The sequence below is a fragment of the Nocardia sp. JCM 34519.1 genome, assembly GCF_020361265.1.
In the GTDB taxonomy this organism is placed as follows: domain Bacteria; phylum Actinomycetota; class Actinomycetes; order Mycobacteriales; family Mycobacteriaceae; genus Nocardia; species Nocardia arthritidis_A.
Genome location: NZ_JAIRBR010000001.1, coordinates 1 through 56588 on the forward strand (window position 1 = coordinate 1; position 56588 = coordinate 56588).

At 67.0% G+C, this 56588-nt stretch carries 58 protein-coding genes (1 of these 58 running past the window's edge); 28 read left to right on the top strand and 30 right to left on the bottom strand.

Going from position 1 to position 56588, the window contains the following annotated elements:
- Both LGY53_RS00005 and LGY53_RS00010 read left to right on the top strand, forming a co-directional pair.
- Window positions 1-1825: MMPL family transporter (locus LGY53_RS00005; RefSeq protein WP_225724553.1), on the top strand; the 1825-nt coding region annotated here is incomplete at its 5' end.
- Window positions 1826-1915: 90 nt separating this feature from the next.
- Window positions 1916-2314, top strand: a complete 399-nt coding sequence (locus tag LGY53_RS00010; RefSeq protein WP_225724554.1) for a hypothetical protein — start codon at window positions 1916-1918, stop codon at window positions 2312-2314.
- 65 nt (window positions 2315-2379) lie between these two features.
- On the opposite strand, the gene LGY53_RS00015 is transcribed toward LGY53_RS00010, so the two are convergent.
- Window positions 2380-2889 carry a hypothetical protein gene (locus LGY53_RS00015; RefSeq protein WP_225724555.1) on the bottom strand — a complete coding sequence of 170 codons (510 nt, stop codon included), beginning with the start codon at window positions 2887-2889 and terminating at the stop codon, window positions 2380-2382.
- A gap of 12 nt (window positions 2890-2901) precedes the next feature.
- Here LGY53_RS00015 and LGY53_RS00020 point away from each other — a divergent pair, with 12 nt between their 5' ends.
- The 4 genes from LGY53_RS00020 to LGY53_RS00035 all read left to right on the top strand — a co-directional run bounded on the left by LGY53_RS00020 (window position 2902) and on the right by LGY53_RS00035 (window position 6336).
- On the top strand, window positions 2902-3234 hold the full coding sequence (locus tag LGY53_RS00020) for a hypothetical protein (RefSeq protein WP_225724556.1): 333 nt from the start codon (window positions 2902-2904) through the stop codon (window positions 3232-3234).
- 82 nt (window positions 3235-3316) lie between these two features.
- On the top strand, window positions 3317-4675 hold the full coding sequence (locus LGY53_RS00025; RefSeq protein WP_225724557.1) for a glycosyltransferase: 1359 nt from the start codon (window positions 3317-3319) through the stop codon (window positions 4673-4675).
- Between the two features lie 136 nt (window positions 4676-4811).
- Window positions 4812-5807 (top strand): LLM class F420-dependent oxidoreductase, encoded by a 996-nt coding sequence (locus LGY53_RS00030; RefSeq protein ID WP_225724558.1) that lies wholly within the window; start codon window positions 4812-4814, stop codon window positions 5805-5807.
- Window positions 5808-5832: 25 nt separating this feature from the next.
- Complete coding sequence (locus tag LGY53_RS00035; RefSeq protein WP_225724559.1) at window positions 5833-6336, top strand: RDD family protein; 504 nt, start codon at window positions 5833-5835, stop codon at window positions 6334-6336.
- Window positions 6337-6364: 28 nt separating this feature from the next.
- Here LGY53_RS00035 and nrdE read toward each other — a convergent pair whose 3' ends face one another.
- The 4 genes from nrdE to LGY53_RS00055 form a co-directional block, all read right to left on the bottom strand.
- Window positions 6365-8446 carry a class 1b ribonucleoside-diphosphate reductase subunit alpha gene (gene nrdE, locus LGY53_RS00040; protein ID WP_238846814.1) on the bottom strand — a complete coding sequence of 694 codons (2082 nt, stop codon included), beginning with the start codon at window positions 8444-8446 and terminating at the stop codon, window positions 6365-6367.
- Window positions 8447-8508: 62 nt separating this feature from the next.
- The gene (nrdI, locus tag LGY53_RS00045; protein ID WP_225724561.1) at window positions 8509-8973 is read right to left on the bottom strand and encodes a class Ib ribonucleoside-diphosphate reductase assembly flavoprotein NrdI; all 465 of its coding nucleotides are present in this window, start codon (window positions 8971-8973) and stop codon (window positions 8509-8511) included.
- A 48-nt stretch (window positions 8974-9021) separates the two neighbouring features.
- Entirely contained in the window at window positions 9022-9255 is a 234-nt protein-coding gene (locus LGY53_RS00050; RefSeq protein WP_225724562.1) for a redoxin NrdH, read from the bottom strand.
- A gap of 438 nt (window positions 9256-9693) precedes the next feature.
- Window positions 9694-10260, bottom strand: a complete 567-nt coding sequence (locus LGY53_RS00055; RefSeq protein WP_225724563.1) for an NADPH-dependent FMN reductase — start codon at window positions 10258-10260, stop codon at window positions 9694-9696.
- A 146-nt stretch (window positions 10261-10406) separates the two neighbouring features.
- On the opposite strand from LGY53_RS00055, the gene LGY53_RS00060 reads away from it, so the two are divergent.
- Window positions 10407-11030: a TetR/AcrR family transcriptional regulator gene (locus tag LGY53_RS00060; protein ID WP_225725639.1), complete on the top strand. Its 624-nt coding sequence runs from the start codon at window positions 10407-10409 to the stop codon at window positions 11028-11030.
- 5 nt (window positions 11031-11035) lie between these two features.
- Window positions 11036-11863, top strand: coding sequence for an ammonia-dependent NAD(+) synthetase (gene nadE / locus LGY53_RS00065; protein ID WP_225724564.1), 828 nt, complete (start codon window positions 11036-11038; stop codon window positions 11861-11863).
- A 123-nt stretch (window positions 11864-11986) separates the two neighbouring features.
- Here the strand turns inward: nadE and LGY53_RS00070 are convergent, their stop codons facing one another.
- Both LGY53_RS00070 and moaA read right to left on the bottom strand, forming a co-directional pair.
- Window positions 11987-12229 (bottom strand): MoaD/ThiS family protein, encoded by a 243-nt coding sequence (locus tag LGY53_RS00070; RefSeq protein ID WP_225724565.1) that lies wholly within the window; start codon window positions 12227-12229, stop codon window positions 11987-11989.
- Window positions 12222-13280: a GTP 3',8-cyclase MoaA gene (gene moaA / locus LGY53_RS00075; RefSeq protein WP_225724566.1), complete on the bottom strand. Its 1059-nt coding sequence runs from the start codon at window positions 13278-13280 to the stop codon at window positions 12222-12224. The genes LGY53_RS00070 and moaA overlap by 8 nt, the downstream gene beginning before the upstream one ends.
- 147 nt (window positions 13281-13427) lie before the next feature.
- Here moaA and glp point away from each other — a divergent pair, with 147 nt between their 5' ends.
- The 4 genes from glp to LGY53_RS00095 all read left to right on the top strand — a co-directional run bounded on the left by glp (window position 13428) and on the right by LGY53_RS00095 (window position 17379).
- Entirely contained in the window at window positions 13428-14654 is a 1227-nt protein-coding gene (glp, locus tag LGY53_RS00080) for a gephyrin-like molybdotransferase Glp (RefSeq protein WP_225724567.1), read from the top strand.
- Window positions 14651-15796 carry a bifunctional molybdenum cofactor biosynthesis protein MoaC/MoaB gene (moaCB, locus tag LGY53_RS00085; protein ID WP_225724568.1) on the top strand — a complete coding sequence of 382 codons (1146 nt, stop codon included), beginning with the start codon at window positions 14651-14653 and terminating at the stop codon, window positions 15794-15796. Before glp ends, moaCB begins: the two co-directional genes overlap by 4 nt.
- Window positions 15783-16229 carry a molybdenum cofactor biosynthesis protein MoaE gene (locus LGY53_RS00090; protein ID WP_225724569.1) on the top strand — a complete coding sequence of 149 codons (447 nt, stop codon included), beginning with the start codon at window positions 15783-15785 and terminating at the stop codon, window positions 16227-16229. Before moaCB ends, LGY53_RS00090 begins: the two co-directional genes overlap by 14 nt.
- Window positions 16230-16371: 142 nt before the next feature.
- Entirely contained in the window at window positions 16372-17379 is a 1008-nt protein-coding gene (locus LGY53_RS00095; RefSeq protein ID WP_225724570.1) for an AraC family transcriptional regulator, read from the top strand.
- 5 nt (window positions 17380-17384) lie between these two features.
- Here LGY53_RS00095 and LGY53_RS00100 read toward each other — a convergent pair whose 3' ends face one another.
- From LGY53_RS00100 to LGY53_RS00115, 4 genes are all read right to left on the bottom strand, one after another.
- Entirely contained in the window at window positions 17385-17576 is a 192-nt protein-coding gene (locus LGY53_RS00100; protein ID WP_225724571.1) for a hypothetical protein, read from the bottom strand.
- Between the two features lie 143 nt (window positions 17577-17719).
- On the bottom strand, window positions 17720-18757 hold the full coding sequence (locus LGY53_RS00105) for a GTP-binding protein (protein ID WP_225724572.1): 1038 nt from the start codon (window positions 18755-18757) through the stop codon (window positions 17720-17722).
- Between the two features lie 116 nt (window positions 18758-18873).
- The gene (locus LGY53_RS00110) at window positions 18874-20127 is read right to left on the bottom strand and encodes an N-acetylmuramoyl-L-alanine amidase (protein WP_225724573.1); all 1254 of its coding nucleotides are present in this window, start codon (window positions 20125-20127) and stop codon (window positions 18874-18876) included.
- A gap of 135 nt (window positions 20128-20262) precedes the next feature.
- Window positions 20263-20811 carry a sigma-70 family RNA polymerase sigma factor gene (locus LGY53_RS00115; RefSeq protein WP_225724574.1) on the bottom strand — a complete coding sequence of 183 codons (549 nt, stop codon included), beginning with the start codon at window positions 20809-20811 and terminating at the stop codon, window positions 20263-20265.
- 165 nt (window positions 20812-20976) lie between these two features.
- On the opposite strand from LGY53_RS00115, the gene LGY53_RS00120 reads away from it, so the two are divergent.
- The 6 genes from LGY53_RS00120 to LGY53_RS00145 all read left to right on the top strand — a co-directional run bounded on the left by LGY53_RS00120 (window position 20977) and on the right by LGY53_RS00145 (window position 26357).
- Window positions 20977-21348, top strand: a complete 372-nt coding sequence (locus LGY53_RS00120; RefSeq protein WP_225724575.1) for a hypothetical protein — start codon at window positions 20977-20979, stop codon at window positions 21346-21348.
- A gap of 30 nt (window positions 21349-21378) precedes the next feature.
- Window positions 21379-22128: an SDR family oxidoreductase gene (locus tag LGY53_RS00125; protein WP_225724576.1), complete on the top strand. Its 750-nt coding sequence runs from the start codon at window positions 21379-21381 to the stop codon at window positions 22126-22128.
- 265 nt (window positions 22129-22393) lie between these two features.
- Window positions 22394-23074 carry a hypothetical protein gene (locus LGY53_RS00130; RefSeq protein ID WP_225724577.1) on the top strand — a complete coding sequence of 227 codons (681 nt, stop codon included), beginning with the start codon at window positions 22394-22396 and terminating at the stop codon, window positions 23072-23074.
- A 142-nt stretch (window positions 23075-23216) separates the two neighbouring features.
- Window positions 23217-24434, top strand: a complete 1218-nt coding sequence (locus LGY53_RS00135; RefSeq protein ID WP_225724578.1) for an MFS transporter — start codon at window positions 23217-23219, stop codon at window positions 24432-24434.
- A 37-nt stretch (window positions 24435-24471) separates the two neighbouring features.
- On the top strand, window positions 24472-24873 hold the full coding sequence (locus LGY53_RS00140; protein WP_305082725.1) for a PaaI family thioesterase: 402 nt from the start codon (window positions 24472-24474) through the stop codon (window positions 24871-24873).
- Between the two features lie 344 nt (window positions 24874-25217).
- Window positions 25218-26357 carry a transcription termination factor Rho, short form gene (locus LGY53_RS00145; protein ID WP_308102768.1) on the top strand — a complete coding sequence of 380 codons (1140 nt, stop codon included), beginning with the start codon at window positions 25218-25220 and terminating at the stop codon, window positions 26355-26357.
- On the opposite strand, the gene LGY53_RS00150 is transcribed toward LGY53_RS00145, so the two are convergent.
- Window positions 26347-27450 (bottom strand): MAB_1171c family putative transporter, encoded by a 1104-nt coding sequence (locus tag LGY53_RS00150; protein WP_225724580.1) that lies wholly within the window; start codon window positions 27448-27450, stop codon window positions 26347-26349. The two genes, LGY53_RS00145 and LGY53_RS00150, sit on opposite strands and share 11 nt — an antisense overlap.
- Before the next feature lie 69 nt (window positions 27451-27519).
- On the bottom strand, window positions 27520-27957 hold the full coding sequence (locus tag LGY53_RS00155) for a hypothetical protein (RefSeq protein WP_225724581.1): 438 nt from the start codon (window positions 27955-27957) through the stop codon (window positions 27520-27522).
- Window positions 27958-28052: 95 nt separating this feature from the next.
- Here LGY53_RS00155 and LGY53_RS00160 point away from each other — a divergent pair, with 95 nt between their 5' ends.
- Window positions 28053-28622: a TetR/AcrR family transcriptional regulator gene (locus LGY53_RS00160; protein ID WP_225724582.1), complete on the top strand. Its 570-nt coding sequence runs from the start codon at window positions 28053-28055 to the stop codon at window positions 28620-28622.
- A 4-nt stretch (window positions 28623-28626) separates the two neighbouring features.
- On the opposite strand, the gene LGY53_RS00165 is transcribed toward LGY53_RS00160, so the two are convergent.
- Window positions 28627-29454, bottom strand: a complete 828-nt coding sequence (locus LGY53_RS00165) for a helix-turn-helix transcriptional regulator (RefSeq protein ID WP_225724583.1) — start codon at window positions 29452-29454, stop codon at window positions 28627-28629.
- Window positions 29455-29541: 87 nt separating this feature from the next.
- On the opposite strand from LGY53_RS00165, the gene LGY53_RS00170 reads away from it, so the two are divergent.
- The gene (locus LGY53_RS00170; RefSeq protein WP_225724584.1) at window positions 29542-30426 is read left to right on the top strand and encodes an NmrA/HSCARG family protein; all 885 of its coding nucleotides are present in this window, start codon (window positions 29542-29544) and stop codon (window positions 30424-30426) included.
- Here the strand turns inward: LGY53_RS00170 and LGY53_RS00175 are convergent.
- The 5 genes from LGY53_RS00175 to LGY53_RS00195 form a co-directional block, all read right to left on the bottom strand.
- Window positions 30379-31830, bottom strand: a complete 1452-nt coding sequence (locus LGY53_RS00175; protein WP_225724585.1) for a nitrilase-related carbon-nitrogen hydrolase — start codon at window positions 31828-31830, stop codon at window positions 30379-30381. The two genes, LGY53_RS00170 and LGY53_RS00175, sit on opposite strands and share 48 nt — an antisense overlap.
- A 99-nt stretch (window positions 31831-31929) precedes the next feature.
- A complete protein-coding gene (locus LGY53_RS00180) occupies window positions 31930-32586 on the bottom strand; it encodes a response regulator transcription factor (RefSeq protein ID WP_167477194.1) in 657 nt (218 codons plus the stop codon).
- Window position 32587: 1 nt separating this feature from the next.
- A complete protein-coding gene (locus LGY53_RS00185; protein ID WP_225724586.1) occupies window positions 32588-33661 on the bottom strand; it encodes a sensor histidine kinase in 1074 nt (357 codons plus the stop codon).
- A 122-nt stretch (window positions 33662-33783) separates the two neighbouring features.
- Window positions 33784-35157, bottom strand: a complete 1374-nt coding sequence (locus tag LGY53_RS00190) for an ammonium transporter (protein WP_225724587.1) — start codon at window positions 35155-35157, stop codon at window positions 33784-33786.
- A gap of 195 nt (window positions 35158-35352) precedes the next feature.
- Window positions 35353-35940, bottom strand: coding sequence for a TetR/AcrR family transcriptional regulator (locus LGY53_RS00195; protein ID WP_225724588.1), 588 nt, complete (start codon window positions 35938-35940; stop codon window positions 35353-35355).
- A gap of 74 nt (window positions 35941-36014) precedes the next feature.
- Here LGY53_RS00195 and LGY53_RS00200 point away from each other — a divergent pair, with 74 nt between their 5' ends.
- Window positions 36015-36734 (top strand): SDR family oxidoreductase, encoded by a 720-nt coding sequence (locus LGY53_RS00200; RefSeq protein ID WP_225724589.1) that lies wholly within the window; start codon window positions 36015-36017, stop codon window positions 36732-36734.
- Between the two features lie 27 nt (window positions 36735-36761).
- Here LGY53_RS00200 and LGY53_RS00205 read toward each other — a convergent pair whose 3' ends face one another.
- From LGY53_RS00205 to LGY53_RS00230, 6 genes are all read right to left on the bottom strand, one after another.
- Complete coding sequence (locus tag LGY53_RS00205; protein ID WP_225724590.1) at window positions 36762-37415, bottom strand: TMEM175 family protein; 654 nt, start codon at window positions 37413-37415, stop codon at window positions 36762-36764.
- Between the two features lie 72 nt (window positions 37416-37487).
- Complete coding sequence (locus tag LGY53_RS00210) at window positions 37488-38252, bottom strand: 3-oxoacyl-ACP reductase (protein WP_167477200.1); 765 nt, start codon at window positions 38250-38252, stop codon at window positions 37488-37490.
- Between the two features lie 11 nt (window positions 38253-38263).
- Complete coding sequence (locus tag LGY53_RS00215) at window positions 38264-39622, bottom strand: aldehyde dehydrogenase (protein WP_225724591.1); 1359 nt, start codon at window positions 39620-39622, stop codon at window positions 38264-38266.
- Window positions 39623-39664: 42 nt separating this feature from the next.
- Window positions 39665-40414, bottom strand: coding sequence for a gamma-glutamyl-gamma-aminobutyrate hydrolase family protein (locus LGY53_RS00220; protein ID WP_225724592.1), 750 nt, complete (start codon window positions 40412-40414; stop codon window positions 39665-39667).
- Window positions 40395-41759, bottom strand: a complete 1365-nt coding sequence (locus LGY53_RS00225; RefSeq protein ID WP_225725640.1) for a glutamine synthetase family protein — start codon at window positions 41757-41759, stop codon at window positions 40395-40397. Before LGY53_RS00225 ends, LGY53_RS00220 begins: the two co-directional genes overlap by 20 nt.
- Before the next feature lie 67 nt (window positions 41760-41826).
- A complete protein-coding gene (locus LGY53_RS00230; RefSeq protein WP_225724593.1) occupies window positions 41827-43050 on the bottom strand; it encodes an MFS transporter in 1224 nt (407 codons plus the stop codon).
- A gap of 591 nt (window positions 43051-43641) precedes the next feature.
- On the opposite strand from LGY53_RS00230, the gene LGY53_RS00235 reads away from it, so the two are divergent.
- On the top strand, window positions 43642-44241 hold the full coding sequence (locus tag LGY53_RS00235; RefSeq protein ID WP_225724594.1) for a MerR family transcriptional regulator: 600 nt from the start codon (window positions 43642-43644) through the stop codon (window positions 44239-44241).
- A 152-nt stretch (window positions 44242-44393) separates the two neighbouring features.
- On the opposite strand, the gene LGY53_RS00240 is transcribed toward LGY53_RS00235, so the two are convergent.
- Window positions 44394-45023 carry a hypothetical protein gene (locus tag LGY53_RS00240; RefSeq protein ID WP_225724595.1) on the bottom strand — a complete coding sequence of 210 codons (630 nt, stop codon included), beginning with the start codon at window positions 45021-45023 and terminating at the stop codon, window positions 44394-44396.
- A 533-nt stretch (window positions 45024-45556) separates the two neighbouring features.
- Between LGY53_RS00240 and LGY53_RS00245 the strand changes: the two genes are divergently transcribed.
- On the top strand, window positions 45557-45886 hold the full coding sequence (locus LGY53_RS00245; RefSeq protein WP_167477206.1) for a transglycosylase family protein: 330 nt from the start codon (window positions 45557-45559) through the stop codon (window positions 45884-45886).
- A 54-nt stretch (window positions 45887-45940) separates the two neighbouring features.
- Here LGY53_RS00245 and LGY53_RS00250 read toward each other — a convergent pair whose 3' ends face one another.
- Window positions 45941-46888, bottom strand: a complete 948-nt coding sequence (locus LGY53_RS00250) for an SMP-30/gluconolactonase/LRE family protein (protein ID WP_225724596.1) — start codon at window positions 46886-46888, stop codon at window positions 45941-45943.
- A 480-nt stretch (window positions 46889-47368) separates the two neighbouring features.
- Here LGY53_RS00250 and car point away from each other — a divergent pair, with 480 nt between their 5' ends.
- Complete coding sequence (car, locus tag LGY53_RS00255) at window positions 47369-50854, top strand: carboxylic acid reductase (RefSeq protein WP_225724597.1); 3486 nt, start codon at window positions 47369-47371, stop codon at window positions 50852-50854.
- Between the two features lie 111 nt (window positions 50855-50965).
- On the top strand, window positions 50966-51412 hold the full coding sequence (locus tag LGY53_RS00260; protein ID WP_225724598.1) for a hypothetical protein: 447 nt from the start codon (window positions 50966-50968) through the stop codon (window positions 51410-51412).
- Here LGY53_RS00260 and LGY53_RS00265 read toward each other — a convergent pair.
- Window positions 51391-52287: a LysR family transcriptional regulator gene (locus LGY53_RS00265; RefSeq protein WP_225724599.1), complete on the bottom strand. Its 897-nt coding sequence runs from the start codon at window positions 52285-52287 to the stop codon at window positions 51391-51393. The genes LGY53_RS00260 and LGY53_RS00265 overlap by 22 nt on opposite strands.
- An 82-nt stretch (window positions 52288-52369) precedes the next feature.
- Between LGY53_RS00265 and LGY53_RS00270 the strand changes: the two genes are divergently transcribed.
- Window positions 52370-53287 carry a DMT family transporter gene (locus LGY53_RS00270; RefSeq protein WP_225724600.1) on the top strand — a complete coding sequence of 306 codons (918 nt, stop codon included), beginning with the start codon at window positions 52370-52372 and terminating at the stop codon, window positions 53285-53287.
- A 2-nt stretch (window positions 53288-53289) separates the two neighbouring features.
- Here LGY53_RS00270 and LGY53_RS00275 read toward each other — a convergent pair whose 3' ends face one another.
- On the bottom strand, window positions 53290-54348 hold the full coding sequence (locus LGY53_RS00275) for an MBL fold metallo-hydrolase (RefSeq protein ID WP_225724601.1): 1059 nt from the start codon (window positions 54346-54348) through the stop codon (window positions 53290-53292).
- Window positions 54349-54479: 131 nt separating this feature from the next.
- Here LGY53_RS00275 and LGY53_RS00280 point away from each other — a divergent pair, with 131 nt between their 5' ends.
- The gene (locus LGY53_RS00280; RefSeq protein WP_225724602.1) at window positions 54480-55094 is read left to right on the top strand and encodes an FMN-binding negative transcriptional regulator; all 615 of its coding nucleotides are present in this window, start codon (window positions 54480-54482) and stop codon (window positions 55092-55094) included.
- A gap of 44 nt (window positions 55095-55138) precedes the next feature.
- Window positions 55139-55912 (top strand): alpha/beta fold hydrolase, encoded by a 774-nt coding sequence (locus tag LGY53_RS00285; protein ID WP_225724603.1) that lies wholly within the window; start codon window positions 55139-55141, stop codon window positions 55910-55912.
- 21 nt (window positions 55913-55933) lie between these two features.
- Here LGY53_RS00285 and LGY53_RS00290 read toward each other — a convergent pair whose 3' ends face one another.
- Window positions 55934-56588 carry the 3' portion of a DMT family transporter gene (locus tag LGY53_RS00290; protein ID WP_225724604.1) on the bottom strand. It continues 236 nt past the right edge of the window, so 655 of the gene's 891 nt are visible here — the last part of the coding sequence; the start codon falls outside the window, past its right edge; the stop codon is at window positions 55934-55936.

Here is a 56588-nt window from a genome sequence, read left to right on the forward strand (position 1 = left end):
CGCGATCGGCGCGGACGCCACCCGCGTCAAACAGGTCGAACATGTGTTGGCGGACAAGGTGTTCGGCCCCACACCGTCACAAGACGGGCAGGCCGCGCAGATACTGGTGCCGATCGAAATCGGTGCGAACGGCTGGAATTCGCTGACCGACAGCGTCGCCGCGATCAGGGCCGCCCTCGCCGACCACCCGGACGGGCTGTCCTTCCACGCCACCGGCCCCGCCGGTTACGCGGCCGAATTCGGCAAGGCGTTCAAGGGAATCGAGGGCGTGCTGCTGTACGCGGCCGCCGCGATCGTCATCGTCATCCTGCTGTTCACCTACGGTCCGATGCTGTGGACGCTGCCGCTGTTCGCCGCGGTCGCCGCGCTGATCATCGCGATGAGCGCGGTATACGGCGCGACGAAATTCGGCCTCACCGTGAACGCGCAGAGCCAGGGCATACTCACCGTGCTCGTCTTCGGCGCCGGCACCGACTACGCGCTGCTGCTGGTGGCCCGATATCGCGAGGAGCTGCGCCGCCACGCGGACCGGCACGAGGCGATGGCCGTCGCACTGCACCGGGCCGGGCCCGCCGTGCTGGCCAGCGGTACGACGGTGATCATCGCGATGCTGGCATTGCTTGTGGCGGAACTGAATTCGACGAAGGGCACCGGCCCGGTGTGCGCCATCGGCATCACCATCGCCCTGCTGGCGATGCTGACGCTGCTGCCCGCCCTGCTGGTGATCGCGGGCCGGTGGATCTTCTGGCCGCGGCATCCCGAGGTGGGCACAATCGACCAGACCGAAACCGGGATCTGGGCCCGCACCGGGCAATTCATCGCGGGCAGGCCGCGGACGGTGTGGATCGGCACCGTGCTGGCCCTGCTCGCGCTGGCCTACGGCACGATCGGGCTGAACGCGAACGGCGTTGCGAATAAAGACGCTTTCGTCGGCCACTCCGATGCGGTGGCCGGAACCGCGGTCTTGGAACGGCATTTCGACGCGGGCACCGGCACCCCGGTGGTGGTGATCGCGGAATCGTCCCGAATAGATTCCGTCGCTTCGGCTTTCGGCGGTACGCGGGGTATCACCGCACCCACCAAGCCGGTGGTCCGGGGCGATCTCGCCTATCTGGAGGGCACGCTGTCCGATCCGCCGGACAGCCAGGCCGCCTACGACACCATCGACCGGGTGCGCGCCGCGGTGCACGCCGCGGATCCCGCCGCCAAGGTCGGCGGCCAGACCGCGGTCATACTCGATGTGAAACGTGCTGTGGCGCATGACAATCGGCTGATCGCGCCGCTGGTGCTCGCGATCGTGCTGATCATCCTGACGGTGCTGCTGCGCTCGATCCTGGCTCCGCTGCTGCTCACCGCGACGGTGGTGCTGTCCTTCTTCGCCGCGCTCGGCGCGAGCCGGTGGATCTTCGACCTGGCCGGCTTCAAGGGCGCCGACAACGGACTTCCGCTGCTGGTCTTCGTCTTCCTGGTGGCGCTCGGCATCGACTACAACATCTTCCTCATGTCGCGGGTGCACGAGGAGGCCGAGCGGCACGGCACCAGGGCGGGCGCACTCACCGGACTTTCCGCGACCGGCGGGGTGATCACCTCGGCGGGCCTGGTGCTCGCCGGCACCTTCGGGGTGTTCACCACGCTGCCGGTGGTGAACCTCGCCGAGATCGGCATCGTCATCGCGGTCGGCGTGCTGATCGACACCCTGATCGTGCGGTCCGTCCTGGTCACGGCGCTGGCGCTCGATATCGGCGACCGGATCTGGTGGCCGAGCGCGCTATCGCGCCGCAAATCCGAGCCGACGCCGGAACCGGAAAACAGCCTCACCGCGTAACGCGCCCGCCGACCTGCGCCGAATTCGGCGATCAGGGGGCTACCTTGTGGCCGTTCGGTTATTCCACGCGTTTCGGAAGGAGTGTGTGTCATGACCAGTCCCGGCCCCGTGCGGACCGGCCCGGTGCTCAACGATATGACGATCTTCGCTGGCGTCCTCATCCTCATCACCGGGATACTGCATTTGCTCACCGCGATCGCCGCCATCGCCAAACGCGATATTTTCGTGGTGACCGAGGATCAGGTATTCCTGCTCAATGTGTCGACCTGGGGTTGGGTGCACCTGGTAATCGCGGTGCTGGTGATCGTCGCGGGCGTCGGCATCGTCACCGGGAAGTCGTGGGGTTATCTCGCCGGCATCGTGATGGCCGCGGTCAGCATCCTGGACAACTTCCTTTTCGCGCCGATCTACCCGTTCTGGGCGCTGGTCATGATCGCCATCGACATCCTGGTGATCTGGGCGCTGGCCCGGCAGATCGCCGCCGAATAGCACGAATTCCCCTGTGATGCGGCGATATTCGCCGGTGCTCGGTCGCCGGGCACCGGCGCGGCCGTTCATCGCGGCATGATCGCGGCGATCGCGGCCTCCGCGTCCGGCCAGGTCGGCACGTGCACCACCCAGTCCGGTATCGGCGGATCCTGCGCCCCGAACAGGTAGCGGTGCGGCACCAGATCCCGCAGGGCACGGTGCACGTCCAGCCGGTCATCGATCATGTGGGTGATGCCGAGTTCGGCGCAGTGGATCGCCTTGTCCGCGCGGGCCCGGCAGAAACGCAGATTCTCCCGACGCACCCCGGTGCGCGCGTAGAAATCGTTGTGGTCCAGCCATTGTCGCGTGCGCTCCTCGATACGGGGACCGCATTTGGAGATCACCCATGCGCGGCCGCCGAAGCGCAGGACCAGCCGGGGTAACACCTCGAAAGCATTGGGACTCGGCGGTGTTCGCATCGCCTCGGCGATGCCGCCGGAAAGAAATACCGTATCGGCGTCACCCGTCGGCAGCGCCGCCCCCTGAATCACCCGGCCGAAATCGATGCCGAGCCGTGGTTGTCGTTCCTTGTTCATACGCTGTCCAGCGTGGCGGAGCGGCGCCGAATACGCCAGCGATTATCCGATTTCCCGAAACAGTTACCTGCCAGCAAACAGGCGCGTATCATTACATCCGCTCGCGTACCAGACAGCCGGCCCGCGGCCGGAACCGATCCCTCCCCGATTGATCAGGTGGTTCGGATGGCTCAACAACCACGCTCGATGAGCACGCGCATCAGCACACTCCTATTGCTCCGCCACGACATCGCCGGCGACGACCGGGTCGGCGCGTACGCGCCGGACTGCGATCCCGACTACGATCCGGCGGATTTCGCGAAACCCTTGCCGGAGAACCGAATCGGCGTGGGCGACCGACCGTGAGTGGGATTTGCCGCCCAATTGCGGATCGAGATTAATTTTCCGACTTCACCGGAAAATTGATAGCTCTAAGTTAGCCTTTGGCATGACCAAAATACTGGCCTGCACCGCACCGGCCAAAGGGCATCTGTACCCGATCACTCCGGTGCTTGCCGAGCTGGTACTGCGCGGAAACGACGTCACCGTGCTGACCCTCCCCGACAGCGAAGATGCCTTGAGCCCGTTGGGAATTCAGGTCATGGACCTACCGTCCGAACTAGCCGGGGACGGCCCGCGCGACTGGGGAAGGCGATCCAGGATCGCGTCGCTGCGGGCCGCGATGCGCGCGCTCACCGCGCGCATCCCCGACGAGATCGAGGCGATCCGGTCGGCCATCGTCGCGGTGCGCCCCGATGCGGTACTCGTCGACATCACCACCCTCGGCGCCCAGATCTACACGGCCGCAAGCGGATTACCGTGGGCCGCATTCGCGCCGAAGCTGCTGCCGCTGCCGTCGCGGGATGCGCCGCCGTTCGGGCCCGGTCTCTTCCCGAAGGCGGGGCCGCTCGGCCGGATCCGCGACAGCACCGTGCAGTGGGCGTTGACCCGGCGCTGGGACGAGGTGCTGCCGCAGCTCAACCACATGCGCCAGTACTACGGACTGGATGTGCTGGCACACTCCGCCGATTACCTACGTCAGCCACCGCTGCTGCTGAACCTCACCGCACCGCCCTTCGACGACCTACGCACCGACTGGCCCGCCTCGGTCCATCAGATCGGCCCCGGCCTATGGGCGCCGAACGCCGAATATCCGGACTGGCTCGATAAGCTCGACCGCCCGATCGCACTCGTCACCTGTTCGACCGAATTCCAGGACGACGGACGTCTGGCCCAGGTCGCGATGGACGCGCTGGCCGATACCGATCTGTACACCGTCGTCACCTCCGGCGCCATCGACCCGGAATTCTTCGCCGCGCCGCGCAATGCCAGGGTCGAAACCTTTCTCCCGCATCACCTGCTGCTCGATCGCGCGGCGGTGGTGATCACCCACGGCGGTATGGGCATCGTCCAAAAGGCTTTGGCGGCAGGCGTTCCCGCGTGCGTCGTACCATTCGGCCGCAGCCAGTCCGAGGTCGCGCGCCGGGTGGTCGGCAATGCGGCGGGCAGTTGGGTGCCGAAGAAGCGGCTGAACATCGCCAACCTGCGCGCCGGAATCGATGCGGCGCTGGCGTGCCGAGCGGGCGCGGCGCGGGTCGCGGCCGGATTCGCCGCGGCGGGCGGGCCCGCGCACGGAGCCGATCTGCTGGAACAGCATTTCGCCCGCACGCTGCCCGCACAGCGCGACCGGACGACGCCGAGCCCGGCCACGCACACCGAGCGTCCCAAGGCCGCGGCCACGCCGATCATCGAGCCGGAGCCGAGCACCGCGCTGTCCGACGCGGACCTGACCGATAGCGGCTGTTGAAAGGTTGCCCGCGCGCCGGTGAATCGGAACAGTGAAACCCGGTGTGACGACACGGTCCGAGCGAATGCTCCAATTGGCCTCGGTGCCGCGGCGAGAACCGTCGCGACCATGTCCGGATATTTCGAAGGAGACACCCGTGCGCTTCGGCATCTTCATCCCGCAAGGCTGGCGACTGGATCTGGTCGGCATCGACCCGGCGGCGCAGTGGGCGGTCATGCGCGACCTGGCCCGGCGCGCCGACGCCGACGACACCTGGGAATCGCTGTGGGTGTACGACCACTTCCACACCGTCCCGGTGCCGACCGATGAGGCCACCCACGAGGCATGGACGCTGATGTCGGCCTTCGCGGCCAGCACGTCGCGGATCCGCCTCGGCCAGATGTGCACCGCGATGAGCTACCGCAATCCGGCCTACCTGGCCAAGGTCGCCGCGACCGTCGACCTGATCTCCGGCGGCCGGGTCGAGATGGGGATCGGCGGCGGCTGGTACGAACAGGAATGGCGCGCATACGGTTACGGCTTCCCGCCGCCGGGTGAGCGGCTGGGCCGCCTCGACGAGGGCGTGCGGATCTTCCGGCAGGCCTGGACCGAGGGCAAGGCGACCCTGGACGGGAAGTACTACCAGGTGGACGGCGCGATCGTGCGGCCGCTGCCGTTGCAGGAGAACGGGATTCCGCTGTGGATCGCGGGCGGTGGTGAGAAGAAGACGCTGCGCATCGCCGCCAAGTACGCCGACTACACGAACTTCGTCGGCGACCCGGAGGGTTTCGCGCACAAATCCGAACTGCTGCGCGCGCACTGCGCCGAGGTCGGCACCGATTTCGACGCGATCGTCCGCTCCGCGAACTACAACGCGATAATCGGCGCCACCGAGGCCGAGGTGCGGGACCGCCTGAAGGCGTGGGCGTCGCGCATCGCCCCCTACGTCGGCGGCATCGAAAAGGCAACCAGCCACATCGACGACGTAACCCGCGGCGGCGCCGCCATCGGCACCCCCGAACAGGTCATCGAAAACCTCACCAAGGTCAAAAACCTCGGCCTCGCCTACGCCATCCTCAACTTCCCCGAATCCGCCTACGACACCTCCGCCATCGACCTCTTCACCCGCGAAGTAGCACCGGCACTGCGCTGAGGCCGGCGGCCGATACGCTGTCGGCATGAACACTTCGCGCGAGGGGAGTCGCGCCGACAGCGTTCGGTCGGCCGTTGGTGGTGGGTTCGAGCGGGGCGCGGATGGGTCGTTGCGGTATGTCGATCCGACGGTCAAGGGTGGGAAGAGCGAGAAGAAGGATGGGCTGCCGCTTGTCGGGCGGCGGTCGCCGATCGAGGACGACACCGAATCGTCGGGGGTTGCGGTGTGGGTGGCGTTCACCATCGATCTGGCGCTGCATATCGGTGTCGGCGCTGGGGTTTGGTTCGTGCTCGCTAGCCACGGCGATATCCGGCAACCCGTTCCGATCGCGGTCGCCGCCGCGGTCGGGGTGTCGTTCGTGCACCGGACCGTCATCCAGCGGCTTGTTCGCACCACGCTCGGCAAATCACTGTTCGGGCTGCGTCTCTACCGGGCGGACGGCAGCTATCCGAGCCTGTGGGTTCTCATCCGCTGCTGGTTGTTGGGTGCGTTCATGACCGTCAGCACGCCATTGCAGTTACTGAACTGACGCGAAACGGCCATGAACGCACCGGGGCTCACAGCATGCAGCTGACGCAACCCTCGACTTCGGTTCCCTCCAGGGCCATTTGGCGCAGCCGGATGTAGTAGAGGGTTTTGATGCCCTTGCGCCAGGCGTAGATCTGGGCCCGGTTCAGGTCGCGGGTGGTCGCGGTGTCCTTGAAGAAGAGGGTCAGCGACAGGCCCTGGTCCACGTGCTGGGTGGCCGCGGCGTAGGTGTCGATGATCTTCTCGTAGCCGATCTCGTAGGCGTCCTCGTAGTACTCGAGGTTGTCGTTGTCCATATAGGGCGCCGGATAGTAGACGCGGCCGATCTTGCCTTCCTTGCGGATCTCGATCTTCGACGCCACCGGGTGGATGGAGCTGGTGGAGTGGTTGATGTAGGAGATCGAGCCGGTGGGCGGCACCGCCTGCAGGTTCTGGTTGTAGATGCCGTGCTCCATCACCGACGCCTTGAGGTCGCGCCAGTCGTCCTGGGTCGGGATGTGCACGCCCGCGTCATCGAACAACTGGCGAACCCGCTCCGTCTTCGGCTCCCACACCTGTTCGGTGTACTTGTCGAAGTATTCGCCGCTGGCGTACTTGGATTCCGGGAAGCCGCCGAAGTGGGCGCCGCGCTCGATCGCGATCCGGTTCGACGCCCGAAGCGCGTGGTAGACAACGGTATAGAAGTAGATGTTGGTGAAATCGATACCCTCTTCGGACCCGTAGTGGATCCGCTCGCGGGCCAGGTAGCCGTGCAGGTTCATCTGCCCGAGGCCGATGGCGTGCGAGGAGTTGTTGCCCTGTTCGATCGACGGCACCGAGTAGATGTGGGTCTGATCCGACACCGCGGTGAGCGCACGGATGGCCACCTCGATGGTCTGCGCGAAGTTCGGCGAATCCATCGTCTTGGCGATGTTCAGCGAACCGAGGTTGCACGAAATGTCCTTGCCCACCTTCGAGTAGGACAGATCGTCGTTGAATTCCGACGGCGTCGAGACCTGCAGGATCTCCGAGCACAGATTCGAGTGGGTGATCTTGCCCGCGATCGGGTTGGCCCGGTTCACCGTGTCCTCGAACATGATGTACGGGTAACCGGATTCGAACTGCAGCTCGGCGATGGTCTGGAAGAATTCGCGCGCCTTGATCTTCGACTTGCGGATCCGCTTGTCGTCGACCATCTCGTAGTACTTCTCGGTGACATCGATATCGGCGAACGGCTTGCCGTAGATGCGTTCCACGTCGTACGGCGAGAACAGGTACATGTCCTCGTTCTTCTTCGCCAGTTCGAAGGTGATGTCCGGAATCACCACGCCGAGGGAGAGCGTCTTGATGCGGATCTTCTCGTCCGCGTTCTCCCGCTTGGTGTCCAGGAAGCGGTAGATGTCGGGGTGGTGCGCGTGTAGGTAGACCGCGCCCGCGCCCTGTCGCGCGCCGAGCTGGTTGGCGTAGGAGAACGAATCCTCCAGCAGCTTCATGATCGGGATGACGCCGGAGCTCTGGTTCTCGATCTTCTTGATCGGTGCGCCCGCCTCGCGAATATTGCTGAGCAGCAACGCGACTCCGCCGCCGCGCTTGGACAGCTGCAGCGCGGAGTTGATCGAGCGCCCGATGGACTCCATATTGTCCTCGATGCGCAGCAGGAAGCAGGACACCGGCTCGCCGCGCTGCTTCTTGCCCGAGTTGAGGAAGGTCGGGGTGGCCGGCTGGAAGCGGCCCTCGATGATCTCGTCGACGAGTTCGCGCGCCAGCTGCTCGTCACCGGCGGCGAGGGTGAGCGCGACCATGCAGACGCGGTCCTCGAACCGCTCCAGGTAGCGCTTCCCGTCGAAGGTCTTCAGCGTGTAGGAGGTGTAGTACTTGAACGCGCCGAGGAAGGTGGGGAACCGGAACTTCTTGGCGTACGCCTGCTGGAAGAGGGTTTTGATGAATTCCCTGCTGTACTGGTCGAGAACCTCTGCCTCGTAATAGTTCTCGTCGACCAGGTAGTCCAGCTTCTCGTCCAGATTGTGGAAGAAGACGGTGTTCTGGTTGACGTGCTGCAGGAAGTACTGGCGCGCGGCGGCGACATCCTTGTCGAACTGGATCTCACCGTTCGGCCCGTACAGGTTCAGCATCGCGTTGAGCGCGTGGTAGTCCAGACCGTCGCCCAGCCCCGCGCCCCGAACCGGCGGACGCTCTACGCGAGCCGTTTTTCCTGCCGGTGCTGTCGTTGTTGTTGCCAAAACAATCCCAATCCCTCTCGGACGCGCGCGACGTCCTCGGCGGTTCCCATGAGTTCGAAGCGATACAGGTACGGCACCCCGCATTTGCGCGAGATGACCTCGCCCGCATAGCAATACGTATCGCCGAAGTTCGTGTTGCCCGCCGCGATGACGCCGCGCAGCAGCGCGCGGTTGTGCGGATCGTTGAGGAACTTGGCGACCTGGCGCGGGACGAATTCCTTATCGGATCGGTTGCCCCCCAGAACGTGCCGACCGCCCCCGTAGGTGGGGACGATCAGCACGTAGGGTTCGTCTACGCGCAGCGAATCGGCGGTGTGCAGTGGTATGCGAGTCGCCGGGAGTCCCAGCTTCTCGACGAAGCGATGCGTGTTCTCCGAGGCGCTGGAGAAGTAGACCAGTGCCGTCGCGTTCTCGGGCACGGGACACCTCCCCTTTCGATCGTCACATCGGATGAACCGGAGCTGCGATCAGGCCGCGACGGCGGCGAGGGCCTTGATGCGGTCGGGCCGGAAACCGGACCAGTGGTCGTCACCGGCGACGACGACCGGGGCCTGCAGATAACCGAGGGCCATGACGTAGTCGCGGGCCTCGTCGTTCTCGGAGATGTCGATGACCTGGTAGTCCACCCCGGCCTTGTCGAGGGCCTTGTAGGTGGCGTTGCACTGGACGCAAGCGGGCTTGGTGTACACGGTGATGGTCATTGATGTCCCTCTCTCCCTATGCCTGATCCACAGCCTGTGATCCGTAAGTGCATGATCCGACGTACGCTGCGCAAACTCCTGGATCCGGTTCGGAAGTCCCTGATCAGCCGCTGAACGCGGGTGGGTCTCGTGCCGTGCTCCAGTACCGAAGACACTACACCTAGTGGCCGACAGATTCATACAACACGACATGTTGCGAGTCACAACGGTGAAATTCCCGGGCGGTAAGTACCTGGACGCTCGATACGCAACTCGACACAGCAGTGGCGCAGATCACAATTTCGTGACGTAGCTCTTTCCCAGCAAACCCAATGATCGCCATTCGCATCACCCATCTCGCAGACCACGTTGATCACCTCGGGTCACAAATCCGGCACATACGAAAAGAGGGTCGCCTCCCGTCCGAACGGAACGGAGACGACCCTCGACGGACCGGGCTCAGGCGGCTACGGCGACCCGATCCCGCTCGATCAGCGCAACGAGCGCGTCGATCAGCTCGGCGATCAAGCCGCGGCTGAACTCGTCGGTCAGCCTGCCCTGCGCGTCGAAGCGGTCACCGTTCAGGCCCACCTGCACCTCGGGCTTGGTGACCACCTTCGAGTCCAGCCACTGGAAGACGTCGCGCAGGTGGTTCTGCGCGCGCACCGTGCCGAACTGGCTCATCGACGCGCCCATGATGGCGACCGGCTTGGCGGTCAGGAATGACTCGCCGTACGGCCGGGAGGCCCAGTCGAGCAGATTCTTCAACGCACCGGGAATGCTGTAGTTGTATTCGGGCGAGGCGATAAGCACGCCGTCGGCGTCGCGGATCCTCTCGCGCAGTTCGACCACGGACGCGGGCGGTTCGGCCTCGAGATCCTGATCGAAGTAGGGCAGGTCCCGGATGCCCTCGTAGATCTCGATCTCGACACCGGCGGGCGCGACCTCCTTGGCCGCACGCAGCAGCGCCGTGTTCGTGGAGCCGGCGCGCAGCCCGCCGGAGATTGCGAGGATCTTGATCGACATGACTTCTCCTGTTGCTCTGGAGCGGTGTGGCTTTCGAGCCAGAACAACCGGACCACGGTCCGTTTTCATTCCGAAGGGAGGGCGTCATCATTGTGACGTCGATCACACCTGACGAGAATCCGGCGGCCGTGCTGCCCGTCTCGCCGATCGGGGTCGGTCCGGTCTTCAGCCCCGGCGCACCGCTGACCACCGCGGAACCCACCGAACGCAGCGATGCCGCGCGCAACCGGCGGCTGCTGCTCGACGCCGCCCAGGAACTGCTGCACCGGCACGGCGTCGACGCGCTCACCATGGACGCACTGGCCAAACACGCCGGGGTCGGCAAGGGCACGATATTCCGCCGCTTCGGCAACCGAGCCGGATTGATGCATGCGCTGCTCGATCACTCGGACCAGAAATTCCAGGCCGCCTTCATGTTCGGGCCGCCACCGCTCGGTCCGGGCGCGCCGCCGGTGGAACGGCTCATCGCATTCGGCCGGGCCCGGCTGCGCGATATGGATATAGAGGGTGAGATCCACCGGGCCGCCGAGGTCGGCGAGGGCGCCGACCGCTACACCGGAGCGCCGTACAACACCCTCAAGGCACATGTGATGATGCTGCTGCGCCAAACCGCGGCATCCGGCGAAATCCCGTTGCTCGCCGACACATTGCTCGCGCCGCTGGACGCCCGGCTGGTGATGGCACAGCTGCACGGTGCGGGCTATTCGATCGACCGGATCGGCGACCAGTGGGAGCGGCTGGTCCGGCGGATGGTGCCGGACCTAGAGTGACGGCCATGGGGTCTCTGCGTGAACAGATCATCGCCGAACTAGGCGTCCAGTCCGAGATCGTGCCGAAGCTGGAGGTGCGGCGCCGGGTCGACTTCCTGAAGGACTACCTGCGCGCCACTCCCGCAACGGGTTTCGTGCTCGGCATCAGCGGCGGTCAGGATTCCGCACTCACCGGGCGGCTGTGTCAGCTCGCCGTCGAGGAACTGCGCGCCGACGGCGTCGACGCCACGTTCGTCGCGGTGCGGCTCCCCTACGGTGTGCAGGCCGACGAGGCCGACGCCCAGATCGCGCTGGAATTCATCCGGCCCGACCGGTCCGTCGTCGTGAATGTCCGCCCCAGCGCCGACGCACTCGCCGCCGAGGTCGGCTCGGCGCTGGCGGGCGAGCGGCTGCGCGACTTCGTGCGCGGCAATATCAAGGCGCGCGAGCGGATGGTGATCCAGTACGCCATCGCCGGACAGGAGAACCTGCTGGTGGTGGGCACCGACCACGCCGCGGAGGCGGTCACCGGCTTCTTCACCAAATACGGCGACGGCGGCGTCGACCTCACCCCGCTCACCGGGCTCACCAAACGCCAGGGCGCCGCGCTGCTCCAGGAACTCGGCGCACCGGCCAGCATCTGGTCCAAGGTGCCGACCGCCGACCTCGAGGACGACCGCCCCGCCCTCCCCGACGAGGAGGCCCTCGGCCTGCGCTACGCCGAAATCGACGACTACCTCGAGGGCAAGGATGTCGCGCCCGAGGTGGCCGCCAAACTGGAGACGATCTTCCGCAACACCAGGCACAAGCGCACCGTCCCGGTCACCCCGCTCGACACCTGGTGGCGCGCTTAGGATTTCGTATCCGGATCCTCGACGAGCCTGCGGTGCAGCTCATCGCATGGTCGGACATCGGAATCCGCACGTGGATGGGCGTTTCCGCGCCAGATGCCAGCCCCCGCACGCGGGACCGGCGTGCTACCCGCCCGCGAACGGTGGCAGCACATCCACCCTGGGAGTCAGCGCTACGGACGCGTCGCGGGTGAGCTCGTCGTCGATCAGAAATGCGCAGACCTTCAGCATCGGCTCGAGCTCGGTGCCGTAAGAAGCCGACAGCGCCGTTCGCAGATCGGCCACCGTCGCGCCAGGCGGCAGGTCGAGCACCTCGGAACTCTTGCCGACCGCGTCGGCGATCGCGGCGAAGTAGCGGACCTCAACCACCGATGGCTCCCATCGTCCGTTCCGGCGGCACGAAATCCGCCGCGTCGATACCGTGGCCCGCCCACTTGTGCCACATGGCGCCGCGCCAGATGGTGGCGATCTCGGCGTCGTCGGCGCCGGAGCGCAATGCCTGACGCAGATCGTATTCCTGGTCGCTGAACAGACAGGAGCGCAGCATGCCGTCGGCGGTGAGCCGGGTGCGATCGCAGGTTTCGCAGAATTTGCGGGTGACCGAGGCGATGATGCCGACGCTCGCCGGGCCCGCGCCGATCCGCCATTTCTCGGCGGGCGCGGCCGGATCCGGCCGCCCGATCGGGGTGAGGGTGAAGCGTGCGCCGAGCACCGCGAGCAGTTCGGCGGCGGTGACCATATTGGCCCGCGCCCACTCGTGATCGGCGTCGAGCGGCATCTCCTCGATGAACCGCAGCTCGCAGCCCTCGTCCAGGCACCATTGCAGCAGATCCGGTGCGCCGGAAAGGGTTTCGCGCATGAGCACGGCATTGACCTTGACCGGGGCCAGCCCGGCGTCGCGGGCGGCGCGGATGCCGGCGAGCACCGATTCGAGGCGGTCGCGGCGGGTCAGCCTGGCAAATCCGGCGCGGTCGACGGTGTCGAGGGAGATATTGACCCGGCTCAGCCCGGCCGCGGCGAGGGCCCGCGCCCGATGCTGGAGGCCGACCGCGTTGGTGGTCATGGCGAGCGGAATGTCGGGGACGGCGGCGTGGCAGCCCGCGATGATCTGTTCGAGGTCGCGACGCATCAGCGGCTCACCGCCGGTGAACCGGACCTCCCGGACCCCGAGATCGCGCACCGCGAGGGTGACCAGCCGGACGATCTCGTCGGCGGTGAGCAGCTCGTGGCGCGGGATTTCCGGCAGCCCCTCCTCCGGCATGCAATAGGTGCAGCGCAGCGAACACTTTTCGGTGATGGACACGCGCAGATCGCGGGCGATGCGCCCGAAGCGATCGAGCAGTACCGGTGTGTCGGGACGTCCATCGAGTGCGGGGCGCCCGGATCGCACGGCGGGAATCCCTATGTCGACCAACGTCACTTCTCCATTATGACCGGTCGGCTCCGAACGACCGGCTGTGCCCACCGACAAAACCGGTTCCGGTCGCGGCTCCGACGGGCCGTAGCTTCCTCCGAAGGGCCCGTCGGCCCGGCAGGGCACGGGCCCACGCATGTTTATGCTGACCGCATGACTTCTCGGCCAGTTACCTCCCCGGCCAGGTCGGTCGACGACTACCGCGACAGCATCGAGCGGCTGCTGCGGCCGCTCGCCGCGCGCGCGGTGCGCTCGGCCGCGGTGCCCGAGGCGCTGGGCAGACAGCTGGCTGCGGATGTGCGTTCACCGATCGACCTGCCGGTATTCCGCAATTCGGCGATGGACGGCTACGCGGTGCGCGCCGCGTCGGTGGTGGTGGCGCCGGTGACGCTACCGGTGGCCGGGGTGGTCGCGGCGGGCGCCGCCGGGCAGACGCCGCTGCCCGCGGGCGCGGCGATGAAGGTGATGACCGGCGCGCCGATCCCGCCCGGCGCCGATTGCGTTGTCCCGGTGGAAGATGTTCGCGCCGAAGGGGATTCGATTGTCGTCGAGCGCGGTCGCGCGGCGGGCGAATTCGTGCGCGAGGCGGGCGCCGATGTGCGGACCGGCGAGCTGCTGGTACCCGCCGGAACAGCGTTGGCGCCGAGGCATATCGCGGCGCTCGCGGCGGTCGGGCTCGCGGAAGTTCCCGTCTTCCAGCCGATTCGGGCCGCGGTGATCACCACCGGTGACGAACTCGTCCCCGCCGCAACACCATTGCGTCCCGGCCAGATCTACAACTCCAACGGCATCGCGCTCGCCGCGGCGCTGACCGCGAACGGGGTCGAGGTCGTCTCCGTGGCGCACAGCACCGACGATCCCGGCCTCTTCCGCCGATTGCTTTCCGCCGCGACGAGTTCCGCCGATATCGTGTTCACCTCCGGTGGCGTGTCCAAGGGCGATTTCGAGGTGGTCAAGGACGTATTGGCGCCGCTCGGTGGGCAATTCGGCTCGGTCGCGATGCAGCCGGGCGGGCCGCAGGGGCTCACCGTGGTGGACGGCGTTGCGGTGCTGAGCTTTCCGGGTAATCCGGTGAGCACCATGGTGTCGTTCGAGGTGCTCGCTCGCCCGATACTGCGCGAGCTCGCCGGACTGCCGCCGGTGCCCGGCTATGAGCTTCCCCTGAGCAATGCCATCCGCTCGCCGGAGGGGCGCAGGCAGTTCCTGCGCGGCAGCCTGCGGCGCACCGAACCGTATGCGGACCCGGTGGAAGTGGCGGTGGCCTCCGGGCCAGGATCACACCTCGTCGCCGGTATGGCCTGGGCGGATGTGCTGATCGATGTGCCCGCCGAGATCACCTCGCTGCCGATCGGCGCGACTGTGCGAGTCTGGACACTATGAGTGAGTTGTCGCATGTCGACCGGGACGGCCGCGCCCGCATGGTCGATGTGAGCGCGAAGGCCGAGACCGCGAGGATCGCCGTCGCGGCGGGCGAACTGCGGACCACCGCGGAGGTGGTGCGACTGGTCCGGGCCGACGGCATGCCGAAGGCCGATGTGCTGTCCACCGCGCGGCTCGCCGGTATCGGCGGTGCGAAGAAGACCTCCGAGCTGATCCCGCTCTGTCACCAGCTCGCGCTGTCCTCGGTGAAGGTGGAATTCGGATTCACCGAGTACACCATCACCATCGAGGCGACCGCGAAGACCAAGGGCCCCACCGGAGTCGAGATGGAGGCGCTCACCGCGGTCGCGGTCGCCGGGCTCACCCTGCACGACATGGTGAAGGCGGTGGATCCGGCGGCGACGCTGAACGCGGTGCGGCTGCTCACCAAAGACGGTGGGAAGCACGGACATTGGGAGCGCGCCGAATCACCCGGCGACGCGGCGCACTCCGGCGGCACAGCACACTCCGCCAGCGCGGTACATTCCGGCAGCGCGGCACGTTCTGGCGGCACGGCGCACTCCGACGGCGCGGCCGAATCCACTGCTACCGCAGCGATAGAAGAGACGCGCGACCACCCGCACGCCGAATCCGGCCACGGCACAACTCGATCCGGCGATACCGCGCGAACAGCCGTTGTACTCGTCGCGTCCACCGGCGCGGCGGCGGGCACCCGGGAGGACACCACGGGCCCGGTGCTCGCGGAATGGCTTACCCGCCTTGGTTTTTCGGTGCGCGGTCCGCTGGTCTACGCCGATGCGCGGATCGCGGACGGTCTGGCCGATGCGCTGGCATCCGCGCCCGCGCTGGTGATCAGCACCGGCGGTACCGGCGCCTCCCCCACCGACGCGACACCCGAGGCCACGCTGGCCATACTCGACCGCGAGCTGCCCGGCGTCGCCGAGGCGATCCGGCAGCGCGGCACGGCGAAATTCCCGCTCGCGGCGCTGAGCCGAGGGGCCGCCGGGCTGGTCGGGCGCTCGGTGGTGATCAACCTGCCCGGTTCGCCCGGCGGGGTCAAGGACGGGATGGCGGTGCTGGAGCCGCTGCTCGACCATCTGCTCGCGCAAGTAGCCGGAGGCGGCGATCATGACCACCAGTGAACATATCGGGACCGATGGGGTGCGCCTGGCCAGATTGTCCACCGAGCCGCTGGATCCGGCCGAGGCCGAGGCCGCGGTGACCGGACCGGAGCACGGCGCGGTGGTGGTTTTCACCGGCAAGGTACGCAATCACGATGGCGGACAGCCGGTTTCCGCGCTGGAATACTCCGCGCATCCGGACGCGGAGCGGTTCCTGCACCGCTGCTGCGCCGAATTGGCAACGGCCACCGGACTTCCGGTGGCGGCCGTGCATCGGGTGGGCGATCTGACCATCGGCGATCTCGCCATCGTGGTCGCGGTCGCCGCACCGCATCGCGCGGAGGCCTTCACCGCCTGCGCCGAACTGGTGGACCGGATCAAGCACGAGGTGCCGATCTGGAAGCGTCAGCGCTTCGCGGACGGTTTGTCCGAATGGGTCAACGCCTGCGGTTGAACGGCATTACGGCTGTGTCTCATTCGGCCCGACATAGCTGTGATGTGGCTAACATCGGCACCCGCCGTGAGGCGTAGCGCACAGGTTCGATGACGAATCACCACCTCCCGGCTACCGTTTGGCGCACGAGGAGGAGAACGGCATGGGCACCGACCAGGTTCTGCTGCATCGATTCGTCATCAATCAGTTATCGGCACAGGGGTTGGACCGGGAGCGGTTGATCCGAGAGGCAGGCGTGCCCGAGTGGACGATGTCGGGAGATGACGTCCACCTGCCGAGCCACACCTTCGGCCGGCTCTGGGAGCTCGGCGCGCACGGCCTCGGCGATCCGCACGTCGCACTGCATGTGGCCAGCCGGTACGAAATGCGCAGCCTCGGCCTCTACGACTACCTGTTCGCGACCGCACCCACCCTCGGCGCGGGCCTGGCCACCTGCGGCCCCTACGTCACCGCGGTCACCACCAATCACCGGTTCGACCTGGTCGCCGAGAACGAGCGCGAGGTCACCCTCTACCTCGACATGATCGAGGGTGACGGCGCCGGTCGCGACCTCACCCAGCTGTGGGGGCTGTCGGCGGTGCTGAGCCGCGCCCGGCGGGTGGTCCGCGGCGATGTGGTGCCGATCCGGGTGGCGCTGCGCCAGCGGGCGCCACGCGACACCCATCCGTTCGTCGAGGTATTCGGCACGGCCGCAATCGAATTCGATGCGCCGACGGATTCCATGACGTTCCGGGCCGCGGATATGGAGCTGCCGCTCACCACCAGTGATCCGGTGCTGGCCACCGTCCTGCGGCCGCTGGCCGAGGCGCTGCCGCCGCCCCCGCCGCTCGCCGCCGCGTGGCCGGAGCGGGTGGCCGAGGCGCTGGCGGCGGCCTTCGAGGCGGGCGAGGTATCGCTGGACCGGGTGGCGCGCAGGCTGGCCACCAGCCCGCGGACGCTGCAGCGGCGGCTCATGGAGGCGGGCACCACGTGGCGCCGGGAACTGGATCGGGCACGCAAAACCCGTCTGGCACAGGCGACTTCAACCGGGCCGCTGAGCCGGGCGCGGCAGGCCGAACTGCTCGGCTACGCCGACGCGGGCTCGATGAGCCGGGCGGCCCGCCGGCTGGCCGGGCATCAATCCGCCCACTTGCAGGGCCAATTCGACTGAGCCGCTTAAACTTTCAGGTTGTCCGCGGCGATGCGCCAGAACGTTGCCCGTTCGATGGTCTGGAAATCCCAGCCGTGCGCCACTCTCCGGGATGCGGCGACTATGGCGGGCACATCGAAGTCGTCGCGGGTCGCGGTGCCCTTGGCCTCCAGCGCGGCGATGACGTAAGCGGTGGCGCTCTCCCGATTCTGGGACATGGGACTCTCCTATCGCACACGGTCGATGACGGCTCACCGGTACAGCCGAAGCGCCCCGTGGCGGGGCAGACTGCAAGTCTGCTAAGAGTTAACCGGAGATCACCAGCGCAGAACGCGCCAAGATCGAGCAGAACGCGCCAAAGTCACTGCGGCGTGTACCGCCACACGCCGAGCATGGCCTGCTCGTCCAGCGGGTCCCGCGCCGTATGCACCGTATCGCGCAGCCGGGCGACCGCCCGTTCGGTATCGAGCCCGGCGCCGATCAGCACCAGCCTGCTCGCGCGCGATTCGCCCCGGCGCCAACCCGCCGGTTCGAAGGTGATGTGCCGTCCCACCATGTGCAGCACGAACTTTCGTCGCTCCGCCGCGACGCCGAATGCGGCGAAGCCCTTCGCCCGGAACAGTCCGGCGGGCGGGTCCTCCAGGAACCCGATCAGCCTGCGCGGATCCAATTCCCGCTCGCTGGTGAAGGATACGGTCGAATAGTCGTCGTGCAGATGCCGGTGGTCGGCATGCCCGTGCTCGTGATCGTGCTCGTCGAGCAGTTCGTCGAAACTCAATTGCTCGGCGACCGTTGGCTTTTCGCGTACCGGCGCGTCGAAGAGCAGGCCGGGATCGAGCCTGCCGTGCATGGTCGCGTACACCGGAACCTGCCCGACCGCGGCGGCGATATCCGCGCGCAGTGCCGCCAGGTGCTCGGCGGGCACCCGGTCCGCCTTGTTGACCACCACCAGATCGGCCAGCCGCAGATGGGTGACCAGTTCCGGATGCCGCGCGCTGGTTTGCCGGAATTGTTCGGCGTCGACCACCTCGACCAGGCCGCCGTAGCGGATGCGCGGATTGTCGCTGCCCACCACCATTCGGATCAGGTTGCGCGGCTCGGCCAGCCCGCTCGCCTCCACCACGATCACGTCGATCTTGGCGCGCGGCTGGGCCAGCCGGGTGAACAGCTCGTCCAATTCGGTGACGTCCACCGCACAGCACACGCAGCCGTTGCCGAGTGAGACCATCGCGTCGACCTGCCCGGCGACCAGCATCGAATCGATATTGATCGCACCGAAATCGTTGACGACGACGCCGATTCGGGTGCCGCGATTGTTCCGGAGCAGATGGTTGAGCAGCGTGGTCTTACCGGAGCCGAGGAAGCCCGCGACGATAATCACCGGAATCGGTTCCACCATGCCCACACTCACCTCGTTCGTCCGTCACCGCGCGACCACCGGCCAGAATAGGCCCTGCCCCGAAGTCCGCCGGATAGGACTTCGGGGCAGGGCCCGGGCTCGCCGGTGGTCGGCGACTATCCGTGAACGGTGGGGCTGAGCAGCGTCGCGGCCAGTGTGTAGGCGATATTCAGCATCTGCGCGGTGATCATCGTGTTGTCGATGCCGAGCGAATGCGCCAGCGGCAGCAGCATTGTCATGACGGTGCCGACCAGCGTGGTCATATCGGTCGTCGATTGCGACTGTCCGGGCAGCGCCTGGCTCTGCGTGCCCGGGGTCGAACCCGGCACCGTCGAACCCGGTGCGGCCTGCGGCATTCCGGGAACCGCCGGGGTCTGCGGCAGCCCGGGGACCGTCGGCGACTGCGGCAGCCCGGGGACCGTCGGCGACTGCGGCGCGGCCGGGGACTGCGGGACCGGCACCGGCTGGGTCTGCGGCGCGATCTGGAACTGCGGCGCGCCCTGCGACGGCGCGGCGGCCGGTTGCTCACCCGAGGAACCGCTGGTCAGTGGGCCGGTCGGCGCGGGCCCCGCGGTCTGCGTCGTGCCGAGCAGATAACCGACGAGGCCGGTCGTGATAGCGATGGCGTGCTTGAGTTGGCCCTCTTGGCTTTCCAACTGCGCGGCGTCATCGCGGTTGGCGCCGTTGCCCATCTCGATGAATACATCGGGCACCGTGGTGAGCGCGGGCCCGGCGATATCCGCGCGGGTCTGCAACCCGTCCTGGGTGCCCGCGTAGGTGGCGGGCTGGAATCCGGCCTGCAGGTAGGCGTCGCGCACGGCGATGGTCGCGGCCCGGCCGGGGCCGGACTGCACCTCGTTGGCCTTCGCGTCGGGGATGGGGAGCTGCGGCACGATGAAGTGGAAGCCGCGGTCTGCGGCGGGTGCGCTGTCGGCGTGGATGCTGACCGCGACCGCGGCGCCGGACTGGTTCGCCGCCCGCGCCCGGTCATCGATGCAGCCGCCCCATCCGGTGTCGTCCGGACGGCTGAGCACCACCTTCGCGCCGAGCGCCTCCAGTGAGGATTTGACCAGCTGGGCGACGTTCCAGTTGATGGTGTGCTCGGGCACGCCGTTGACGGTCGTCATGCCGGTGGTCTGGCATTCCTTGGTGCCGCCGCGGCCGTCGCTGACCTGTTTGGCCTGATTCTCCGCTGGGATGGAGCCCTGGTGTCCCGGATCTAGAAAGACGGTTTTACCAGCTAGTTTGGTGGCGACGTCCGGTACGGCGGGCGCGCCGAGCGCGGTGACCGGGACCAGCCCGGCGAGCGCCATGACCACCGCCGCGGTGAGGGCGGTGCAGACTCCGGCCTTGATGATGCGAGCTTTCATGTGCGGTCGGTGCCCCGGGACGGAGCACCCCTCCCTTCCCATTGGTCACATCAAACCCAGTGGTTCACTCTGACAACATGCGTTTCGGCAAAGCAAGGCGCGTTATCGAACTGTTACCAAAGGTGTGCGAGAAGCTCAAGCCCCAATCGGCAACCTGCGCAGCGAACGCAGGGCATAGTGCACGCGGGTCTTCACAGTACCCACCGGAATGCCGAAATCGGCGGCGACATCCTGGTAGGCCCGGTCGCGGAGGATAACTTCGACCACCGCGTCGCGCTGCGCAGGCGGCAGGCTGGACAGTAGCTGGGCAACCAGTAAACCGTCGACCAGACCGTCGGCGAAATCCGGATCGGCGCAGCGGATTTCGGCCACCTCATGCACATCGTCCCAGCCGGTGTCACCGGGCCGGACCGCGCGGGCCCGCGCCAGATCGACCAGGACGTTGCGCTCGATCACCAGCAGCCAGGTGCGCACGCTCCCCTTGCTCCGGTCGTAGCGGGCACAGGAACGCCAACCGCGCAGCAGCGTCTCCTGCACCGCCTGTTCGGCCAGTCCGCAATCGCCGAGCGCACGCATGGCCCGCCAGTGCAGCAGCGCCCGGTCGGCGGCCAGTACGGCGGCCAATCCGGCATCGGTGCACAGCTTGGCGCATCCGGCGCCGCAGACGGTCCGAACACATTCCATACCCCGATATCGCGGGCAACGGCGCGGGTGACAACAGCGCTCGAATTCGGCTGTGTATGTGACAGAAATCCGGTATTTCCACCCGATGACACGGCATGGTCTGGTAGACCCGCAGGTCAATCGGTTCGTTACCGGCAACCGCTCGATACGAGGAGAACATCAGCCATGCGCGCGAGGACGCTCATGGCGGCCGGGGCATTGGCGTCGACCGTGACGCTGCTCGGCACCGGACCCGCCACCGCATCACCGGCAACGGTCATGCCCAACGACGGCCTCTATCTGGTCGGCGTCGATATCTTCCCCGGCATTTGGGAGGCGCCGGGCACGCCCGATCCGGCATCCGGCTGCGACTGGCGCAGGCTGTGGAAGGTCGAGGGCGACAACACCGATATGCGCTACATCATCGGCAACAACTACACCAGATTGAGCCCGGTGCGGGTGGAGATCAAACCGACCGACGTCGCCTTCAAGACCGTCAACTGCGGGGCGTGGCATATGTTGCCGCCACCCCCGAACACCGGATCGTTCGGGGGCTGAAAGATCCGCGGCCGCGGCTAAGGTCGGCCCATGACGAGGAAACGGATCCTGATCACCGGCGCCAGCGCCGGTCTCGGCGCGGCCATGGCACGTGACTTCGCGAGCAGGGGCCGCGATTTGGCGCTGTGCGCACGCCGCCTGGACGCGCTGACGGAGCTGCGCGGCGAGCTCACCGCGGCACATCCCGGCATCACCGTCGCGGTGCGCCGGCTCGATGTGGACGAGCACGCGGCGGTGCCGAGGGTTTTCGGGGAACTCCGCGACGAGCTCGGCGGCCTGGACCGGGTGATCGTCAACGCCGGGCTCGGCAAGGGCGCGATAATCGGCACCGGCCGGGCGGCGGCGAATATCGCAACGGCCACAACGAATTTGGTGAGCGCGCTGGCGCAAACCGAAGCGGCGCTGGAGATTTTCCGCGCGCAGAATTCCGGACATCTGGTGCTGATTTCCTCGATGAGCGCGGTGCGCGGCCTGCCGGGTAAGAAGGCGGCGTATTCGGCGAGCAAGGCCGGATTGGCCGCGCTCGGACAGGGTTTGGCGACGGAGTTGGCGCGTTCGCCGATCCGGGTCACCACGCTGCTACCCGGATTCATCGCGACCGAGATGTCCGCCAAGGCGGGTGATGCGCGAATGGTCGCGCCATTGGACAAAGGCGTCGCTTCGTTGGTCGGGGCGATCGAGAAGGAGACGGTGCGGGCATGCGTTCCGGCATGGCCGTGGCGGCTGATCGATCTGGTGCTGCCGCATTTGCCGGGATCAATTGTCGCGCGCATCGCTTGACCTGGCAGTTTGGCTATCACCGCAGGGCAAAGCGCTCAGATGAATAATGTGTCGCGGACCACAATTTCATTCGGAACCATTAGCTGTATTGTCTGAATTTATGCGTTCTTAACGTTTCTAAATCTTGTTTGATACATCCTTAACGGCTTCCGTTACCTGTCCGTAATAAATCGGGTGAACTCTCCTTAAGGGTTCGTTTTATGAGCCACCCCGACCAGTAGACACCGGCGGGGATGCTCCATCAGATGAGGAAGTCACCAACCTAATGAAGCTCCAGAAGTTCGCCGCCGCGTCCCTGCTGTGCATTGCCGCCGTCGGAATCACCAGCGGCACCGCCTACGCCGATCCCACCCCGAACGCCACCCTGCAGACCGATATCGCCCCCGGCGTGCACTGGACGGCGAATGTCGTCGACAAGTCGGTGGTGCTGAAGACCGATGCGGGCTCGCTGACCACCCAGGGCACCCAGTTCCAGGTGCTGGACAATCAGGGCCACCTGATCGCGGGCATGCCGCTCACCTACCTGAAAGACGGTAAGGAGTGGCCGATCGCCGCGCGGATCGACGGCAACACCGCGACGCTGACGCCGAGCACCAACCCGGCCGAGGCGCACGCGGCCACCATGCTGAAGCCGGTGGACGCCAAGCCGATCGGCGGCGTCGACTTCAATACCGCGCTCAGCAACGCGGGCACCGAATTCGGTCTGGCCACCGGCGTCGGCACCCTGATCGGCACCATCATCGGCGGCGCGCTCGGCTGCGTCGCCGGTGCGGTCGTCGGCGCGGCGCTCATGCCGCCGATCTTCCTGCCGGGCGCCGCGGGCGGCTGCCTCGCCGGAATCGTGGCCGGTGTGGCGCTCGGCGCCGCGGCGGGCATGATCGCCTTCGGCGTCCCGGTCGGCATCGCCGCCGCGATCCAGTTCTACCAGTCGGTCTACGGACAGTAAGCCCGGCTCGTCCACCCCGGCCCGGTGCGCGACAGCTTCTCCGTCGCGCACCGGGCCGCGGCATTTCAGCGGAAAATCGCCATCGATGACGGTGGCCGATTCCCGCCGGAGATCGCCCGCGCACGCTGGTGAACTGGCATGCGTGTCAACGACTTTCGCCTCTCCCCCGATCGCGTCGACGGACCGATCGCCGCTGCTGTACTGGTCCGGTGTCGCCGCCGTGATGCTCGGCATCTTCGCCATCGTGACCACCGAAATGCTGCCGGTCGGCCTGCTCACCTCGATCGCGGGCGATTTCACCGTCTCCGACGGCATGGCCGGGCTGATGATGACCGTCCCCGGGCTGGTCGCCGCCGCGGCCGCGCCGGTGGTGACCGTCGCCACCGCCCGGGTCGATCGGCGAATCATGCTGTGCCTGTTTCTATTCCTGCTGATCGTCGCCGATCTACTGATGTCCGTGACGCCGGTGTACTGGCCGGTGCTGGCCGCCAGGGTGCTGGTCGGCGTCACGGTCGGCGGATTCTGGTCCATCGCCGCGGGTTTGGCCGATCGATTGGTGCCCGCGAAATCCGTGCCGAGGGCCAACGCGATCATCTTCGCCGCGGTGCCGCTCGGCTCGGTGCTCGGCGTGCCCGCGGGCACCTATTTGGGCGATCTCGCCGGATGGCGGGTGGCGTTCGGCGTGGTCGCGGGGTTCACCGCCGCGGTGCTCGTCACGCTGCTCGTCCTGCTGCCCGCACTGCCCGGCGGACCGGGAACCCGAGTTTCGGTGTTGCGCAGTCTCGTTCGCGGCACAAATATGCGCTACGCCCTGCTGCTCACCTTCCTCATCGTGCTCGCGCACTTCGGCGCGTACACCTACATCACCCCCTTCCTGGAACAGGTGACGAAGGCCGGTTCCGCGACCATCACGCTCATGCTGCTCGCCTACGGCGTCGCCGGGATCGTCGGCAACTTCCTCGGCGGCGCGGCCGTCGCGCGTCATCCGCGCGGCGCGTTCGCCGGATTCGCGGCCATGATCGTCGCGGCGGTGCTGCTGCTTCCGGTGCTCGGCCGCTGGGAATTCGGCGCGGTGGCGCTGCTGCTGGTCTGGGGCATCGGCTACGGCGCGGTGCCGGTCGCGACGCAGACCTGGTTCATCAAGGCCGCGCCGAACACCCCGGAGGCGGCATCGGTGTTGTTCACCGCGTCGTTCCAGCTCACCCTCTCGCTCGGCGCGCTGACCGGCGGGGTGATCGTCGATCACACGTCGCCGACAACCGTCCTGCTGCTCGCGGCAGCGCCCGTCGCGCTGGCGATCCTCACGCTCACAACACATCTCGCCACCGGGCGCAGCTGGCCGGACCTACCTCGGACGTAATCGACTCGACGTATCCGGATCGGGCATGATCGACATCATGATCGACGAGGTCGGCACCAAACTGTTCCACCAGACCATGCCGTTCACCGAACGGCTCGGCATCGAGGTGCTCGAACACGGCCGCGAACAGGTGCGCAGCCGGATCGCCTGGGACGCAACGCTGTGCACGCTCGGCGGGGTGCTGCACGGCGGCGTCCTGATGGCGCTGGCGGATGCGACCGGCGCGGTCTGCGCATATCTGAATCTGCCCGAGGGCAAGCAGGGTACGACCACCGTCGAGTCGAAGACCAACTTCCTCAGGGCGATTCGCGCGGGCTATGCGACCGCGACGGCACGGCCGCTGCACGCGGGCCGGTCGTTCATCGTGGTGGAAACCGAAATCCGCGACGACGCCGGCAAGCTCGCAGGCAAGGTGACCCAGACCCAGGCCGTGCTCTGACCAGCTGAATCCATAAGGCCCAGGCGCAGCGCCTGGGCCTTTTCCATGTTGCGGGAATATACCCGCGCGGCGGGCCGTTGAGTCGGTTGTCGGCGGTGCCGGTAGTTCGCACCATTGCGCGACGCCGATCGAGCCGCTACGCTCGGCCCTATCCGCTCCAGTGGATGTAGGCACAGCCTCCCATCGAGCGAATTCCGAGTTCCGGTGAGTCCCAAACCCTGATTTCCGTGATTCACCCTCCCGTTACCGAATCCGCGCGTACCGGGGATCTCAGAGCGCGGCATATCCGCCGCAGTCACGGCCGTTCGCCGTACCCGAATACTCCCTCCTGAGAAGGAAAACCAATGAACAACAACACAATTCAGCAATCCGAAGGCACGGTCGAGATGCGCTCCGTTTCCGGCGTCGTCGAGCTGACGGAAAATCGCGCGATCCTGCGCGTCGACGGCTATCTGCCATCGCCGCTCGACATCCACATACCGGCCCGCATGGTTCGCGAAAATGCTTTGCGCCGAGGCGATTTCGTAGTCGGATCGGCGAAACCCGCACCGCGCGGCGAACAGCTGGACCCGCTCGTCGCCATCGAAACCGTCAACGGTCTCGACCCGGCCAAGGCGGCGGCCCGGCCGCGCTTCGCCGACCTCACACCCATCTACCCGAATCAGCGGCTGCGGTTGGAAACCGAGCCGCACGCCATGACCACCCGGGTCACCGATCTGCTCATGCCGATCGGCAAGGGCCAGCGCGCCCTCGTCGTCGCACCGCCCAAGGCAGGCAAAACCTCTGTGCTACAAGCCATCTCGCACGGCATCGCGAAGAACCACCCGGAATGCGAACTGCTGCTGGTGCTGGTCGGCGAGCGCCCGGAGGAGGTGACCGATCTGTCCCGCGAGATTCCGGCCGAGGTCGCCGCGGCCACCTTCGACGCCTCGCCGCGCGAACAGGTGGCGCTCGCCGAACTCGCCATCGAACGGGCCAAACGCCGGGTCGAACAGGGCCGCGACGTCGTGGTCCTGCTGGACTCGCTGACCAGGCTGGCCCGCGCGTACAACCTGGCCACCCCGGCCTCCGGCCGCATCCTGGCGGGCGGCATCGACGCCGCCGCGCTGGCGCCGCCCAAGAAATTCCTCGGCGCCGCCCGCAATATCGAGCACGGCGGCTCGCTGACCATCATCGCCACCGCGCTGGTCGAGACCGGTTCGCTGGCCGACACCGTGGTGTTCGAGGAGTACAAGGGCACCTCCAACGCCGAACTCAAACTCGACCGGACGGCCGCGAACCGGCGCGTCTTCCCCGCGGTCGATATCGCCCAATCCAGCACCCGCAAGGACGAATTACTGCTCACCCCTGATGAACTCGCGGCGACCGAGCTGCTGCGCCGCACCCTGTCGGGATTGGACGGGCAGCGCGCCATCGATCTGCTGCTGGAGGGCCTGCGCAAGACGCAGACCAACGCCGAATTCCTGGCCCAGCTCAAGCGTTGAGCCCCACTCCCGGCCAGACCTTCGCCAACCCGGTCAGCAGCCGTAACTCGGTGTCGAAATCGTGGGCGACCGGCACGGACCGCGGCGCGTCATCCGCCGCGATCGGCGGCAGGCCCGCCATCCGGCTCTTGGTCGCATATGACAGCCCGCGAGCGTAATCGGCCAGGTGCCAATCGGATTCGGGCCGCGTATCGGCGGGCAGGTACGGCCCGAGGTGCAGCAGGGCATCCCGTATCTCCACCGTCATCCGCAGCAGGCGGGCCTCGGCGTCCAGCCGGGTATCGGCGGGCGGTGTCAACACGATCTCGGGCACCGCGGCGGTGAGATCCCGCCAGAGCGGCCGCAGCCTGCGGCATACCCGGCCGTCGCGATCCAGTCCGGCCAGGGTGATCAGCGTGATGACGACCGGAATGCCCGCGAGCGTGGTGGTGACGAAGATGCAGAGCGTCGCGAGCATCTCGATGCGCACGAGCTGCGGGCCGAGATCGGGTCGGGACCATCCGGTGACCAGCTGCACAGCCGACAGCGTCGTCACGGCGGACACGATCAGGTTGGCCGCGATCAGACCGGAACAGACGAACTTGCCGCCGAAAGATGTTTCCGTGAGCCGGAATTCGCGGATCCAGGCGCGGATCAGGAACCATCCGGCGAGGGTCAGCGGAATGCCGTAGGCGAGGGCGACAACGAGTCCCGGCCCGGTGGGTCCGAGATCGACCGGTGCACCGCGCGGTCCGGCGCATCGCCCGGCGAACAGGATGACGCAGGTCAGTCCGATTCCGATGCCGACGCAGATGCGGTATCTGCGCAATGCGGTGCGCGGATCGGCGCCGTCGCGCCAGGCCCGCACGATCGCGTAGCAGCACATCATCACGATGATGACGCAGCCGAGGGCCAACTGGTGCACCGGATCGGTCAGGCTGCGCGCGGGTGCGCACCGGTAGAGCAGCAATGCGAGCAGCGACCACATCCCTAGGCGATTGAACAGTCGGTCGAGGTCGCCGGTGCGGCCCAGCGCGATTCGCGCGCACAGCACGACGGCGACATAGCCGGTCAGCGGCCAGCCGATGACTCCGGGGAGCGGCGATGCGAACATAGCGAACCCTCCGGATCGGGAAACTCGTGCAGCCGGGAGGGTACCCGATCACCCGAGTGCCCACCGATCTCAGCCGAATACCACCAGCGCGCATGCGGCGAGAAAGAGCACCTGCACGAGGCCGCGCAGCGGCAGCGGCATGGTCTTGATGCCGACCCCGGCCCGCGCGGCGTGCACATTCGCCGGGAACATCGCGAGGAGCAGCACGAACAAACAACCCGCCGCCAACCTCGCGAACGGTGGCAGCAACAGCCCGAGCGCACCGGCGAATTCCAGTGCGCCCGTGACGGTTACCAGCCCGGCGGCATTCGGGAGACGCGAGGGCACCATGGCGATCAGCTCCGCGCGCTTGCCGGGGACGAAGTGCGCGCTCGCGGTGAGCGCGAACATGGCGGCCAGGCCGAGCCGGGCGGCATGCGGCCAGGTAGCGAGCCAGCCGATATCGCCGAGCCAGCCGATGAGGCGGGCAATTCCGGTGACGACGGCGAGAACGATCAACGGTGCCATCGGGACTCTCCTGTTCAACTGCAATCTTGACAGCGGAAAGATTAGGTTCGGCGGCGTAACTTGTCAATGACAAGATCGATCGGCATGATCGAACCATGGCGAAAAGCGGTTATCACCACGGCGATCTGCGGGCGACCATCCTGGCCGCGGCGGCCGAGCAGATCGCCGCCGACGGCGTCGGCGCCGTCTCGCTGCGTGAACTCGCCCGCCGGGCGGGCGTCTCACACGCCGCACCCGCACACCACTTCGGCGACCGGGCCGGGCTGCTCACCGCGCTGGCGATCGAGGGATTCGAGCGGCTGGCCGACGAACTCGACACGGCGGGAACGGATTTCCGCGAGATGGCGATCGCCTACATTCGATTCGCGCTGCGCAACCCCGGCCATTTCGACGTGATGTACCGGCGCGAGGCGCTGCATGCCGACGATCCGCGGCTGATGGCGGCCCGCCAGCGTTCGGGAGCCGCACTGCGCGCGGGTGCCGCGCGGAAACAGACCGATGGGTCGCCGGAGGCGCAGGCGGCGACGCAACTGGCCGCCTGGTCGCTGGTGCACGGCTTCGCCACGCTGTGGCGCGAAGGGGCGCTGGTGAATTCGGCGCTGACCGTGGCGGACGATCCGGAGACGTTGGCGCGCAAGATGATCGCGATGGTCCGCTTCGGCTGACGAGTTATCCGAGCAGCGCGCGAACGCGGCGGCGATCCTCCTCGCCCACCGGAAGTTGCAGTACCAGCAGCAGATCCGGATCCTCGACCAGCCGGGACTGGTAGAGCTCCAGATTGATCAGCCCGGCTTGCGGATGGTCGATGCCGATGACGGCGGGCCGGAAATCCTGCACCGGATATTCCGCCCACCAGGCTCGGAATTCCGGGCTGGCCGCGGCCACCTCGGCGATCACCGCGTTCAACCGCGGGTCGTCGGGTCGCTGCGCCACCGCGGTGCGGAACTGGCTGAGCGTGGCCCGCGCCATCGGCTCCCACGGGCGCACCATATTTCGATTGCGCTGATCGGCGAAGACGAACCACATGAGGTTGCGGCGTGCGAGCGGCACGCTGTCCGGATCGAGCCGGACCTTGGCGTACGCCGCGTTCCAGACCACGAAGTCGAACCAACTGTCGTGCAGCACAGCCAGATTCGGCATCAGCGCGTCGACGAGCCGCTGCTGGCGCGACATCGATCTGGCCAGCGGGTGATCGATCACCGGATCGGGCAGCCCGGCCAGCCTGCGCAGATGCCGGTGCCGGACCGCGTCCAGCCGCAACGCCCTGGCCAGCGCGTCGACCACCTGCGGACTGGCCGCGATCTTGCGGCCCTGTTCGAGCCAGGTGTACCAGGTGGTGCTCACCCCGGCCAGCGCGGCCACCTCCTCGCGCCGCAGGCCCGGGGTGCGGCGACGGCCCGGCTCCAGATCGGGCGGCAGGCCGACATCGGCGGGCCGCAGCCGGGAACGGTGGATGCGCAGGAAGGCGGCCAGTTCGGCGCGCTGGCTTTCGGACATCGAGTTCCCTTGTTGGATAGCACTATCGGTACCAGGACCGCGCCACTGTTCGTCTCTAACGTCTATCTCAGCAGAAAGAGGTGCGATATGGCAGGCGAAAAAGGCACGGTGCTGGTGATCGGCGCGACCGGACAGCAGGGCGGCGCGGCCGCCCGGCAACTGCTCGAACACGGTTGGCCCGTCGACGCTTTCGTGCGCGACCCGGAATCGCCCTCGGCGCTCGCGCTGCGGGCGGCCGGCGCCCGGCTCGTCGTCGGCGACCTGGACGACGCCGCCGCGCTGCGCTCGGCGCTGGCGGGTGCGTACGGGGTGTTCCTCATGCTGTCGCCGATGGAGGGCGTGCACATCACCGACGCCGGTATCGCGGCCGAGGAGCGGCGCGGACTGCTGATCGCCGAACTGGCCGGGCAAGCCCATATTCACCATCTGGTGTACAGCTCGGTGAAGGGCGCGGGCGAGGAAACCGGCGTCGGCTACTACGCGCCGAAGGAACGGATCGAACAGCGGATCGCCGCACTGGGTCTGCCCGCGACGGTGCTGCGGCCGGTGTTCTTCATGGACAATTTCAACACCTTCAATCGCCCGGTGTTCGACGACGGTGGGCTGGTGCTGAATATCGCTGTGCGCGAGGATATTTCGCTGCCGTTGATCGCGGTGCGGGATATCGGCGCGTTCGCCGCGCTCGCCTTCGACGATCCGGACCGGTACCTCGGGAGCACCCTCGCGCTGGCCGGTGACCGGCTCACGCCGCCGGAGATGGCCGAAACCTTCGGGCGCGCGGCGCATCTGCCCGCACGCAGCCGCCGGACACCGATCGAACAGGTGCGCGCCTTCGACGAACATGTCGCGAGTATGTTCGCGCATTTCAACGAGAACACCGACGCGCCGATCGATATCGGGCGGCTGCGCGAATACCATCCGGGCCTACTGACACTCGCCGACTGGCTCGAGATCACCGGTTGGAAGCCCTGATCGACCGGACCGCGGATACAGCCGAAGCAGCGCGACCGCGAGGGTGAGCGCGCACAGCCATGCGAACCAATCGCCGATGCGCGCGTACATCGTGCCGCCGGTGCGCAGCGGGATATCCGCGAGCACCGTCCTGGTGTCACCGAGATCCGTTGCGGCCGAACCTAATACGCGGCCATTCGAATCGCTGGCCACCAGTTCGCCCCGCTGCGCGGCGCGGGCGACGCCGACCCCGGATTCGACGCCGCGCATGACCGCCATCCGGCTGTGCACCCAATGGTCGACGTCGAAATCCAGTGCGGGAGCCAGCATCAGCGTCGCGCCGCGTCGCTGGTTCGCGCGGACCAGGCCGGGGCGGTCGAGATCGAAACAGACGGCAAGTGCCCAGGAAGTGCCCGGAACCGATTGCCATTCGTTGCCCGCACGCAGCTCGTTCTCCAGTCCGGGAATGAGATAGTGCTTGGCGTACACCACGCCCGACGGATAGTCGACGGCCGCGTTGACGCTGACGCCCTGCCTGGTGAGCACCAGCCCGGCGATCACATCGATACCGTGCCGCCGTGCGATATCGGTCAGCGGGCCGGACAGCGGCGGAAGCGTGGATTCATCGGCACGCCAGGCCTTTTCGGGAAACACCACAACCTTCGCGCCCGCGTCCGCGAGCCGGTCGATCGCGGCGACGGCGCGGTCGATCATCTCCCGGCCGGCCGCCGTATCGACCGGCACGTACTCCGGCGGTTGCGCCACCGCGACCAGACCGACCCGCACCACACCCCCGTCTGCTGGGCGGTTTAGCTGGAAGACACCGAAGCCGAGGACCGCGACGAATACCACGACCGTACCGCCGCCGACCCGAAGCCGTTGGGCCCGGGTCACATTCGGCGCGGTGAAGACGGCGAGCGCGGTGGGCGCCAGCAGGATCAGGAAGGTGATGCCCCAGGGACCGGTCAGCGCGGCGGACTGGATCAGCGGCAGCACATCGGTCTGGGCGTACGCGATACTCCACCACGCGCCGAACGGGCCGAGCACCGAGATCAGGTATTCGAGGGTCACCCAACCCGCGGGAAACGCCAGCACGGCGAGCCCGGGACGGCCACGCACCAGGAGGGTCCGGGTGAGCAGTACGAGCGCACCGTATGCCACGGCGGTGCCGCCCAACAGCGCCGCGGCGGCGACGAACGGCTGCTCCACCGTCCCGGTCAGATACGGATAGAACTGTGCGACGCCGCCGAGCCAGGACAGCGCCCCGGCCGGGAACGCGGCCCGCGCCGAGATCCGCGGCGCGAGGTACAGCACCGGTAGCGGCGCGAGAAAGGCCAAGGCGGGCAACGGATGCAGACCGCCGCCGAGGTGCCAGAGCACCGCGGACAGCACCGTCGCCGCGCCGATCGTGAGGTAGCGGTTCATGCAGGCTCCCGCGTCGGCGATAAAGACGCCTCCGATGGTCGTCGCGCGGGCTTCGGCGGACATCACCGACGAGGACGAATTCGCCCTCCCTCGTACGACTCATACCCCGGGGACGATCAGCCCCGACTCATAGGCGAAGACCACCGCCTGCACCCGATCGCGCAGCCCGAGCTTCGAAAGTATCGCGCTCACATGGGTTTTCACGGTGTGCTCGGATATCGTGAGCGCCGCGGCGATTTCCGCGTTCGACTGCCCTCGGGCCAGCTGGCCGAGTGTGGTCCGCTCACGTTCGGTCAACTCGCCCAAGCGTTTCGCCAATTCGGGCCGGGGACGGCCGCCGTGTACCAGCGTCTCGATCAGCCGCCGGGTGACCGTCGGCGCGAAAAGCGCCTCCCCGGCCGCGATCACCCGCACCGCCGCGACCAGTTCGGCGCGGCGCATATCCTTCAGCAGGAATCCGCTCGCACCGGCCCGCAGCGCGGCATACACATAGTCGTCCACGTCGAACATGGTGAGCACCAACACTTTCGCCGCGGTCCGCGCGCAGATCTCCCTGGTCGCCGCGACGCCGTCCAGGTGCGGCATCCGCACATCCATCACCACCACGTCCGGTTGCCGCGCAACGGTTTCGGCGACGGCCGCGATGCCGTCGGCGGCCTCGCCGACCACGGTGATATCCGGTTCCGCGCCGAGGATCAGCGCGAATCCGCTGCGAAACAGCTCCTGATCGTCGACGACCAGCACCCGGGTACCCACCTCAGATCGGCAGTTCCGCGAATACCGTGAAACCGTAATCGGATTGGCCGTCGCGCAGCAGACCGCCGCAGGCGCTGACCCGCTCGCGCATGCCGAGCAGCCCGTAGCCGATCGTCTCCGCGAGGCCGTCGCCGCGACCGTGCCCGTCGTCGCTCACCCGCACCGTCAACCAATCGTCGGACCAGCGCAGCACAACCCGCACACAGGTGGCGCCCGCATGCTTCATGGTGTTGGTCAGCGCCTCCTGCACCACCCGGTACGCGGTGACCTCGATATCGCCGGAAATCGGTCGGGGCGTGCCGTATTCGTTGAAGGTGGCGGCCAGCCCACCGCGCTTGGACAGCTCGACCAGATCCGAGATCGCCGCGATGCCGGGCTGATGCCGCGGTTCGGTGCCGTCGCGCAAAGTCTCGATGCTGCCGCGCAATTGGCGAACGGCATCGCGCCCGGTGTCGGCGATCCCGGCGAAGGTGGCGTCGGCGCGGTCCGGATCGCTGTGGGTGAGCAGGGGTCCGGTCTCGGCCTGCACGATCATCAAACCGACGGCGTGGGTGACGATATCGTGCATATCCCTGGCGATGCGCACGCGTTCCTGGGCGACCGCGGCCACCCGCTCCTCCTCCAATCGCCGCGCCCGCTCCCGCAGCAGGGCGATCTGGTTGTTCCTGGCCCGCACGCCGGTGCCGAGCGCCCACGCGGTGACGAACGACATCGCGGCATAACCGTAGGCTTGCGGCTGCTCGTTCGGCACGATCAGCGAGACCAGAATGCCCGCGCCGATTCCGATGAAAGCGACGATCCGCCAGGTCAGCGAGCAGTGGGCGGCGATCGTGTACGCACTGACGACGGTGCCGTACGGCAGTGCGGGCATGGCGTCGACGCAGCCGAGCACGGTCAGCGCGGAACCGACGATCGTCAGCACGAGCACCGGGGCGCGGCGACGCAACAGCACCGGCGCCGAGGCCACCACCGCGATCAGCACGATCCACCAGGGCCGCTGGTCGGCCAGGACGGGCCCGACCGTCGCCACCGTGACCGCAACGGTGACAACGACATCGACCGACCACGGCGGCACCTGTCTCAGCCGGGCGGTCGCGTGTCGAACACCATCGCGAAACCCCACAGCGAAACAGTCTTGTTCCCGAGACGGGTACCGCGCTTCCCCCGCCAGGATGATCCTGAGATCATCCTGTGGAGTTACTTAGGTAGAGCATTCGGTTGTAGGTTCGCCGATACCAGGTGCTCGTCCGGGTAGGCCTCCTCCTCCTGCGCGGCCACATCACCGGTCTCCAGCACATCGTCCGGCATCCGCAGGTTCATGAAAAGCCCTAAGAACTTCAGGATCAGCACGGTGACGAGCGCGTCCCACACGATCACCGTCGCCGCCGCGCCGGCCTGCCAGAGCAGCAGTTTCGGATGATGGCCGTACAGCCAGCCCGAATAGGTCACGTCCGCAACGTCTTTCCCGTTGCCTAAGTAGACGATGACATGTGGGTCGGCGAGCACACCCACTAGAAGGCCGCCGGTGAGCCCCGCGACGCCGTGGGTGTGGAAGACGCCGAGGGTGTCGTCCACCTTGCGGAATAATCTGGTGCGCCCCAACTTGTTCCACGACAGCCACACCAGCGTCGACGCGACGACGCCGATGATCAGCGCGCCGAAGCTGTTGACATAACCGGCCGCCGGTGTGATGGCCACCAGGCCGGTGATCATGCCGTTGATCGCGCCGAGGAAATTGGGCCGCCGGGCCGGGCCCGCGAAAATATCCCAGATCACCCAGGTCAGCAATGCGACGGCGGTGCAGAGGTTCGTGTTCAGCACCGCGAGCGAGGCGTCCGCGCCGGCGAAGTACGGATCGCCGCCGTTGAATCCGTTCCAGCCCAGCCACAGTACGCCCGCGCCCGCCGCGGCCATCGGCAGATTGTTCGGCACCGCGCGTTCCCGATCCCTGGCCAGCCGCGGGCCTATCACCGCGGCGGCGACGAATCCCGTTGTGCCCGCGGCCAAATGGATGACGTACCCGCCCGAATAGTCCAGCGCGCCCAGCTGCGACCACCAGCCGCCGCCCCACAGCAGAAAGGCGTTCACCCCGTAGGCGAAGGTGGACCACAGCGGCACGAACAGCAGCCACACCTTGAAATTCATCCGCCCGATAACGCTGCCGAGGAACAGCAGCGGCGTGATACCGGCGAATACGAACTGGAAATACGCCAAGGTCGTTTCGGAGAAGCGGAATTTCGGCATGGCGCCGTTCAACAGCGGTATGACGGCCTGGTTCTGGTTGCCGGAGCCGAGCACGGTGTGCGGTACGCCGACGACCGCCCGCAGGATGCCGGGACCGAGCCGCAGCGGCTCGCCGAAGCCCATCTTGAAGACCCACAACACCCACACGACCAACACCAGCGAAAATCCGGTGAACGCCATGAGAATCGTGTTGACGGCCCATTTTCGTTGCACGATACCGCCGTACAGGATGGCGATGCCGGGGATGCTCATCAGGCCGACGAGGGTCGCGGCAACCAACTGCCAGGCATTGTCACCAGGATTGAACCAATCGGGGTAGGGTGACATGATTCTGCGCTGCCTCACTGCGCGGCGGCGCTCGTTCCAGCGCCGAAAACTCTGTGGCGTAAGGTGTCTCGCGTCACACTGATCCACCAAGTGTCGGCATCCGAGGTTTCCCTCCGGTTACCCGGAGTTAATTCTGGATTTCGCGGACGTGGGATCAATCCGCCTGGTGCGCAGCCGGATTCGTTTCGGAAGTGCTCAGCGTTTTCCGAGCATCGCGCCGATCGCCGCGGTGACCTCCCGCGCGAGCGCGGCGTGCACGGGCGCGTGCTGACCCAACAATCGGTACCACATCGCGCCGAAGGCGAAGTCCACCACCAGATCCAGCGAAACCGCGGCATTCAGCTCACCCGTCTCGACGCCGCGCGCCAGCAGCTCGCGCAGCACGGCCCGGCGCGGGCCGAGCACGCTGTCCCGCAACTGTTTCGCCAATTCGGCATTGCTCTGCGCGTCCGCCATCAGCCCGACCAGCGCCGTTCCGGTATTCGTCCGGGCCAGTTCGTAGACGGTCGTCAGCAGCTCTTCGACGGCGGCGAGCACATCCGACGGCGGCTCCGGCGGCCACAGCGCCCCTTGATCTTTCGCGAGATCGACCAGCGCCTCCAGCAGTACCGACGCCTTGTCCGGCCACCAGCGATAGACCGTCTGCCTGCCGACGCCTGCGGCCTCGGCGATGGCCTTGATGGTCACGCCCTGATAGCCGTCGCGCTCGCACAGGTCCAGCGCGGCCCGCAGGATCGCGCGCCTGGCGTCCTCGCTGCGCGGGCGTCCCCTTGTTCCTGTCATGCGGATCACTTTACAAGACACCATGCCTCGAATATATTTACGAGGCACAGAGGCTCGAAAATATGGAGGCAGTTATGCGCGAGCGCGTCGTCATCGTCGGCGGGACTTCCGGAATCGGCCTCGCCACCGCCGAGCGGCTCGCGGCACGTGGTGTGGCGGTGGTGATCGCGGGCCGCAGCGAGCAGCGGCTCGCCGCGGCGCTGGCCGAACTCGACCCCGAGGTCACCGGACAAACCGTCGACGCGCGCGATCCGCAGGATCTGGCGCGGCTGTTCGCCGAGGTCGGCCCGGTCGACCATGTGGTGGTGACGGTCACCGGCCCGTCCGGCACCAAGCCGTTCCGGGAAATCGACCTCGACCACTTCCAGGCCCACCTGTCCGGAAAACTGTTGCCGCACTTCGCAATCGTTCAGGCCGCACTGCCGCACCTGAGCCCGACCGGGTCGATCACCCTGGTCTCGTCGGCCTCGGCGGGCGGCTCGATGCCGGCCACCGCGGTGCTCGCGGCCGTGAACGCCGGTGTCGAGGCGCTGGTTCCGGTACTCGCGGTGGAGCTGGCTCCGGTACGGGTGAACGCGGTCTCGCCCGGCGTCATCGACACCGAATGGTGGAACTTCCTGCCCGACGAGGCCAGGGCCGACGTCTTCGCGCAACTCTCGGCGACCACCCCGGTCGGCCGGATCGGCACCGCCGACGATATCGCCAAGGCGATCGACTTCCTGGTGGACAACGGCTTCACCACCGGCATCGTGGTGCGGGTCGACGGCGGGGCCAGGCTCGGCGCGCCGAAGTAGCGAATTACGGTGTGGGCGCGGCCCTTTCTACTCGGACTCGGCGACCGCCGGATCACCCCAGCCCTGACTGGTGAAGGCGTAGAAGATCGCGATGATGAGATAGAGGGCCAGCGCCGCGATCGGCATGATGAAGCCGATCACGATGCACACCGCGTAGATGGCGATACCCGGCCAGGCGCGAAAGCTTTCGCGGCGTGCGAATTCCGCGTCGAAGCCGGGTTCGAACAGTTCCGGATGGTGCACGAGCCGCCGGTGCAGCGGCCACCACGGCACCGTCATCAGCACCCCGGCCAGCCCGAACAGCGCGGCCGCGACCTGCGCGTCACGGTGCGCGCCGTGCACCACGTTCTCCGCGAGAATGCCGGTGGGGAACGGCAATACGGAGACGCCGAGCAGCAGCATCAGATTCCACCAGCGAATCACGTGATCGAGGCGGCGCAGCCTGCCGAAGTAAGTGTGGTGATTCATCCACACGATCCCGACCGTCAGAAAGGCCGCCAGATAGGCGACATACGACGGCCAGATATGGGCGAGCGCCTCCAGCAGCTGACCCGGTTGATGCTCGGGCACCCGAATGTCGAGGATCAACAGGGTGATAGCGATCGCCATCACCCCGTCGCTGAATGCCTCGACCCGCGTCGTACCCGATAGTCGACCGCTGCGGATCGCCTCATCTGCCATGGGAGGCAGCGTAAACGGGCGTTCATCCGGATTCGACCCGTATCGCTCAGGGTGAATAAGCCTGGGAGACGGTCAGATCGGCGTCACATACGCGCCCGCGATACCGCCGTCCACCAGGAACTGCGATGCGGTGATGAAGGAGGCGTCATCGCTGGCGAGGAAGGCGACCGCCGCGGCGATCTCCTCCGGTTCGGCGAACCGGCCGATCGGGATGTGCACCAGTCGGCGGGCCGCCCGCTCGGGATCCTTGGCGAACAGCTCCTGCAGCAGCGGCGTATTCACCGGACCGGGGCACAGCGCGTTGACCCGAATCCCGTTGCGAGCGAACTGAACTCCGAGCTCGCGGCTCATCGCTAGCACGCCGCCCTTCGAGGCGGTGTAGGAGATCTGCGAGGTGGCCGCGCCCATGACGGCGACGAACGACGCGGTGTTGATCACCGAACCCTTACCGCGTTCCAGCATGTGCTCGATGGCGTACTTGCTGCACAGGTATACCGAGGTCAGGTTCACCTCCTGCACCCGGCGCCAGGCGTCGATGCCGGTGGTCAGGATCGAATCATCTTCCGGCGGTGAGATTCCCGCATTGTTGAAGGCGATGTCGAGGCCGCCGTAGGTGTCCACCGCCGTCCGGAACATATCCCTGACCTGTTCCTCGTCGGTGACATCCACCTTCACGTAGAGCCCGCCGACCTCGGCGGCCGCTGCCCCGCCCGATGTCGCATCGATATCGGCGACCACCACCTTGGCGCCCTCCGCCGCGAACCGGCGCACCGTGGCCAGTCCGATCCCGGAACCGCCGCCGGTGACGACGGCGACCCGATCCTGTAAGCGCTGCAACGCTTCTCCTTTCAATTGGTGGCGATGAAGACGTTCTTCGTTTCGGTGAAGGCCAGCGCCGCGTCCGGTCCGAGCTCGCGGCCGAGTCCGGACTGTTTGAATCCGCCGAACGGCGTCCAATAGCGCACGGAGGAATGCGAATTCACCGACAGGTTCCCGGCTTCCACCGCCCGCGAAACCCGCAGGGCGCGCCCGACGTCGCCGGTCCAGATCGAGCCGGACAGCCCGTATTCCGTATCGTTGGCGATCCGAATGGCATCGGCCTCGTCGTCGAACGGCAGCACCGCGACGACGGGTCCGAAGATCTCCTCCCGGACCACCCGGTCGTCCGGGCCGTCGGGGAGCACAACCGTTGGCGGATACCAGAATCCGGGGCCCTCGGGCCGGGTTCCCTGGAACGCGACCTTGGCCTGCTCGACATATCCGGCGACCTTCGCCCGGTGCGCGGCCGAGATCAGCGGGCCCATCTCGGTGGCCGCGGCGGCGGGATCGCCGACCCGCACGCCGTGCACGGCCGGCTCGAGCAGTTCGAGGAAGCGATCGAAGACGCTGCGCTGCACCAGGATTCGGGAGCGCGCACAGCAGTCCTGCCCGGCGTTGTCGAATACGCCGTACGGCGCGGTGGCGGCGGCGCGGTCCAGATCGGCGTCGGCGAAGACGATATTGGCGCTCTTGCCGCCCAATTCGAGCGTCACCCGCTTCACCTGCTCGGCGCAGCCCGCCATGATCTGCTTGCCGACCTCGGTGGATCCGGTGAACACCACCTTGCGCACCGCGGGATGGGTGACGAAACGCTGCCCGACCACCGCACCCTTACCCGGCAACACCTGGAAAACGTCCTCGGGCAGGCCCGCCGCCAGTGCCAGCTCGCCGAGCCGCAGCGCGGTGAGCGGCGTCAGCTCGGCGGGTTTGAGCACCACCGTATTGCCCGCGGCGAGCGCGGGCGCGAAACCCCAGCCCGCGATCGGCATCGGGAAGTTCCACGGCACGATGACGCCGACGACGCCGAGCGGTTCGCGGAAGGTGATATCGACACCGCCCGCGACCGGAATCTGGTCGCCGAGTAGACGTTCCGGCATACCCGCCGCGAAATGCAGTACGTCCCTGACGTTTCCGGCCTCCCAGCGGGCGTTGCCGATGGTGTGGCCCGCATTCGCGACCTCGAGTTCGGCCAGCCGCTCCAGATCCGCGTCGACGGCCTCGGCGAAGCGGCGCAGCAGCCGGGCCCGGTCGCCGGGCGCGACCTCGCGCCAGCTCGCGAACGCCCGCTGCGCGCGATCGATGGCGGCATCGGTTCCGGCGAGCTCCGTCGCCTCGATCGATGCGACGACCTCCCCGGTCGCCGGATTGATCACCTGACTGGCCGTCACGGGGTCAACTCCTTTGTTCTGTTCGGAAAACACTTGCTCCGGTCACGAATTGCGGGTCGCGCGGTACTCCGCCGCGGCCGCGACCAGCGCGCGCATCAACCGGTCGTCGGTGGCATCGGACTCCGGATGCCACTGCACCCCGACCAGGAAGGGGCCATCTATCGCCTCGACCGCCTCGATGCCGCCGTCCAGCGCCCGCGCGCCGACCAGCAGGCCGTCGGCCAGCTCGGCGATGCCCTGATGGTGGTGGCAGTTCGCCTTCACCTCGGAGCCGACGATGGCGGCGACCCTGGTTCCCGGTTCGGTCAGCACATCGGTGACGGTGTACGCGCCGGGACCGCCGGAGTGCTCGTCGTGCCCGAGCACATCGGGCAGATGCTGGTGCAGCGTGCCGCCCATGGCGATATTCACCACCTGTAGGCCGCGACAGATCGCTAGAATCGGCAGTTCGGCCGCCCTGGCCAGCCCGAACAGCTCGAATTCGGAGGCGTCGCGGTCCTCTCTGGTCTCGCCGAGCGACGGATGCGGCGACGCGCCGTAGCGGGCCGGGTCGACGTCGGCGCCGCCGGTCAGCACCAGCCCGTCCAGGCGTTCGACCAGTTCCGGGTAGGCGACCGTATCCGGCGGCAGCAGTACCGGGATACCGCCCGAACGCGCGACGGTCTGCACATAGGTGTTCTGCAGGATGGCGCTGTGGTGATCCCAGCTGCCGAATTTCGCCCGCTCCAGATAGGTCGGCAACCCGATGACCGGGCGGGGTGTGCTGCGCTGCTCAGAGTCTTTCGAAGCCACGTGTTCGCTCCCAATCGGTGACGGCGGTGTCGAACGCGTCCAGTTCGACCTGTGCGGCATTGCGGTAGTGCTCAACCACATCATCACCGAAGGCGGACCGAGCCACCTTGCTGTCCCCGAACAGCTGGGCCGCTTCCCGCAGCGTACGTGGCACCCGCGGCCGGTGCGACACGTAGGCGTTGCCATGAAATTCCGGTTCCAGCGGCAGCTGGTGCTCGATCCCGTACAAACCGGCCGCGATCGATGCGGCGACGGCCAGATACGGGTTGACGTCGCCGCCCGGCACCCGGTTCTCCACCCGCAGCGACGGGCCGGATCCGACCACGCGCAGCGCGCAGGTGCGATTGTCCCGGCCCCAGGCCAGCGCGGTCGGCGCGAAGCTGCCCGGTACGAAACGCTTATAGGAATTGATATTCGGCGCGAGCAGATAGGTGAATTCGCGCAGACAGTCCAGCTGTCCGGCGATGAAATGCCGCATCAGGTCGGAGGTGCCGTGCTGACCGCCGCCCGCGAACGCGGGCGCGCCGGATTCGTCGCGCAGGCTGATGTGGATGTGGCACGAATTGCCTTCACGCTCATTGTATTTCGCCATGAAGGTGAGGCTGCGCCCGGACTGGGCGGCGATCTCCTTGGCGCCGGTCTTGTAGATGCTGTGGTTGTCGCAGGTGACCAGCGCCTCGTCGTAGCGGAAGGCGATCTCGTGCTGGCCGGGATTGCATTCACCCTTCGCCGACTCGACATACAGGCCGGCGCCTGCCATTTCGTTGCGGATGCGGCGCAGCAGCGGCTCGATGCGCGCGGTGCCGAGCATCGAGTAGTCGACGTTGTACTGGTTCGCCGGGGTCAGATCGCGGTACCCGGCATTCCATGCCGACTCATAAGTGTCGTCGAAGACCAGGAATTCGAGTTCGGTGCCGACATAGGCGCGCAGCCCGTGCTCGGCCAGCCGGGCCAGCTGGGCGCGCAACACCTGGCGCGGCGACGGTGTCACCGGTTCGCCCACGGGCGTCACCTTTTCCACATCGCAGAGCACCAACGCGGTACCCGGCCACCACGGCGTCAAACGCAGGGTCTCCAGGTCGGGGCGCAGCACGACATCGCCGTATCCGGTGTCCCACGACGACATGGCGTATCCGCCAACGGTATTCATCTCGACGTCGACGGCGAGCAGGTAATCACAGGCCTCCGTCGCGTGTTCGAGCACCTCGTCCAGGAAAAATCTTGCGGCACACCGTTTTCCCTGCAACCGGCCCTGCATGTCGGTCATCGCGACCAGCACCGTGTCGATCTCCCCCGCGTCGACGAGCGCCCGCAGCTCCGCCGTGCTCAACATCCCGGTACGCATCACCGAAACCCCTCTCGACACCAACCGTGCTCACGCTAGAGCAAAAGGGGCGATTCTGTGCTGAGACTCACAAAGCATCCACCGATTCCGGTACCGGGTCGCCGGACCGGCGCAGCAGCAGCGGCGTGGCGAGCAGCAGCACCCCGGCCAGCGCGATGGCCGCGCGGGCGCCGACGGCGGCGGCGAGCAGGCCCCAGCACAGGGTCGCGAGCGCGGTGACGATATTGCTGGTCGTCGACCAGGCCGAGAGCGTGCGAGCCACCCTGTCGGCCGGGAGCAGCCGCAGACGCTGGGTGGCATAGACCGGGTTGAAGACGCCGATGCAGACGATCAGCGCGAATTCGGTGCCGACGACCAGGGCGAACCCGGCGGGCCCCGGCCCGACCAAGGCCAGTGCGAGCGGCCAGCAGGCCCGCAGCGTGCCACTCACCCGCAGCACCCGCCCCTGACCGAAGCGCGCGACCAGCGGCCGGGCCAGCCGGGAGCCGACCAGGCCGCCGAGGCATGGGAGGCCGAAGACCAGGCCGTATTGCCATGCCGAATATCCGAGATCGCGCAGCAGCAGCACCGCGAGCAGCGGTTCCGGCGCCATGATCAGCGCGTTCACCAGCACCGTATTCGCGAACAGCGGACGCAGGCGCGGATGGTTCAGCAGGTAGTGCCAGCTCTCACGGATATCGCGCCCGCCTGCCGCTCTGGTGGACGGCCGTGGTTCCTCGCCGCCGACCGCGCGAATTCCCAAGGCCGACAACAGATAGCTCAACGCGTCCAGCAGCACCGTCGTCACCGGGCCGAACAGGCCGATGAGCATACCGCCGAGCGGCGGGCCCAGCGCCGTCGCGGTCCAGAGCGTCGTCTCGAATCTGCCGTTGGCGGTGAGCAGATCATGCTCGGGCACAAGACCTTTCAGGTATGCGCCGCTCGCCGCGGTGAAGACCAGGTTGGCCGCGGCCGTGCCGACCGAGACCAGCAGCAACTGCCAGAAGCTCAGCAGGCCCAGCGCATACGCGACCGGCACGGAAAGCATTGCCGCGCAGCGCAGTAGATCCATCCCGAGCATGACGGGGCGCTTGCGCCGGAATTCCACCCACGGACCGAGCGAACCGGCGACCAGCGCCCCGACCGCGGGACCGGCCGCGGCGAGCAGCGCGACCCCCGGCGCGCCGACATGCAGCACCTGCACGGCGATCAGCCGCAACGCGCCGAAGGCGAGCCAGGTGCCCGCGGCGCTGACGGCATACGCCGCCCACAGCCGAGCGAACGGCCTGCCGAGCGAATTCGTCTGTCGCATAACCGCTGCCGCCTGTCCGTCGGGGTTGAACGTCAGCCATCGAAGCGGGTGCGGGGCCGGGGATCAAACAACCGGATGGACGACGTCGCACAACCGGCGGTTGTCGGTGCCGGTCGGGTGGGCGAACAAAAAAGTGCGGCCCCGCGTATTGCGCGGGACCGCACTTGTCTGCCAAGCGGATTCGGCGGTTATCAGATAACGTGCCAGGCCTGGAGCAGATAGGTGATGTTGGCCGCGATGCCGGTCACCACATTGGCCAGGTTCAGGGCAGCAGAGCCGAAATCGAGAAGCTGCACGATCATCCTCCATTGATGGTTTACACACTTCGCCTACAAAGTACTGATCGGAAGTAACGACCCGGATGTTTCAGCGGCGCACGCAATTCCGGCAATTGCGACAAACAGCTTTCGAAATAGGCCAGCGGGCAACGTTTTTCGATCAGCGCACCGACCAGGCTCCGGCAGGCCGCCTGTGATGCATATAACCGCCGCAATGTCACCCAGGCCACATTTCCGGCCCGGATTCACACTTGAAACCGACGTAGCGTCGGGTCCTAGCGTGGATTTCGCACATCGAGGAGGAGGGCCGACAGTGACACAAGGCGATTCGGCGGGCGAACGTACGTGGCGGTCCGGTGAGCTGGCGCGTGAGACGGGTGTGACGGTCCGGGCGCTGCACCACTACGACCGGCTCGGGCTGCTGTCGCCGTCGTCGCGCACCACGGGTGGTCACCGCTGCTACGACGGTGCCGACGTGCGCAGGCTGCACCGGATCATCGCGCTGCGTAGCTTCGGTTTCGCGCTCGACGAGATCGCCGCGCTGCTCGATGCCGGACCCGACGATCCGCGCGGGCTGCTCGAACAGCAACTGGCGCTGGTCGACGAGCGCATCGCCGATGCCGTGAAACTGCGCGCCCGCCTGCTCGACGTGCTCGGACGGCTCGACCGCCTGGTCGAGCCGTCGACAACACAATTCCTTCGAATGATCGAGGTGACAATCGCAATGGATCGACCACTCACTCCCGAGCGGCTCGCCGAAATGTCGCGCGCCAGAGCCGAATACCGGCAAAGCCTCAGCGATGCGGAGCTCGCGGCGCTGCAGGAGACCCGCGCGGCCGCATGCGCCGCGATGAGCGAAGAGGAGCGGGAGCGGCTGCACGAACAGCGCAGGCGGATGCTGCCGACCAGCTGACGCCGAGTTCTCAGCTCACTCTCATCCAACACCGGTGAACCGCTCAGGAACGACCTGTTCAATCGGTGACGGCTGCCCCGCCCGGTCGTTCTCTCCCCCTCCGGGCGGTAGGCAGCGCCAACTTCCGTTCGGCCACACCGGTTTTCAGCGGCTCATTGAAATGTGATCATGGTGCCGTTCGCCACCGAGACCCTGGCGTTCTCGAACAGCGCCAGCCAGACGATTCGCTCCCGTTCCAAGGGGTGGTCGACGGGGGTTTCGTTGACGGCCGCCGCGGTGGCATCGGTGAGTTCGCCGTCCTGCAGTTCGATTCCGAGATACGGGGCGACGAATATCAGCTCCCTGAGCAGCGCGACGGATGAGCCGACCATTCCGCCCGTCAGATCCTCGTCGGCCAGCACCTCCTCGAAATCGATTGGCACGTAATAGCCTTCGGCGTCGGAATGGCAGATCAGATGGGATTCGAACAGGTCCTCCAGCATCTCGACGACCGGATCGTCCATCGGCTTCTTGCCGTCGGCGACCGGGGTCAGCGGCCGATCCGGATTCCGGTAGGCGTGCGCGTAGGCGCGGCGCAGGTAGTGGAGGTAGCTGTACGGGAAACTATCCATATGCCCACGCGGCTTCACGGGGCCGTGGACTCGCGGCTCGTCGTGCCGCGGCAATCCCTCTCCGGCCAGTAGCAGATTGATCGCGTCGAGGTCCGCCCGATACTCCTCGACCCCCTCCGGATACTCGTCCAGCAGATCGGCGAGTTCGTGGGTTCCTATCGCAAGTCCCATGGGCGCGGAGCATACGGACACCCTCCGACACGTTCACGGTAGCGCGCACCACAACATGCGAAAACAGCTGCCATAAAACATCGGCTATCTTTTGGCATTAATTTTCATTCAATTAACTATTGATCTGTCCATATGATCGTGACAACAGTCGATTCGATTATCTACAGGTGTGAAATTTTCGTTTTTCAAGCGGTCCGGATCACAAAATCTTCGGCGTTACAGCTCGATATACGTGACGTGCAGCACATCACTACACGGCGAATCACACACATGTAGCGCAGTCGGTGCACGATTTGACCTGGGCGAATGTCGAGACCATCCAGCGAAGCTCCAGACATTCCGGACGTTATTGGTACGTGATATGCCGCGAACTTTCCGCTACCGTCTTCGTCGGCCCGGAACACCGCCGGGTTCGAGCTCGAATCGTTGAACGCCGTGACCCTGTCCCGCGATTCGAGGATCCCCGACATTCCTGGGGGCAGGGACCCGGCTGAGTTCGTCGCCGGCGTAGGCGGGCGCAGGCAGGAAATCACATGTCGCGTAACCGCAAGTTCAGCAACCGCATCGTCGGCTTCGCCGCAGTTCTCGGCGCGTTCGTCGCCGTGCCGTTCGCCATGTCCACCGCCACCGCCTCCGCGCACAACTGGGATGCGGTCGCGCAGTGCGAGAGCGGCGGTAACTGGGGCATCGAGACCGGTAACGGCTTCTCCGGCGGTCTGCAGTTCACCCAGGGCACCTGGGAGGCCAACGGCGGCAGCGGCCGCCCCAGCAACGCCAGCCGCGAGGAGCAGATCCGGGTCGCGGAGAACGTGCTGGCCACGCAAGGCGCCGGCGCATGGCCGGTCTGCGGCTCCTACCTCTGACGCGTCACCGGCGCCCAACGCACGAATGCGTTGGGCGCCGGTCATTTTCAGCCACTACGGCGCGGCGGCCGTGGCATTCGGGTCGAATCCGCCCGGAACCTCGTATACGACGCCCGTGAACGTCGCCGCGAACAACCGGCCCGCCGAAAAACCTTGTGCACCACGCCCGTAGCTCACCACGCTGGTCAGCGGATCGCCGCTGCCGAGTAGGCAGTACCGGCCGGGCGCGTCGATGCGGACGATCTGCCCGCTCGGATTGAACGGCACCACCGGACGATTCAGCGAATCGAGGGTGAGTCCGTCCGGCGCGGCGAGCGCGTCGCCGCCGGTGAGATCGAGCAGCGATTGCGGCGCTCCGGGATTCGCGATCGGAATGCGGCTCACGCCTGGGTTCACGAAAGTCCTTGATACATACAGGAATTCATTGTTCCGATCGAGTACCGCACCGTTCGCGCTCGGGAAATGCGCCCAATCGGCCTGTACCGCACCGTTCGGATACACCCGGCCGACGAGATCGCCGAAATCGTTTGTGGCGTAGATGGTTCCGTCGTGCGCCACATCCAGGCCGTCCGCCGCGCTCAGGCCTGCGGCGATGGGCGTCACCGCACCGGTGTCCGGATCCACCCGCACGATGCCCGCGTGCCGCAGCGCATCGCCGATCAGCACCCTGGCGTCCGCGCCGTACCCGACGAGCAGTTTGCCGTCCGGGGTCCAGGCCAGTCCGCCGCTGCCGCCGCTCGGCACCGTCGCGACGACGACCGGCGCCGCACCCGGGGCATCGAAGCGGTACACCCGCCCCGTGTACAGGTCGGTGGTGTAGGCCCGCCCCTGCGGATCCACCGTCAGCCCCTCCAGCGCGCCCGGCACCACCCCGGCGGTGATCGTCGGCTGCCCGGCGCCGGGGCAGATCGGCGCGGCCCCCGCCGTCGGCGCGGCCCCGACGGACCATCCGGCGATCGCCAGCGCCACCGCGGCCAGCGCCGCCGCTTCCTTACTACTCATCGCAACCTCGATTGATGGGTGCTCATTCGCCGACATTTATGGCACGAGCCCCGCCCGCGAACGGTTCAATCCGGCTAGTCAGGGGCAATTGCCGAACCGCTTCGTGGACGGGCCGATCGACGGATGTCGAAATCCGGCTTTATGTCTGATTTATCCTTTTCCGGTGCCGTGCTGATTTCACTGCGCCGCGTTCCGCGAGTGACGCAACCGACTCGACCACACCGGGCCACGTCACCGATCGGGCGACAAAGGCGCAGGTCACAGCCGTAATAATAGAGATGACAGGCGAATCTTTCTCGGCCACAATGGAATTGGGCAGTTCCCAGGGGTGGGGATGTCGTCCTCGATGTATGTGTTCATTCTCACAGCAGATATCCGGCCGTATCACCCTTGGCGGGGAATAGTTAGTCAAGCTAACGTGTTTTGAATAAAGCGTGTCTCGAACACAAAGAACGTGTCTCGAACAAAGGAGGCCGGCTAATGACGGAAACGCGGGAGGAGCGCCTCGCGCACCGGATCGCCGAGCTGTACGGGGAAGACGAGCAAGTTCGAAACGCCGCGCCCATTCCGGAGATCGGCGCGGCGGTACGCGAACCCGGCCTCGGTCTTGCGCACATTGTGACGACGGTGCTGCGGGGCTATGCCGACCGCCCGGCCGTCGGACAGCGCGCGACCGAACTCGTCACCAACGAATACGGACGAAAAGCCTTGCGGCTCTTGCCGAGATATGAAACCACCAGCTACGGCGAGTTATTGGAGCGGGTGACCGCCATCGCGAGCGCGTGGTACGGGAATACCGAAACTCCCTTGCGCAGCGGTGATTTCGTCGCCATTCTCGGCTTCACCAGCGGTGATTACCTCACCCTCGATCTGGCCTGTATCCAGCTCGGCGCGGTCTCGGTGCCGCTGCAGGCCAGCGCGTCGCCGACCCAGCTGAACGCGATACTGCGGGAAACCGAACCCGCCGTCTTCGCCACCGACGCCGAACATCTCGGCACCGCCGTCGACTGTGTCCTCGCCGGTGCGACGCCGCGCGAACTGATCGTCTTCGATTACCATCCCGACGACGACAACCACAGCGCCGCTTTTGCATCCGCGCGCGCACGCCTCGCCGACCGGCCGGTGGCCGTCGAAACGCTGGCCGAGGTGCTCGAACGCGGCCGCATCCTGCCGCCCGCGCCCGTATCCGAACCCGACGACGAAGCGCTGGCGCAGCTCATCTACACCTCCGGCAGCACCGGAACCCCGAAGGGCGCGATGTATACCCAGCGCCTGGTGAGCAACGCCTGGGTGAGCGCACCCGAACTCGCGACGATCAATTTCAACTACATGCCGATGAGCCACATCGCCGGGCGCATCATGCTCTACGGCGTGCTCGCGCGCGGCGGCACCGCGTATTTCGCGGCGAAGAGCGATATGTCCACCCTGTTCGAGGACATCACGCTGGTGCGCCCGACCGAGCTGTTCTTCGTACCTCGGGTGTGCGACATGGTATTCCAGCTCTACCAGAGCGAAGTGGAGCGCCGCAGCACACCGGGCGCCGATCTCGCGGAAATCGAGCGCGAGGTCAAAAACTATGTGCGGCAAGAGGTTTTGGGTGGCCGCTTCTTGTTCCTCGTGGTCGGCAGTGCCCCACTGTCGCACGAGATGCACGAATTCATGGAATCGTTGCTCGGCATCGAACTGCACGACGGCTACGGCTCGACCGAGGCGGGCGCGAGCATTCTCATCGACAACATCATCCGCAGGCCCCCGGTGCTCGACTACAAACTCGTCGACGTACCCGAACTCGGCTACTTCGCGACCGACCAGCCGCACCCGCGCGGCGAACTGCTGCTGAAGTCGACGAATATGATTCCCGGCTACTACAAGCGACCCGAGGTCACCGCGGAGATCTTCGACGCGGACGGGTTCTACAAGACCGGGGACATCGTCGCCGAAATCGAGCCGGACCACCTCGTTTACGTCGATCGCCGTAACAACGTACTCAAACTCTCGCAGGGTGAGTTCGTCGCGGTCGCGCACCTGGAGGCGGTGTACTCGACCAGCCCGCTGGTCCGGCAGATCTTCGTCTACGGCAGCAGCGAACGCGCCTATCTGCTCGCCGTCATCGTGCCCACCGCCGAAGCGCTTGCCACCCACGGTGATTCGCTGAAGGCGGCGATCGGCGAATCGCTGCAGCGGATCGCCAAGGATGCCGAACTGCAGTCGTACGAGATTCCGCGCGACTTCCTGATCGAGACGGAACCTTTCACGATCGAGAGCGGGTTGCTGTCCGGCATCGGAAAGCTGTTGCGGCCCAAACTGAAAGAGCGTTACGGCGAACAGCTCGAACAGCTGTACGCGGCCCAGGCCGCGGAGCAGGCCAACGAACTGCTCGAATTGCGCCGCGGCGCAGGTGATCTCCCGGTGTTGGAGACCGTCGGCCGAGCGGCCAAGGCGCTGCTCGGGGTCGCGGCGACGGATCTGCGGCCCGACGCGCACTTCACCGACCTCGGCGGCGATTCGCTCTCGGCGCTCTCGTTCTCCACGCTGCTGCAGGAGATCTTCGGCGTCGAGGTGCCGGTCGGCGTCATCGTCAGCCCCGCCAACGATCTGCGGCAGCTCGCGAATTACATCGAATCCGAACGGGATTCGGGCGCCAAGCGGCCCACCGTCGGCGCGGTGCACGCGAGCTCCACCGAGATCCGCGCCGACGAGCTCACCCTCGACAAGTTCATCGATGCCCGAACCCTGGCCGCCGCCAAGGATATTCCGCAGGTCACCGACGCGCCGCGCACCGTGCTGTTGACCGGCGCCAACGGCTACCTCGGCCGGTTCCTGTGCCTGGAATGGCTGGAACGCCTGGCATCCACTGGCGGACAACTGATCTGCGTGATCCGCGGCAGCGATGCCGCGGCGGCGCGCAAGCGGCTGGCCGCGGCCTTCGACAGCGGCGATCCGGAACTGGTCCGGCATTTCGAGGCGCTGGCCGCCGACCATCTCGAGGTGTTGTCCGGCGATATCGGTGAACCGGATCTCGGCCTGGATCAAGCCAGCTGGCGGCGGCTCGCCGAAACCGTCGATCTCATCGTGCATCCCGCCGCGCTGGTCAACCATGTGCTGCCGTACAACCAGCTGTTCGGCCCCAACGTCGTCGGCACCGCCGAAATCATCCGGCTCGCGCTCACCGCTCGGCTCAAGCCGGTCACCTACCTGTCGACGGTGGCGGTCGCCGCGCAGACCCCGATCGGAAGTTTCACCGAGGACGGCGATATTCGCGAGTTCAGCCCGGTGCGCGCGATCGACGAGAGCTACGCCAACGGCTACGGCAACAGCAAATGGGCCGGGGAGGTGCTGCTGCGCGCGGCATACGACCTGTGCGGGCTGCCGGTCGCGGTGTTCCGTTCCGATATGATCCTGGCGCACAGCCGCTACGCCGGACAGCTGAACCTGCCGGATATGTTCACCCGGCTGATCCTCAGCCTGCTGGCCACCGGTATCGCGCCGTACTCGTTCTACCTCACCGATGCGGCGGGCCACCGTCAACGAGCCCACTACGACGGTCTCCCAGCGGATTTCACCGCCGCCGCGATTACCACGCTCGGCACGCAGGTGACGGCCGGCTTCCAGACCTTCGATGTGCTCAACCCGCACGAGGACGGCATCTCGCTCGACGAATTCGTCGACTGGTTGATCGCGGCCGGACATCCGATCCAGCGGATAGACGACTATGCCGATTGGCTCGGGCGCTTCGAAACCGCGTTGCGCGGACTGCCGGAGCGGCAGCGTCAGCAATCGGTGCTGCCGCTGCTGCACGCCTACCGGCAGCCCGGGCCGGCGATCGACGGATCCGCGCTGCCCGCCAAACATTTCCAGGCGGCGGTGCAGGATGCGAAAATCGGTCCCGACCAGGACATTCCGCATCTGACGCCGGAGTTGATCGAGAAGTACGTCAGCGATCTGCGCCTGCATCGGCTGCTCTGAACCGGATAGGTGACGCGCCGGGCGGCGAGACCGCCCGGCGCGCTTGCGCATTCATCGAGCCAACCCTCGCCGCCCGTGCCACACTGGCATCGAGCAGAGGGAGGTGGCCTGATGCCTCGCGCCGTGGCACCCGTGGTCCGCACCGATGGAACCGTGCAGCCCGATAGCGGTGACTCCTACCAGGAACGACTGGCCAAATACTTTCCGATCGAAACGAGCGGCCCGTATCTGGCCGCCTCCGCCGCGGTCACCGGCATGACCGACGCGCACACCACCTCGCGAACCGTATGGCTGCTGGTGATTTTCGCGCTGTTCGGCATCGGAACCGTCCCGCTGCTGATGAAGCAGTATTCCGCCGCCCGCTACCGAAATCGCTGGCTGCCAATAGGTTTCGGTGTCGGCGCGTACGCCATCTGGGCGTACTCCCTCGGCAGCCTGCCACAGGAGCTCGGCTTCTACAGCCCGATCGCCGCGGTCGTGCTGCCCATCCTCTACGGGTTCGGCGCGAATTTCAGCCCGTCCCAACCGGAGTCGGCTCAGGCGTCCACCGCGGGGTGAACGTTCGCGTCGCGCGCGACGGCGGCGGCCAGTTCGGCGATGCGGCGGGCGGCCGGGTTGTGCGCCATGGGTTTTCGAATGGCGATGGCGATATGCCGGACCGGTGTCGGGTCGGTCAGCGCGACCGCGACCAGATCGGCGGGTAGCTCCGTGGCGGCGAGCCGGGGAAGTACCGTGATGCCGATTCCCGTCGCGACGAACGACAGGGCGGTCTGATAGTCGGGCGCCTGAACCTGGAATCGCGGGACGATACCCGCCCGCGCGCAGGCGTCCAAGGTGACCTGCCTGCACGTGCCATCGCAGGGTTCGTTATCGATCCAGGCCCGGTCGCCCAGGGCGGCCAGCGGGATCTCGGTGTGTCGCGCGATCGGATCCTCGGCGCGGACCGCGACGACGTACGGATCGGCGGTGAGCCTGCGCACGAAGGCGGCGTGCGGTGCGGCGGGTTCCTCGGCGTATATCTCGATGTCGTGGCGTCCGTCGCCGACCTCGATGGTCCGCAATTCCAGTCGCAGATCCGGGAATTCGACGCGCAGCGCGTTGACGATGGGCGGCAGCCACAGCGCGCCGACCGAGGAGATGTAGCCGATGGACAGGCTGCCGACCCGGCCCGCGCGCAGATCGTCGACAACGCCGTCCAGGCGGGCGATTTCCTCGAACATCGACTCGGACGCGGCGGCGAGGGCGCGGCCCGCTGCGGTGGGTTCGATACCCCGGCCGACCCGCTCGACCAGCTGCAATCCGGTCTCGCGCTGTAGCGCCGCCAGCTGCTGGCTCGCCGCCGACGGGGTGTAGCCGAGGGCGGCGGCGCTGGCCCGGATCGATCCGGTCGCGACGACCGTTCGCAGCAGGCGCAGCCGGGTGATGTCGACCATCCGAAAATTGTACAGCCGTGCTTAACGGTTGTGCTCGATCGTTCGCTTGTCCTGTCCTTTTCCGGCGATCACGATGGTCAGCGTGATCAACGAATCCCGGACCGCGATAGCGGCTCGAGCGACGGCCACCGGTATCGACATCCCCGCCGCCGCGGCGGTTATCGTCGCGGTCACGGTATGGGCCTCGTCATTCGTCGTGATCCGCGACGCGGGAGCGGCGCTGTCCGCGGCCCCGATGGCACTGCTTCGCCTCGCCGTGGCGGCGCTGGCGCTGACGGTCCTGGTGGGCCTCCGCGATCGCGGGTTACGCCGAGTGCCGCGCGCCCGCGCGCCGTGGCTGTTGATCGCCGGGTACGCCGTGCTGTGGCTGGCCGCGTACACCGTCGCGCTGAACGCCGCCGAACGGCATGTCGACGCGGGCACGGCGGCGCTGCTCGTCAACCTCGCTCCGCTGTTGGTCGCCATCGGAGCCGCCTTCTTGTTGCGCGAAAAGCTATCGCGCGCACTCCTTTTCGGAGTTCTGGTCTCGCTGTCCGGTGTCACGGCCATCGCGCTCGGCACCGTCGGGCACCATGACGGCCTCGGTGTCGCCCTGTGTCTGCTCGCCGCCGTCCTGTACGCGGCCGGTGTGCTGATCCAGAAGGCCGCGCTGCGCCACGTCGACGCGCTCACCGCGATCTGGCTCGGCTGCCTCATCGCCACGCTCGTCCTGCTGCCGTGGACACCCCGGCTGATCACCGAGCTGTCGACGGCTCCGGCACGCACCGTCGCCGACGGCGTCTACCTCGGATTGTTCCCTACCGCACTGGGATTCACCGCCTGGTCGTACGCGCTGCGCCGCACCGACGCCGGGCGCCTCACCACCGCCAGCTACGGCGTGCCCGCGGTATCGGTGCTGCTGTCCTGGTTGGTGCTCGGCGAGATCCCGACGCTGCTCGCACTCATCGGCGGTGCGGTTTGCCTTGTCGGCGTTGCGATCTCGCGCCGCCGGAGCGCATGAACTCAGATCGGCAAAGGGAAAATGTCCCCGTCGCGGGCCACGCTCAGCCGCCCCGAATAGTTCCGGCCGATGCGGTCGGCCCAACGCGGATCGTCCGGCGGCGCACCGTAATAGTGGCTGAGCACAAGGTGTTTCGCGCCGGCCGCGGCGGCGACCGCGCCGACGTCCTCGGCGCTGGTATGCGAGGCGCGGCTGTAGTCGTCCTCGTGTTCGAAAATCGCCTCGTGCACGAGAATGTCGGTGCCGGAAGCCAATTCGATCAGGTTGTCGGATTTCACGGTGTCGCCGGAGAAGGTCACCGAACCACCGCCCGCCAGCTCGAACCGGAAGGCGAACGACGGGTACACGTTGTGATGCGGCACCAGCGTCGCGGTGACGGTCACCGTTTCGTCGGCGTACACCGGGAACGGCGAAATCCGCGGCGCGGTATTGCCGAAATCCGAGCCCGGCGGGATCGCGATCTCGCTGGCCTGGATCAGCTGCCGGATATCGCCCTGATGCAGCGAGCGGATGTGCACGTTCACCCCGTAGGCGTAGCCCGCGATGATGTGATCGGTGAGCGCGGCCAGCCCGGGTTCGCCACCGAGATCGACATTGCCCACGCCGCCGACAATCGGTTCCGGGCCCGGCGCCAGACCGCCCGCCGAACCCGGCCCGTACACCCGCAACGGCCGGTCGGCCTTCCCATCCCACCAGTACCCGAGCAGGAAGCTCGGATAGTCGACGATGTGGTCGACATGCAGATGTGTGACGAACATCGCCCGCAACCGATGGATATCGAGCCCCGCCCGCCGATACATCGGCACCGTCCCGCGTCCACAATCGACCACGTACACCTGGGCATCGGCGCCGTCACCGATCTTCAGCGCCGTGCCGAATCCGGCCCGATCGCCGACCGGCGGCCCCGCCGCGGTCCCCAGGGTGATCAGCGAATTGGCCGGAGCGGGACCGGATTTCGGCGCAGCGGCGGCCGATCCGGGCACCGCGGCGAGCCCGGCCACCGCGGCAGCCGCACCCACCAGCGATCGGCGCGATAAGCGGCGTTCATGGTCTTGACACATGAGCCGTCAAAATAGCCGCCGGTCCGCGAAGCCGGAATATAAACGGTCACCACGATTCTGGAGCACGCAGCGGTCCACTGAGCTCGAAGCGGCTCTGCCGGACGCCGATTCCATCCGATAGAACTGGGCATATGTATGTCCCAGCGCAATTCACACCCGACGAACAGGCCGTACACGAACTGCTGAGCAGGCACGCCGCCGCCGATCTGATCACCGCGACGGCGGACGGACTCGTCGCGACCATGCTGCCGTTCGTCTACGACGCGGACGCCGGGACATTGCGTGGACATCTCGCCCGCAACAACGATCAGTGGAGTCGACCGGCACTCGGCGAGGCGCTGGTGATCGTGCGCGGGCCCGACGCGTATATCTCCCCGTCCTGGCATCCGAGTAAGGCCGAACACGGGCGGGCCGTGCCGACCTGGAACTTCGTCACCGCACACGTCTACGGGCGGCTCACCGTGCACGACGATCCGGCTTGGCTGGAACGACACGTCCGCGACCTAAGCGACCGGCACGAGACCGGACGCCCGAACGCGTGGTCCGTCGACGACGCGCCACCGAAATACATCACCGGTCTACTGCGCGCCATCGTCGGCATCGAGGTGGCGATCACGCGCGTCGAGGCCAAATACAAGCTCAGCCAGAACCGTCCGGCCGCCGACATCGACGGCGTGATCGCGGGTTTGACCGACGACGGCCATGACATCGCCGCTGCCGCCGTGCGGCAGGCTCGCCCCGCCTGAGGCGGCCCGAAATTCACTTGACCCGATCGGCGAGGATGGGTGGAGTGATCGAGCTGGCGTATACGGACTTCGGCGGCGCGGGGCGGACCCTGCTGGCATTGCATGGAAGCTTCGGCAGGGGTGCGATTTTCGCGCGCCTCGCCGCCGACCTGGCCGGGCACGCCCGGGTGATCGCGCCCGATCAGCGCGGACACGGATACAGCGACCGGGCCGAAACCTATACGGGTGCCGATTTCGTCGCCGACGCCGCCGCGCTGATTCGCCGACTCGAGCTCGAAGATGTTGTGGTTCTGGGTCATTCGCGCGGCGGAATCACCGCGTACCAGTTGGCGGCTCGGCATCCGGAGCTGGTGTCGGCGCTGATCATCGAGGATGTCGGGCCGGTGATGCGGACGCCCGACATCGAGCGCCCGGTGCTCGACGTGCACGGGTGGCCCGCCACTGCGGATACGAAAGATGAACTGGCCGAGGCGATTCGGGCGCTCGGCGTACCTGATCCGGATTACTTCACACAAAGTGCGGTGCCGACCGCCGACGGTCGCTGGCGGCTGCTGTTCGACTGGGACGACATGATGGCCGTCCAGAATGGCGGGCTCGGCGACTGGTGGGCGGACTGGCTCGGCTCGAGCTGTCCCGCACTGGTTCTGCGCGGTCGGCACAGCACGATGCTGCCCGCATCGCTGGCCGCGGAGATGGTCGCCAGGCGCCCGGCCAGTCGCCTGGTGGAATTCGCCGATGCCGGGCATTGGATCCACGACGACGAACCGGCCGGATTCGCCCGAGCCGTCGCCGACTTCCTCACCGAGCTCGAATCCTGATCGAAAGTTGTTGCGGCACAGTCATGATCTGGTGCGCGGCTTGGAGCGGCTCACCGCGACACCGGCCAGGCACAGCACGCCGCCGAGGATGGTCAGCGGGGCGGGTACCTCGCCGAGTGCGAGCCACGACATCAGCACGACGAGGGTCGGCACCACATAGGTGGTGACGCCCATCCGGCCGGCCTCGGTGCGGGACAGCGCGTACGCCCACGCGGTGAATGCCAAAGCCGTTGGGAATACGCCGATATAGATGACGCTCAGCGTGGCCGACAGCGGAGCGCTGATCAGTTCGGCGCCGAGCTGTCCGGCGAAGGGCAGACACGCGATCATCCCGACCACGCAGCCGAATGTCGTGACCTGCAGCGGCGATGCGTATTTCAACGCGGGCTTCTGCACGACCACCGAAATCGCCCATGCGGCGGCGGCGATCAGGCACAGCACTACGCCGAGCACCGCGGAACCACCACCGCCGGAACGGGATACGCCGACGACGATCGCTCCGCCGAAGGAGACCGCCATCCCCGCGAACAGTCGCGGCGGAAAGCCTTCCGCCAGAAAGATTCCGCTCAACAGAGCGATGAGCACCGGGCCGATGTTGATCACCATCGCCGCGGTGCCCGCGTCCACCAACTGCTCACCCCAGTTCAGCGCCACCATGTAGAGGCCGAACCACAGC

Coding starts and splice junctions, on each gene's coding strand:
- LGY53_RS00025 (WP_225724557.1), top strand. CDS start 3,317: ATGACCAAAATACTGGCCTGCACCGCACCGGCCAAAGGGCATCTGTAC.
- LGY53_RS00015 (WP_225724555.1), bottom strand. CDS start 2,889: ATGAACAAGGAACGACAACCACGGCTCGGCATCGATTTCGGCCGGGTG.
- LGY53_RS00225 (WP_225725640.1), bottom strand. CDS start 41,759: ATGCGTACCGGGATGTTGAGCACGGCGGAGCTGCGGGCGCTCGTCGAC.
- LGY53_RS00250 (WP_225724596.1), bottom strand. CDS start 46,888: ATGAGTAGTAAGGAAGCGGCGGCGCTGGCCGCGGTGGCGCTGGCGATC.
- LGY53_RS00105 (WP_225724572.1), bottom strand. CDS start 18,757: ATGGTGGAACCGATTCCGGTGATTATCGTCGCGGGCTTCCTCGGCTCC.
- LGY53_RS00150 (WP_225724580.1), bottom strand. CDS start 27,450: ATGTTCGCATCGCCGCTCCCCGGAGTCATCGGCTGGCCGCTGACCGGC.
- LGY53_RS00100 (WP_225724571.1), bottom strand. CDS start 17,576: ATGTCCCAGAATCGGGAGAGCGCCACCGCTTACGTCATCGCCGCGCTG.
- LGY53_RS00115 (WP_225724574.1), bottom strand. CDS start 20,811: ATGGAATGTGTTCGGACCGTCTGCGGCGCCGGATGCGCCAAGCTGTGC.
- LGY53_RS00265 (WP_225724599.1), bottom strand. CDS start 52,287: ATGGTCGACATCACCCGGCTGCGCCTGCTGCGAACGGTCGTCGCGACC.
- LGY53_RS00245 (WP_167477206.1), top strand. CDS start 45,557: ATGTCGCGTAACCGCAAGTTCAGCAACCGCATCGTCGGCTTCGCCGCA.
- LGY53_RS00275 (WP_225724601.1), bottom strand. CDS start 54,348: ATGTGTCAAGACCATGAACGCCGCTTATCGCGCCGATCGCTGGTGGGT.
- LGY53_RS00175 (WP_225724585.1), bottom strand. CDS start 31,830: ATGAACCGCTACCTCACGATCGGCGCGGCGACGGTGCTGTCCGCGGTG.
- nrdE (WP_238846814.1), bottom strand. CDS start 8,446: ATGCTGAACCTGTACGGGCCGAACGGTGAGATCCAGTTCGACAAGGAT.
- LGY53_RS00260 (WP_225724598.1), top strand. CDS start 50,966: ATGCCTCGCGCCGTGGCACCCGTGGTCCGCACCGATGGAACCGTGCAG.
- LGY53_RS00050 (WP_225724562.1), bottom strand. CDS start 9,255: ATGACCATCACCGTGTACACCAAGCCCGCTTGCGTCCAGTGCAACGCC.
- LGY53_RS00190 (WP_225724587.1), bottom strand. CDS start 35,157: ATGTCACCCTACCCCGATTGGTTCAATCCTGGTGACAATGCCTGGCAG.
- LGY53_RS00140 (WP_305082725.1), top strand. CDS start 24,472: ATGATCGACGAGGTCGGCACCAAACTGTTCCACCAGACCATGCCGTTC.
- LGY53_RS00095 (WP_225724570.1), top strand. CDS start 16,372: ATGGGCACCGACCAGGTTCTGCTGCATCGATTCGTCATCAATCAGTTA.
- LGY53_RS00090 (WP_225724569.1), top strand. CDS start 15,783: ATGACCACCAGTGAACATATCGGGACCGATGGGGTGCGCCTGGCCAGA.
- LGY53_RS00230 (WP_225724593.1), bottom strand. CDS start 43,050: ATGCGACAGACGAATTCGCTCGGCAGGCCGTTCGCTCGGCTGTGGGCG.
- moaCB (WP_225724568.1), top strand. CDS start 14,651: ATGAGTGAGTTGTCGCATGTCGACCGGGACGGCCGCGCCCGCATGGTC.
- LGY53_RS00280 (WP_225724602.1), top strand. CDS start 54,480: ATGTATGTCCCAGCGCAATTCACACCCGACGAACAGGCCGTACACGAA.
- LGY53_RS00130 (WP_225724577.1), top strand. CDS start 22,394: ATGAAGCTCCAGAAGTTCGCCGCCGCGTCCCTGCTGTGCATTGCCGCC.
- LGY53_RS00035 (WP_225724559.1), top strand. CDS start 5,833: ATGAACACTTCGCGCGAGGGGAGTCGCGCCGACAGCGTTCGGTCGGCC.
- LGY53_RS00170 (WP_225724584.1), top strand. CDS start 29,542: ATGGCAGGCGAAAAAGGCACGGTGCTGGTGATCGGCGCGACCGGACAG.
- LGY53_RS00160 (WP_225724582.1), top strand. CDS start 28,053: ATGGCGAAAAGCGGTTATCACCACGGCGATCTGCGGGCGACCATCCTG.
- glp (WP_225724567.1), top strand. CDS start 13,428: ATGACTTCTCGGCCAGTTACCTCCCCGGCCAGGTCGGTCGACGACTAC.
- LGY53_RS00125 (WP_225724576.1), top strand. CDS start 21,379: ATGACGAGGAAACGGATCCTGATCACCGGCGCCAGCGCCGGTCTCGGC.
- nadE (WP_225724564.1), top strand. CDS start 11,036: ATGGGGTCTCTGCGTGAACAGATCATCGCCGAACTAGGCGTCCAGTCC.
- car (WP_225724597.1), top strand. CDS start 47,369: ATGACGGAAACGCGGGAGGAGCGCCTCGCGCACCGGATCGCCGAGCTG.
- LGY53_RS00195 (WP_225724588.1), bottom strand. CDS start 35,940: ATGACAGGAACAAGGGGACGCCCGCGCAGCGAGGACGCCAGGCGCGCG.
- LGY53_RS00165 (WP_225724583.1), bottom strand. CDS start 29,454: ATGTCCGAAAGCCAGCGCGCCGAACTGGCCGCCTTCCTGCGCATCCAC.
- LGY53_RS00110 (WP_225724573.1), bottom strand. CDS start 20,127: ATGAAAGCTCGCATCATCAAGGCCGGAGTCTGCACCGCCCTCACCGCG.
- LGY53_RS00055 (WP_225724563.1), bottom strand. CDS start 10,260: ATGTCGATCAAGATCCTCGCAATCTCCGGCGGGCTGCGCGCCGGCTCC.
- LGY53_RS00200 (WP_225724589.1), top strand. CDS start 36,015: ATGCGCGAGCGCGTCGTCATCGTCGGCGGGACTTCCGGAATCGGCCTC.
- LGY53_RS00145 (WP_308102768.1), top strand. CDS start 25,218: ATGAACAACAACACAATTCAGCAATCCGAAGGCACGGTCGAGATGCGC.
- LGY53_RS00155 (WP_225724581.1), bottom strand. CDS start 27,957: ATGGCACCGTTGATCGTTCTCGCCGTCGTCACCGGAATTGCCCGCCTC.
- LGY53_RS00010 (WP_225724554.1), top strand. CDS start 1,916: ATGACCAGTCCCGGCCCCGTGCGGACCGGCCCGGTGCTCAACGATATG.
- LGY53_RS00120 (WP_225724575.1), top strand. CDS start 20,977: ATGCGCGCGAGGACGCTCATGGCGGCCGGGGCATTGGCGTCGACCGTG.
- LGY53_RS00205 (WP_225724590.1), bottom strand. CDS start 37,415: ATGGCAGATGAGGCGATCCGCAGCGGTCGACTATCGGGTACGACGCGG.
- LGY53_RS00240 (WP_225724595.1), bottom strand. CDS start 45,023: ATGGGACTTGCGATAGGAACCCACGAACTCGCCGATCTGCTGGACGAG.